This is a genomic window from Bradyrhizobium sp. SZCCHNS3002 (assembly GCF_032377435.1).
In the GTDB taxonomy this organism is placed as follows: domain Bacteria; phylum Pseudomonadota; class Alphaproteobacteria; order Rhizobiales; family Xanthobacteraceae; genus Bradyrhizobium.
In genome coordinates, this window is record NZ_JAUHHY010000006.1 from 1 (window position 1) to 56,294 (window position 56,294).

The following is a 56,294-nucleotide window of genomic DNA, read 5'->3' on the forward strand; positions in this document are numbered from 1 at the left end:
AGACAGGACGCCTCGCTGCGCTATCCTCTCAGCCGTGCTGCCGGCCGTCGTGCCCTACCGCGCGAGCGGTTTAGTCCTTTGGCCCAGAGCGGACAGACTCAAGTGTCTACTGGTCAGCGAGCGACGTAGGCTGTTCACAGGCCCGGATGGAGGCTGCATCTCTCGTAAAGGCTGTGAATGCGAGGGTCTTTGCGCCCGCTTTGGAATAGGACATTGTAGCAATCTCGCTTCCAAGCTTCTGTAAAGGCGCTTCCACAACAGCACGACCAAAGCCGCGTCCCGAAAATCGGGGTGAGTGACAAGCCCGTCGGGCGAATCAATTGCTCGCATTTGTTCGTAACGCCGTCGTTCTGCTCTCCGCAACTACACGAAACGCAGGTCCCGAAGCGGCAATTTTGCGCATTGTGTCAACATGATCGCGGTTGCAACCCCGTCCGCGTGAAGAATTTAGCTTTCGTTTTTACAGAAAATGTGTCACTCCTCCATCCATCCCGCCTCAACGAGAGGGGCGTACGCGCGGTCGTCACGAGACGCGAGGCGGGCAGGCGGTGGACGTGTCGGGTTGCAGCGCGGCTTTGGCTAGCGCGGACGAACAACATCGATGCGGACGACGAAGCCGTGTGGTCCTGGCCTCCCGATGCTGAGGTCAAGCCTGCTGTTCGACGCGAGAGCGTCGGCGCAGGTGATGGGGGCAAGACAGCCGGTCCCCAGGGAGAGCGCGGAGTAAGCGTTAAAACCATCGCGCAGGGAAGGCTGGGCTCATCCGGCTGCACCTGTGGTTCCTGCCCCGTGCATTCTTGTTCGCACGGGGGCCATGGGCGTCAGCCGACGCCCAGCCTTCCCTGCGCCCTCGATTGAATGAGGGACGAACGCCGGTCATTGCTCGGACGCATCGCGCCGCGAGGACGATGAGGCATGTCCCAACGCTGTTTGACATATGCAGATGAATGCTGACGTGAGCGAAACGCCGATGCAGTCGCAATCACAATACGACTGCGCGTTCGAGCGGTAGGGTGGGCAAAGCGACCGCCCGCAGGACGGTGGCGTGCCCACCGTCGTGAGGCCCACTCGGAACGCGATGGTGGGCACGGCGCGCAACAGTTCGGCATGATCCGCGGGCAACGTGGCGCGCCTTTGCCCACCCTACGGTTCGTCGTTTGGAGTCGGTAACGCGAGGAAGGCGAGCCTACTGCGTCGCGCGCGACAGCGAGAACTCGCCGTTGCGGACGCGCTCCGGCAGGCCCTCGACGAAGGTCGCGACCGCGTCCTCGCCATAGGTCGTCACGAGCTCGGCGAGCGCCGCGAACAGGCTGGCCTGCGCCAGGCAGTCGCCGTCGACGCCGTCGTGGCGCGCTTCCGCCCAGGCTTCGTTGAGGTAGCTGAGCGCGGCCTGCTTCTGCTCGTGGTCGGGCAGGACGGCGGGGAGGGCGCTGAAGGTGACGGGAAAGCTCATTGAATTCAGTCTGGCGGGGCCGCGAGGCGCGTTGAATTCCGAACGCGGACGCGCCGGACCAGTGAGGTTTACCACGCAGGCGGCGGACGCCTAGGCCAGTTCTTTAGGAAAGGTTAACAAGGTTAACGCAAACGTGGATAACGCCCGCGCGCCGTCAACCATGGGCCATCAGTTGGCGTAGCGCGCCGTGAGGTCGCGCGAGATCTTGGAGCCCTCGTCGATGTAGCGGCGGATCGCCACCATCGCGGCCGGCGTGCAGGTCCGGTAGGTCTGCTGGAAGCCGTTATAGCCGCGGTTGAAGCCGGCGATCATGCGGGCGCGGCGCTCGCCCGACGGGGTCTCGGCATCGATCAGGGCCTGCATCTGGTTGCGCCATTTGGCGCCTTCATTGCTGCCGCAGATGCCGCGGAGGTAATGCAGGGTTCCGAGGATCTCGGCCAGCCGTTGCAGATCGCCATCGAACGGCGCGGCCGCATCCTGCGCGCGCGCCGGCACGACGGCGCAGGCGGCAACGAGCATGAGGATGGCCAGGAGGCGCTTGGGGATCATGGGGAACACCGACGTCATATGCCTTTGCCCCGTCGCGGACGCAAGGCGCCTACACCAGGGTCCGTGCGGCGGCGATGATCTCCGGCAGCCCGTCGGTCAGCGTCAGGCCCTCCAGCGCATCGGGGCGGCGCCACTGAAAATCGTCCAGTTCCGGGTCGAGCCGGGGCTCTCCGGCCCGCCAGCGCGCCGCAAAGGGAAGGATCACGTAGTGGCCGCCGCCGCCCTGGGCCGGCAGCACCTCGCGCCAGCCGGCCAGCCCGACGATTGTGATCGAGAGCGCCGTTTCCTCCATGACCTCGCGCGCGAGGGCCTCGTGCAGGGTCTCGCCGAACTCCACCCGGCCGCCGGGCAGCGTATAGACGCCCTTGGCCGGGGAACGCGCCCGGCGTACCAGCAGGAGCCTGCCGTCGCGGAAGATCGCGGCGCTGACGGCGAGCTGGGGACGGCGGGGCGGCGTCGGGTCGGTCATGCCAATGGCTCCAGGCGGGGTCTGCACCGTAGCGCGAAGACGACCGCGCCGGCAGCCCGTGCAACTCAGAAGCTCGCCATGATGGCGTCGACGGCGTCGACCTCATCGACTTCGGCCACGGGCTCCGAATCGAATTCGATGTCGCCATTGATGATGCCGCCGGCCTGGGCCACCAGCGGCTTGACCCAGTTGGCGGCCTGCTCGGCGAGCTTGGCCTTGGTCGCGTCCTGCTTGGCATCGCGCATCGCGCTGCCGACCGCGAGCAGGATGTCGGTCATGGTCTTCGTGAGATGATCGAACTTGTCGCGAATCGCCGGGTCGGCCTGCTCATAGGCCTCGATGACGAGATCGCGGGCCTTGAAATTGGTGTGCGTGAAATGTTCTGGATAGGTCAGCGGCGACCACGCCAGAAAATCCTCGGCGCATTCCGGAATATCGGGAATCATTTCGAGCAGCATCACGGCTTCGTTGAAATGATTCAGATAGTCGGTGGCGAGCCCGGTGCGTGGATTGATGTTGGCAGCGCGCAGCATCGCGGCCCGCGCCGGGTCAATGGCGCTGCCCGCCGGTCGTTGGGTCGTGCGATCGGTAGGCACGGAATGGGTCGCCGCTGCGGTCATCCGCTGCAGTGTTGGCAACCCAAGTTAAAAGGTGCTGAACACACGACGATTTGAGTGAGATTATGTGTGGACGCTTCGTGATCACTTCACCACCCGCGGCTCTCAGGCAGATTTTCGGCTACCAGGAACAGCCGAACTTTCCGCCGCGGCACAATATCGCTCCGACGCAGCCGATTCCCGTAGTTCTTCTGGATCAGGACATCAGGCATTTCCGGCTCATGCGCTGGGGATTCATTCCGGCCTGGGTCAAGGATCCCCGTAGTTTCACGCTGCTGATCAACGCGCGTTCGGAGTCCGTACGCGAGAAGCCCGCGTTCAAGAACGCGATTCGGCGGCGCCGCGTCCTTGTGCCCGCTGATGGGTATTACGAGTGGCAGGTGATCGACGGCCGCAAGCGGCCGTTCTTCATCCATCGCAGCGACCACGCGCCGCTCGGCTTCGCGGCCCTCGCCGAGACCTGGTGCGGGCCGAACGGCGAGGAGGTCGACACGGTGGCGATCGTCACCGCGGCTGCGAGCCGCGATCTCGCCACGCTGCATCATCGTGTTCCCGTGACGATCAGGCCGGATGATTTTTCGCTGTGGCTCGACTGCCGTTCCGACGATCCCGATGAGGCCATGAGGCTGCTGATCGCGCCTCGCGAGGGCGAGTTCACGTGGTACGAGGTGTCGACGCGCGTCAACACGGTGGCCAACGACGACGAGCAACTGCTGCTGCCGATGACCGCGGAGATGCGCGCCGCCGAGGACGCGCAGCGCAAGCCGGCGAAGAAGGTTGCATCCCGCAAGGTTTCAACTGTGGCCGATGACGGGCAGGGGAGTTTGTTCTGAGGCGGGATATCTCGATAGAGAAGATCGTCATCCCCTAGGGATCCAGTATGCCGTGGCCTCTCGTGCTGAAACGGCTGCCGGTGGAATATTGGGTCCCGCGCTTTCGCGAAGGACGACGGAGCAGCAAGACCCGCGACCGAGCGTTGGCCGCGCTCAGCCAAAGATCCTCAACGCCGCGTGCTGCAGCAGCATGATGGTCTTGGCATCCTGTATGCGGCCGTCGGCGATCATCGTGAGCGCCGCGTCGATCGACAGTTCCAGCACCTCGATCTCCTCGCCCTCATGCGCGAGGCCGCCGCCGGCGCTGACGCGCATCTCCGGTTCGTAGGCGGCGACAAAGAAGTGGATCTTCTCGGTCACGACGCCGGGGCTCATGAACGCCTCGAACACGAACCTGACGTCGTGCAGGCGGAAACCGGTCTCCTCCTCGGCCTCGAGCCGGATGCGCTCCTCCGGCGAGGCGTCGTCGAGCAGACCGGCCGCGGCCTCGATCAGGAGATCGTCATGGCCGTTGACGAAGGCGGGATAGCGGAACTGCTTGACCAGGATGACGCTGCGCTGCGCGAGGTTGTAGGGCAGGATCGCCGCCGCGTTGCCGCGGTCGAACACGTCGCGGCTCTGCATCTGCCAGGTGCCGTCGTCGCGCCGCCACTCGAACCTGGTCGAGGTCAGCGTGCCGTAATGGTCGGAGAGCACGCGCGTCTCGTGGACGCGGATGCGGTCGGAGATGCTCATGCTGGGCCTCTACTTCATTCCCGGCGTCGGCGGGCGGCCGTCGAGCCATTTCGAGAACACCACGCTGTCCTGCACGGCATAGTCGAGTGCCTGGTAGAACGCCTGCACCTTGGTGTTGTCGCCGCGCACCATCAGCATCAGCTTGGGCACACCTCGGCTGCGCAGCCAATCCTCGGCGGCGGCCATGATGGCGCGGCCAAGGTCGCGGCCGCGATGATCGGGATCGACGCTGACGTAGTAGACCCAGCCGCGGTGGCCGTCATGGCCGACCATCGCCGACGCCGCGATTGCGTCGCCCACGCGGCCGACCAGGATCGTGGAACTGTCACCGCGGCGGGCGAGCGCGATGTCGGCGGCCGGATCGTTCCACGGCCGCGTCAGGCCGCAGCGCTGCCACAGCGCGATGATGGCGGGCACGTCGGCATCGGTGATGCCGGAGATCGCGAGAGCGGGGGGACTGTCCATGTGAGCGTCGAAAGCCTAGAGCACCTTGCCGGGATTCATGATCCCCAGCGGATCGAACTGCGCCTTGATCGCGCGCATCAGCGCAATCGCGGTCGGGTCCTTGACGTCGGGCAGCTCGTCGCGCTTGAGCACGCCGATGCCGTGCTCGGCCGAGATCGATCCGCCCATGCGCAGCACGATCTCGAACACGACCGCATTGACCTCGTGCCAGCGCGCGAGATAGTCGGCGGTGTCGGCGCCGATCGGCTGGCTGACATTGTAGTGGATGTTGCCGTCGCCGAGATGGCCGAACGGCACCGGACGCGCGCCGGGCATCAGCTTCACGACGGCGGCGTTGGCCTCCGCAATGAAGGCCGGGACTGCCGCGACCGGCACCGAGATGTCGTGCTTGATCGAGCCGCCCTCCGGCTTCTGCGCCGCGGAGATGTCCTCGCGCAGCTTCCAGAACGCCATGCGCTGGGCGAGGCTGTCGGCGATCGCAGCGTCGTCGACGATGCCGTCTTCGAGGCCTTGCTCCAGGATGGTCTCGAGCGTGGCCCGGGCATCGTCGCGCGACGACGACAGCTCCATCAGTACGAACCAGGGATGGGCGCCCGCGAGCGGCGCGCGGTTGCCGGCGGCGTGGCGGATCGAGAAATCGAGCGCGATCGCGGCGATCAGCTCGAAGCTGGTGAGGCTGCCCGCAGCCTCGCGTTGGGCGATCGCCAGCAGCTTCAGCGCGTCCTCCGGCGATTTGAGCCCGACGAACGCGGTCTCGATCGCGCGCGGCTTAGGGAACAGCTTCAGGCTCGCCGCGGTGATGATGCCGAGCGTGCCTTCGGCGCCGATGAACAGATTGCGCAGGTCGTAGCCGGTGTTGTCTTTCTTGAGCTTGGACAGCGCATTCAACACCCGCCCGTCGGCCAGCACGACCTCGACCCCGAGCGCCATCTCGCGCGCGACGCCATAGGCGAGCGCGGCGGTGCCGCCGGCGTTGGTCGAGAGATTGCCGCCGATGGTGCAGCTGCCCTCGGCGCCCAGCGACAGCGGAAACAGCCGGTCGACCTCGGCTGCCTTCTGCTGCGCCACCTGCAGCACGACGCCGGCCTCGGCGATCATCGTGTTGGAGGCGGTGTCGACGTCACGAATCTTGTCCATGCGCCTGAGCGACACCACCACCTCGCCATTGTGCGGCGTCTGGCCGCCGACGAGGCCGGTGTTGCCGCCCTGGGGCACCAGCGCGATGCGATGCTGGCTGGCGAGCTTGCAGATCGCGGCGACCTCGGCGGTCGAGCCGGGGCGCAGCACCAGCGGCGAGCGGCCGTGGAACAGGTTGCGCTCCTCGGTGACGTAAGGCGCGACGTCGGTCTCCGCCGTCAGCGCCTGGCGCTCGCCGACGATGGCGGCGAACTGCGCGATCAGGTCGGGTGGCAGCGGCGGCAGGGCAGGCTGGCTGATGTTCATCGTTGGTCGCTTCCAATGTTATCTCGGCGCGGCGGCGCGGCGCAGCCGGTCGTTGATGGCCTCGCCCAGGCCGTCATTCGGGATCGGCATCACGGCGATGCTGCGCGCGCCCTTGGCATCGAGGCTGCGAAGATAGCCGAAAAGATGCGTCGCCGCCTCTGCCGGATCGCCGGCGGGGGAGAGGTTGAGGATCGCGGCAGCTTCGCTGGCGCCGGGCAAGGTGACGGGGCCGAAGGCGAGCAGGGCCTCGCCAGGCGCGACATCGCTGGCGTCGAGGCGCACGTGAGCGTGCGGAGCATAGTGCGAGGCCAGCATGCCCGGTGCCAGTGGTTGCTCGGACGTCTCGGTGTCTGCGGCGGGCCGCGCCAGCGCACGGCCGAGCACGGCCTCGATCGCCTCGCTTGGAACTCCGCCCGGGCGCAGCAGCGTCGGCGCATCGAAGCAGCCGACGATGGTCGATTCGACGCCGACCGCGACCGGCCCACCGTCCAGGATGAGGTCGATTCGCCCGGTGAGATCGGCCGCGACATGCGCCGCCGTGGTCGGCGACACGTGGCCGGAGATGTTGGCGGAGGGCGCCACGACGGCGCCGCCGAACGCCGCGAGCAACGCCTGCGCGATCGGATGCGCCGGCACACGGATTGCCACCGTATCGAGGCCGGCGGTGGCGAGGTCGGCCACGGCGCAGCCGTCGCTCTGCGGCAGCACGAGGGTCAGCGGTCCCGGCCAGAACGCGGTGGCCAGACGCTCGGCGGTGGCATTGAAGCGGCCGATGCGCCGTGCCGCCGCGATGTCGGCGACATGGACGATCAACGGATTGAAGGCAGGCCGGCCCTTGGCCTGGTAGAGGCGGGCGATGGCTGCGGCGTTGGCCGCGTCGGCGCCGAGGCCATAGACCGTCTCGGTCGGGAACGCGACCAGTCCGCCGCGCGCGAACGTCGCCGCGGCCTGTGTGATTCCAGCCGCGTCGGCGGGCAGGATCCTGGTCTCGATCGCTGGTGTGTGTGCGGTGGGCATCGATGGTACAAGACGGTGGTGGCTTACGCGCTCGGCTATAGCGGGCGGGGACGTTCGAATGAAGCGCACAATTCGCCTGTCGCATTGCGCCCGCGCCATGGCCGCCCGACAAAGCCTCACGGCCTCAAGCAGTTAACCCCTCCGCCGACGATCGACGATTTCGATGCGATTTCCTGCCTTGTGTCCTTGCGAAGACGGAAACCCGACGCTATAAGCCGGCTTCCCAAGTCGGAGCGTGGCTCAGCCCGGTAGAGCACTGCGTTCGGGACGCAGGGGTCGCAGGTTCGAATCCTGCCGCTCCGACCATCATTTCAAGCACTTACAATCGTGCTTTCCCGAGACCGCAACGAAATGCGCAACGAAATGGCTCTTTGAGCCGTCTCGCGGCGCTGAGCTCGTCGTATTGGAAAGCGCAACGAGTCATCCCGACGCACGACGTCAGGGCGCTTCAGTGCGCGGTGAAGTGACTGGTCCGTCATCCATTGGCCGGTTTGCACGTCATCGAGATCCCGAACAGGAAGCTCGATCGAAGCCGGGCTCATACGGCAGATGAATTGGAGGTCACATGCTGGGGCGATTTTCTGGCCACGAACTACGTTGGCGGGCCATTGTGAGCGCCGACTAAAGCCGTGCTGTGCGGGACTGTCGACTGAGTGAGGGGCTTTCAGCGCGTCCCCCGAACGCCTCGGCAGCTTCGCCCTGGAAGTCCGGATGGTGGTGGCCGTAGGTCTGCTCGAGCTGCTCGACGGTCATCCCGAGCCAGCCTGCGGCTTGCCAATGGTCCGTGCCCTGCTGCATCAGCCAGGTTGCTGCCGTATGACGCAGCGAGTGACGGACCACGTCGTCGCCAAGCCCCGCATCCTCTAGGATGCCTTCCCAGGCTGACCGGATCTTGCCTGCAAGCGGTTGACCATCGTGCATCCGATTCACGACGAAACGGATCTCCTCTCCTGACGCGAGGATGCCTGCGGCCTGCAACTCAGCGGAACGAAGAGTGTCGATGTTGCGCCAGCGCACTAGGTGGGGGCGCAGCCGGTTGGCGATCTTCGCCGGAGGCCGGCGCTTCTTGGTGGCTCGCTCGTCCGAGCCACGCCCCTGGTAGACCATGGCTTCCAAATCCATCCAGGGATGTGTCGTTGTCGGGATCCACTGCGTCCGGCGGATCGTCTCTTCACGCCGCGCGCTGTAGAGCCCGATCAGAATGAATCTCGCGGCGGGGCGACGCCGAGTTATAATCCAGCGCTCTCGGCGGGTTAGTTCTCCGGTTGGCTTGCGTCTCCAGTTTGCCTGGCCTTCATCCCAAACGTAACCCAGAGCCGCGCCCAGAAGGCGAGCGGCCTCGTTGCGGGTGAGCCAGCGCTCTCTGCCCTTCGTCTTTTCGGGCAGCGATATCTTCGGAACGACATCGAGGGTGTGTTCCGCATGATAGAGATTGACGGCTGCGCGAAGATCCTCGAGCCGCCGCCGCGCGGTCTGATCCGAGACGGTTCCCTTGCGCGCGGGGATGCGCGCTCGTCGGTTGTTTTCGTTCGCGACGCCGGTCGACCAGTCTACGAAATCGCGACAGAGCTGCGCCTTGATATCCGCGATCATCTTGGCGCCGAAAAACATGTTGAGATCGAGCAGGCGGATCAGCAGCAGGTCATGTTGCGCGTTGGCCCGAGCGTCGTCGCTCTTCGGTCGTTTCGCAAGCTCATACGAAGTCAGGACATCGGCAATGGGGAGGAAATGAGGGTCCGTTACTCCAACACTGGGAGTGTGTCTTGACGCAATGTATTTTTCGAGCGCTTTCGCTGCGCCATCAGTGTCGTCGCGGCGACAGCCTGTGCGGATCTGCCGTCGCTTTCCGTTGGCCTGGTCGAGAATGACCCAACAGTCGTCGTCATCTCTGAACCAGAGTCGCGGCGGCTTGGCTTTGCGGCCTGGCATGACGGCTTGACCAGTTTGCGGATGGCGCGGGGGGTGGTCAGATCCTTCCCCGCAACTTTGGCGATTTCAAGAATCCCTGCTGCTGCCGCTCTTCGCAACGAGGATAAAGTGAGAGGACCGTCTGGGAAGAACACGGCCGAAGCTTCGAGGAGGGTCATGACTTCGTCTTCGCCCCACTGATCCGGAGTGGGGCGCGCCCTAACCCTGGCAAGTTTGTCGCCTCTACGCTTTGGCATTCCGTCGGTGCCATCCGTCGACTTGATGAATTGCAAATTGGCAGCACGGAATGGCTTCCAGAACTATGCGCTTTAGGAAAGGGAGAGCCGTGGCGTGTAGCGCAATCGGCGGTCCTGGCGTGCCGATGAGCGTAAGGAGATCCCCCACAATTGCCAAATTGCAGAACGAGGAGAGGTCGGCCGATAGAACGAAAGGTCGCTGGTTCGCAGGCCGGAGCTGCCCAATCCTCTTTTTGGACACCAGACTACGAATCTGAGGGTCGGACGTTCGAATCGTTCCGGGCGCGCCATTCAAATCAAGCACTTAGCCAAAATCACCGTTTGAGTTTCGAAAACTAAAACGGTTTCTCAAACGGTTTTGGTGGGCCGCGTGTACGGCTGTGGACCGTGCCGTTCCTCGTGTCGCCCGAAGACCTCGGCGAACGGATCGGCAAGCGCGGTCTTGCGACAGCTGCCAAGGTATCTCGACCGCCTGCAATCGACGACCGTGCTGACGTCGATCCGCCAGCCGACCGAGCGGCGGCGGCACCGATTCTCCTGGATCAATGAGTGGAAGGAGACCGCGGATGCGCATGGAAAGCCTGCGCAACTGTGCCCTTCGTCGGTCCTGGAGCAGCCATTCTGCTGCAGGTTTTCGGCTGGCCGAAGGTCGAACGCGTGCTGCAGCACATCGATGCGATCGAGGCAGTCGGCATCGACCCAGTGGATGTCGCACCGGATCATTGGCGGCACGTTCAGAATCGCTTCACGGCCAATGAACCGCCGCGGGCATACACGCTGTTACGGCACCGCGCCTGGCTGCATCGCCGGAGCATCATGCCATGAGACGGCACCTCTCCATCGCTCTGGCCATGCTCTCCGGTATTGCGCTTTTGCTCGGAAAAAGTGCGCTCGATCCGCGGCCGCGCTTCATCTGGAATGAAAGCGTGCCGATCGGGCTCTATGCCGTGCAGCCGGTCAGCCAGTGGTTCGTCACCGAGCTGGTGGCTATTCGGCTTCAAGCGCCGCTGGCAACGTTCCTCGCCGCTGTCGGCTACTTGCCAGTCGGCGTGCCGATGCTGAAGCGGATCCTTGCCCTTTCCGGCCAAACCGTCTGCCGCCGCGAACTCGCGATCATTATGGATGCGGTTCAGACCGCAGATGTGGCGTTTGCGGCCGTCGTACAGCTCATGATGGATTGCGCGTCGAACGACAGAGTTTTCCTCCCGTTCAGGCTCCTTGTTTGCGAGAATTCGGCAGCTCATGGCGCCAGTTGGACATGAATTTATTGTCGGCCTGGCGTCGATTGGCGAACCCCGCCGCGACATTTTCCGTGCCGGCCCGCCGGACTTCGGGGTGGCTGTCGGCCTGCCGTTCTGTCGCTCATCCGTGACCCCAAACGTTCTCGGCTTGTTTCCCGATCGCCGTTTCTTCTCCAGACTCGCCCTGAGTACGACGGGAAGCGCTGAATTACGAGCTAATAAGCGGGAAAGGACTGAGCCGGAAGGGGGCGACGTAAGCGTCCGGCCGCTGCACATGCCTCAGGTCTTGACATGATCAGCCAGCGTCCAGCTCCACGGCAGCAAAGCGTCGAGGCGGTTGACGGGATGGCCGTCGATTATCCGCTGCAGGACGTCTCGCAGATAGGCGTAGGGCTCGACGTCGTTCAGCTTGCACGTCGTGATGAGCGAGCTGACGACCGCCCAGCGTTGGCCGCCACCATCGCTGCCGGCGAACAGGTGGTTCTTGCGGCCGAGGGTGACGGGGCGGATGGCGCGCTCGACCGGATTGGTGTCGAGCTCGACGCGGCCATCGTTCAGGAAGCGAGTCAGGCCGTGCCAGCGCGAGAGCGCATAGCGGGTCGCTTCAGCGAGCGTGCTGCGGCCGGAGACCAGGCGTAGCTGCGCATCGAGCCAGACGTTCAGCGCGTCGACGATCGGTTTGGAGAAGGTCCTGCGTTCGGCAAGACGGTAGTCAGGCGATCGGCCGCGGATGCGCGCCTCGATCGCATAGAGCTCGCCGATCCGGCGCAGGGCTTCTGTTGCCACGGGAGACGCGGTGGCTTCGGCCACATCGTAGAACTTGGGTCGCGAGTGGCTCCAACACGCCGCGAGCGTGATGTCCTCTTTGTTGGCCAATTGCTCGAAGCCAGCGTATCCGTCGACATGCAGGATCCTCTTGAAGGCGGCCAGATGTGCGACTGGACGTTCGGCTTTGCGGTCCGGCGCGAACAGATAGATGGCCGCCGGAGGTTCGGGTCCGCTCCAGGGCCGTTGCTCGCGCGCGTACACCCAGAGCCGTCCCGTTTTTGTTCGTCCGCGTCCAGGATCAAGCACTGGGATCGGCGTGTCATCGGCAAAGAGATGGTTGGAGGCGAACACGTTCTTGCACAGCCGTTCGTGCAAAGCCTCGAGCCACCAGCACGCGCCGCCAACCCAGCCTGCGAGCGTCGAGCGGCAGAGATCGGCGCCATGACGGCCGAAGATCTGCGACTGCCGATAGAGCGGAAGATGGTCGCAGTACTTGCTGATCAGCACGTGCGCGAGCAGCGCTGGCGTCGCCAGACCGCCAGCGATCAACCGCTCGGGCGCGCCGGCTTGCACGACCTTGTTGCAGGCGCGGCAGGCGTATTTGGGTCTGGTCGTGCGCACGACGCGAAGCTGCGCCGGGACCCAATCCAGCATCTCGCTGACGCTCTCGCCGATCAGATGGAGAGCACCGCCACAGCAGCCGCAGACCGGGTCTTGCACGTCAAGCAGAACGTCTTCGCGTGGCAGATGATCGGGCAGCGGACGGCGTCGCGGCGAAGAGTCGACTTCCGGTGTGATCTTCGGCTGCGCTTCCTCGACGCGGCCGATGTCGCTGTCGAGATCCTCCAGACCGAGTGCAAGCTGGTCGGGATCGATGCGCTCGGAGCTACGGCCGAACTGCATTCGCTGCAGCTGTTTGATGATGGATTTGAGCCGCTGGATCTCAGTATCGCGGTGATGGATGGCGGCCGCGATGTCGCGCACCAGGCGCTGCAGAAGCTCAGGATCGGAGGGGAGATTGGTGAGATCGAGCTGCATGTCCGATGGTACTCGAACACGTTGATTCGTAGAAGAATCGCACTCAGTTCGGCACTACATTTTTCAGATCATCCTGCAATTGCAGGCTTCCAGACGCGCTCTGGCGCGCGCCAGTCGATGCCTTCGATCAGCATCGCGAGCTGCGCTGGCGTGAGCGTGATCGAGCCATCATAACCCGCCATCACCGGCCACACGAAGCCGCCTTGGTCGATGCGTTTGGTGAACAGACAAAGCCCGTTTCCGTCCCAGAACAGGACCGTCAAGATCGATGCCTTCTTGCCGCGGAAGGCAAACAGATGACCGGAGAACGGATCCTTCTTCAGCGTTTCCTGGACCAGCATTGCAAGGCCGTCCATGCCCTTGCGCATGTCGGTGTAGCCGAGTGCCAGGTGCACTTTCACGCCTGCAGGAACGAACATCATTGTGCGGCCTCTTTGCTCTCGATCTGCGCTCGCACGGCATCCGGATCGCTGCCGGCGGGAGCGAAGACGCGCCGTCCATCTTGGAGGTCGACGGCCATCATGCCCTCCGGCGGACGTACGAGATCGCGCAGGGCGCGTGCGGCGGGCATGTCGTCGGGCAGCACGACATGGGCGAGCCTGGAGCGCTTCTTTTGCGCGATGCCGAACTGCGCGCGCCAGCGGAACAGCAGCCCGGTGACGATGCCGTGCTTGCGCGCAACGGCAGAGACCTTGGCGCCTGGTAGCTCGGTTTCCTTGGCGATCGCGAGCTTTTCCTCGTCGCTGAAGAAGCGGCGGGCTGGCATTTTTGGCGCGGTCGGATCGCCGATCTCGGCGGCTGTCAAGCGGCGTTCGGGCTGTGAGTTCCTAGCACTAGTGCTAACGGCGGGACGGACGGAGGGATGAAGATGGGCACGCCAGTCGATCGTGACCTCGCCGGCGGCCAGTCGGTCGCGCCATTTGCGCAGCGAATGCGGCGACAGCTGCATCGCCGAGGCGTAGGCGCGGAGCTCCATTCCGCTCCAGTTCAGTGCCTCGACATGCATCGCCCAGAATGCCTGGGACGCCCGATTGCGCACATCCGAGGTGACCGTGAACCTGCGCTGCTTTCGTTTTCGCAGCGCCTTTTCTCGCTCTTCCCGGGCGCGCTCGCGGCGCAATTCCGTCTGATATTTCTCGAGCTTAAGCGCAGTCTCGTTGCCGGCCAGCCGCTTCAGCCAACGCCGCAGAGTGTTCTCGGTCAGGCGTTGTTGCTGGCAGTATTTGCGGATCCCGAGACCGCTGCGACGCCACGCTTCGATGTGCAGCGACCACCATTCGCGGCGCGCTCTGTTCTCGAAATGTTTGGATCCCACCGGAGATTCTCCACAGCAGCAGAGAGCCCGAAATGGAACGACAACACACGAGGGGGAAGGTGTGCAGGGACCGGACGCTTACAGCTCAGCCAGGGGTGGCAAGATAAAAGCGGCTCGCCGGTTGAACGCCAAGCCATTGACATGGCTTGCGTTCAACCGTGCCGGTCGGTCGGAGCGCGTGCCGCGTTCTGTGTTTTCAGTAACGAGATCGATGTTGTTTTCGGCACTGTAGCTGCGATCACTTCGATGAGGCGCCGCGCAAGAACACGAGCGAGTGCGAGTTCCGCATCCGTCCAGGGCGCATTCGTCAGGGGCATAGCGCGAAGGCGAAGAGCTTCATCAACCGCGTGCTGCGCGCCGCGAATGCAGCGGGCCATGTCGCTCCCTTGTCGGTGATCAATGGACGCCATGCGGTGCGGGCTCATTCGACCTTCGGCCGGGGCCGGCTCAGCTTCAGTCGTGAGCGCCTGTTCGCCCTGGCGCGCCGCGTCACAGTCAAGGCGCGCACCGCGAGGCACAAGGGCCGTGCGTTCCGGTCAGCGCCTCTGGCGGCGCATCTGGCCTACCTCAAGCGGGACGGGGTCACCCGCAATGGTGAGCGGCACGGATGTTCGATGCCGCGAGTGATCAGGCGGATGAAGCCGGCTTCGAGGCGCGGGGCAGGGGCGACCGGCATCATTTCCGGTTCATCGTCTCGCCCGATGACGCGGCCGATATGGTGGACCTCAGGGCCTTCGCCCGCGACCTGATGCGGCAGATGGAGGCCGATCTGTCGACGCGGCTGGAGTGGATCGCGGTCGACCATTGGAACACGGATAGCCCGCACATCCATGTGCTGGTCCGCGGCGTCGAAGAGACGGGCGCGGATCTCGTCATTTCCCGTAATCATATCAGCCGAGGCCTGCGCTCTCGCGCCGAGGATCTGGTCGCGCTCGAGCTCGGGCCGAAGCCGGAGCACGAGATCCGCAACGCGCTGGAGAAGGAGATCTCGGCCGATCGCTGGACGCGGCTCGATCGCGAGATCCGGATGGCGGCCGACGAGGTCGGTGCCATCGATCTTCGTCAAGACGCGCCCGGTCTTCCGGATCGGCAAGTCGTCGGACTGATGCGAGGGCGTCTGCAATATCTCGAGCGCCTGGGGCTCGCGACTGGGGCCGGCCCGGACGAGTGGATGGTCGAGCTCGGGGCCGAGCGGCATCGAGTGGCAGCTTGGTCGCAAGCGCGATCTCGGCCTCTAGTCCAATCGGGAGGGATACATGCCTGCGACCAGGATCCTGTGGGGCCAAGTCCTTGCCGTCGCCTTGATCGTGCTGCTCGCGATCTGGGGCGCGACCGAATGGACGGCCTGGCGGCTTGCATTTCAGCCGCGACTAGGGCCGCCGTGGTTCCGCCTTGCGGGATGGCCGGTCTATTGGCCGCCGGCGTTCTTCTGGTGGTGGTTCGTCTATGACGCCTACGCGCCAGCAGTCGAAGCCGATTCCGGGGCCGCACCTCAGCTATGGATTTTTGACCAGCGAGCCGAACGCCGTCGTGGCGCCGATCCATCCCAAGGCAATGCCAGTGATCCTGACGACAGCCGAAGAGCGCGAGGTCTGGTTACGCGCACCTTGGGATGAAGCCAAAGCTCTACAGCGCCCGTTGCCTGATGATGCGCTCAAGATCGTGATGCAAGGAGCCGATAAAGAAGATAGGGCGGCTGCGAGCTAAGATGCCAGCCAAGTGCCGCTCAGAGCTTTTCGCTCCACTTGGTGATCTCAGCCAGTATCTCCTGGAAAGCCGGCTTACCGGCATAATAGAGGGCGCCGCTGCGGTCATAGGCGTCGGCGTAAAGTGACCGCGTTTTGGCGTCGCTCAGCAGAAACGCTTCGTTTTCAGCGATGTTCTGATTGTCTTCCTGGCGGAAGCGCGCCTGCTTGTGGGCTTTGTATTCATCCGTGCCAATGAATTGTTGGACGTCCGGCTGCTTCAGCAACTCGTAGATGTCGTAGTAGTGACGCATGAACTCGACCGGATCGCTTCCATCCACCTGCTGCTTGCGGAATTTCGTCGAGACCGTCTGTAGCTTTTCGACAAACGTATAGCCTGGATCGTAGCAAGGAACAGCCTTGGCGCGATTGTCGATCACATCAACGTCGCGGGCGACGGCATAGTCGTACACCCACGAGCTGATGTCCTTGGGCGTATTGGGCGCAACGGTATCGAAGCCGACTTCCAGAAGTACCCCGTCCCGCAGGCCTTTCAGTGCTTCAACGGTTGTTGTGTAATTCAGCTTGATGCCGGCACTCCGATACTTGGGAACGTCATCAAACTCGGTATCGCGCTCGACTGACGTGACGCCATCTACCTTGATCGTCTTCGCCAGCCAATCGTAAAAGTCCTTTCGCGACTGGATGTGCGCAGGCTTGTCCTGATTCTTTCCGGTCTTCACGTCCTGGTCTCTCGGCGGCTCGATCAGAATATCGATATCTTCCGAAAATCGGCCGATAATCTTGTGTCCCTTTGAGAGCGAGGTGCCGCCCTTGAGCTGGAACGTGAAGGGATGCTGTTGCAACCCATAGAGGCAATGCATGATCCAGTAGTCTTTCTCGACCAGCGCCGGGTCAATCCCCTTCTCTTCCGCCACAATCCGGATCAGATCCGCAAATTGCAGATGATTGTGGAGGAAGTCATGCGGCATGCAATTCCCTCGCTGCTAGCGCACGGTCGAAGAACTTCTTGGCCCGTTCATTCCCATACTCGCGGACTGCGCGGCGAAGCAGCTTCGGATCGGTTTTGGCGGCGTGCTCCGCTACACGTTTGAGAACTTCGTCCTTCGCTTCGGCCAGCTGATCGACATTGTTGACCAGATCGACCAGGAGAAATTCCCGCGTCAGAGACTTGGGAAAGCGCGGCTTCACCCGAAATGCATACTTGCGATTGCCCAGCTGAAACTCGCCGTGGCGCTTGTGATTATAGACGACCGTCTTATCGTAGAGCTGCGTCGTCCCCACGCCGAGACTATTGTAGGCGTTGGGTGATGCCAACAGGAACGTCTTGTCTTTGAGAAAGGCGGCTACGACTTCCTTGTCGGAGGGAGGGGCCGGACCGAACGCAGTTTCCTTTGGATAGACATAGAGCCCGCCGGAAAGCTTCCTGAGCGTCCCGCTCTCCACCAATTCCTTCAGATGCCGGTCAATAGACGACGACCAACGCGCCAGATCGGCGCGCCGGTAGGCCTGACCAGGCTTCAGGTGGCGCTTGAGTTCGTCGAGCTTGCTCATGCCCGCCAATATAGGTCCATTTCGGCCATTTTGCAAGTATTTTCATTGAGAATTCATGCATTTAGTATGCTAACCTATTGATTCATAGAGCTTAATTATACGTTCATTTTTGGCTGACCGGTTATTGAAGGTCTCTCGTCGTTAGCCGGGAGAGGTAATATTGGCTTGCCGTGTTCCAAATAGCGCACGAGCCAGAAACGTAGTTGCACGGGCAAAGGACTGTTGACGCGACCTCACGAGGCATCTATGGGTGGCCCCACAGACCTCGATTTGACATCCACATTGCGTCGGAGAGGGCGCTTAATGTCTTCAACCGAAACCCACTCCCCCGAGCCCGGTGCCGACGATCTAAAGGTTCCCGAAAAGGTCACGCTCCGTCTTGCGCCAGACGCTCGTCTCGCTCTTGAGTGGATAGCAGCCAAGCGCGGCTTGACGCTCGCGGAGGTCGTTCGCCAGGCAATTAGCCACGAGAAGTTTCTTACGGAGGAAATCGATCGCGGCAGTACCATCCTTGTCGAGGGCAAGGATGGTCGCCTAAAGCAGCTCGTCTTCGTTTGATCTCACCGTTGTTTGGATCCGAAATAGAATCCAATCACGGTGCCATAAATCACAAGCAATTCTCTCATCGGAATCGCTTCCCGGATAAGGGGAGCATTCGCGGGTGAAACGAGCACGGCGGCAATTTGGCCGAGGATGCACAGCGCGACCAGCGCTGTGAGGCTGACTGCAAGTCGCTCACGAACAACGCCCGTCCGGCGCTCGACCAGCTTCGGGGTCGTCAGCGGTTTGATGTCGAGAACCGGAATTTGGTCGTCCGACTTGGCCATGGCTCACTCCACTGTCCATGTCTCATCGGATAGTGACATGTTATTTCAGGTGGATGACAAAGAAGAACTGTTGACATCTAACTTGGGTCAATTTGACCCAAAAAAGGGGCTGCGGAGATGGCGATCTTTGACATCCTGGTGTCATGGGAATCAGGCAGCGGCATTTCTGTTATGATTCCTTCTAGACGTGCTTACACGTGCCTGCTTCTTGATGGAGGCTCGATCTTTTTCGGCTGACTGGGTCCCGCAGCGGACTCGCTTCGGGCTAGGCGGGCCCTCTCTTCACCGCGCAAAGTGTGTCTGTACGCATTGTCGATCGCACCCTGGGTGTCATCCGTATTACCGTGCAGCCGCGGCCTGGGCTGGCACGCCCACTGCGAGACATTTGCATTCTTGCACTTCCTCGAGCTGATATCCTTTGATCAGGAGTCTGCCCGATGTCCCATGAACCTCAGCACCAAATCTGGAACCCATGCGGCGAGCGAGTCGATGGCCTCTCGGCCGAACAGCGTGCCGATAAGGAGCGCGCCGACGCGTGGTCTTACTATCTCCGGGGTGGCGGAGGCGATCCTAGCTTCTTCGACCATGAATCATGGCTGAGGATGCAGGAGCGCTCGCGCTAACGTCCGAGCCGAGCCCTCTGCTCACGCCGCTGGTCCTGCTCTTTACGGGTCTCGATCGAATAAGGTCGGAGCGGCGGTTGCGGGCCGGTTGGCCGTGTGCTCAGCAGCAGTTCGGCGCCCTTGAACCCGGCGGCGACGCCCCAACTGCCAATAACAACGACCAGAAGAGTCCAAAGCCAGCCGCCATCGAACGGCCAGGCAAGCCATAAGGCGAGCGCGAGCAGTCCAGCGGAGAGTGCGAGATAGTAGCCCGCCATCACAAACCGGATGGCTGTTACATAGCTTTGCGCGCCGCGATACAAAGTCCGCATCAGGATCTCCATCAATGTCGAATGAACGCCGAACGCCGCAGGGGACGGCGCTCGGCAGTTTTCGGGCATCACATGCGGTCCAATTGGACCGAATTATGCTCTGGCAAGATCGAGGCAAATGCCACTGGGGTCCGGTCCAAATGAGCGCAGGGATTTCACATAATCCCGCAGGATTCGCCAATACGCTTCTGGGGCCCCGGCGATAGTGTTGTTGGGCCGCGTTCCTCATGGAGCCCTCCAGAAAGCCAATCATGACCCAGCACGTCCTGTTTATCGTCAGCAACGCAGCAGTGATCGGCCCACAAAATCGTAAAACGGGCTTCTTCTTCGCGGAGGTTGCGCATCCGTTCGACGTTCTTGATGGGGCAGGCATTGCGGTTGAGTTCGCTTCCTTGAGAGGCGGATGGACGCCCTACGATGCCTACGACGAGAAAGATCCTGCACAAAAGGCCTTCCTAGAAAGCAAGGCTTTTCGTCGCCTCAATCGTAGCCGGAAGCTCGCCGAGGTGGACGCCGCGGACTTTGATGCCATCCTCGTACCAGGCGGTCTTGGACCGATGGTCGATATCCAGCGAAACCATATCGTTCAAGATGCAGTCGTGCGAGCGTGGAGCACAGGAAAACTTGTGACCGCCGTTTGCCACGGTCCGTGCGCGCTTCTCGGAGTCGACCTTGGGGACGGCAAGCCGTTCGTGCAAGGTAGGAAGCTGACATCGTTCTCGAAGAAGGAAGAGTACGATTACGCACGTGAAGATGTTCCGTACGAGCTTGAAGATGCTTTGAGGGCCGAGGGCGCTGAATATACGTCCGCAGCAAACTGGCAGCCGCACGTCGTCGTCGATGAACGCCTGATCACCGGGCAAAATCCCGCATCGGCCGGGCCCCTGGCGAAGGAGCTGCTGGCGGCGCTCAGAAGCAGCCAAGCTTAACCTGCCCGCCTCGGCGGGTCGCAGTCACAAAGAAAGTCGGTTGAACAATGCCGTCAAAGATTACTGCCATTCTGGTCGCCCACCCCGGCAGGAGCCTCGAGCTTAGAGAATTGCTTGTTAGTATGGCGCCACATTGCAGGGCAGAGCCCGGCAATCTTCGTTGGGACATCTGGCGCGACAGTGTGGACGATCATCGTTACGTCCTTGACGAGCTCTATCGAGATGGCGCCGCAGTCGAAGCGCATCGCGCGTCGCAGCATTATCAGGCCTACTTGGCCAAGGTTCCCACTCTGGCCGAACGTACGGCAATCGTCGCGGAAGTCGTGGACGTACGATGATCTCTTTTAGCAGATATTGGCGACGTCGCTTGCCGAGCATGAGTTGCGACAACTCGGCGACTGCCGGCCGGAGATATCACGCAACCAATCTCGCTTCTTTTGCGGATTGCGCAATCAACGGATCAACAGATTCGCCAAGTGATGCCGATCGTATCTGACTATTGCGGAATGAATCGGTTGTACGGCCGAAGGAGCTGCCATGCGTCTTTCTTTCGCGACTGTCATTGCCCTGACGATTGCAGGCGCATCTCCATCGTTCGGAGAGCCCGCGGGGGTGCCCGCTCATGACTGTAATCTGCCAACTGTGGCCTGCGGCGCGGGCGCTTCGACGGTTCATTACCGCGCGGCCGCGATCAATGGCGTAAACATGTTCTACCGGGAAGCTGGGCCAAGCGACGGTCCTGTCGTTCTCCTTCTGCACGGCTTTCCAACGTCATCCCATATGTTCCGCAATTTGATCCCGAAGCTGGCTCACACCTATCATGTCATTGCGCCGGATTATCACGGCTTCGGGCAGAGCGACATGCCCGAACGCAACCGGTTTTCCTATTCGTTCGCGAACTATGCCGAGATGATCGACGTGTTGCTCGATAAACTCGGCGCAAGACACTACGCCATGTACGTCATGGATTACGGCGCCCCGGTCGGCTATCGCCTCGCCCTCAAGCATCCGGAGCGAGTAACTGGCCTCATCATCCAGAACGGAAATGCCTACGAGGAGGGATTGGGAGAGGCCTGGGAGCCGATCAAGGCGTATTGGAAAGAAGCAACGGACGAGCGAAGAAATGCGCTTTCATTTCTCGTCTCGCTCCAGTCGACGAAGTTTCTGTACACCGATGGCGTGCGCGATCTGACGCGCATCAGTCCCGACAACTGGGTCCACGACCAGGCACTGCTGGATCGTCCAGGCAACAAGGATATTCAGCTCGACCTGCTGTACGACCACGCGACCAACGTCCCGCTTTACCCGGCCTTCCAGGCGTTTTTCCACGAACGTAAGCCGCCCGCTCTGATCGTCTGGGGCAAGAACGACAAGGTCTTCGCTGAGGTAGGCGTGCACGCGTATCTGCGCGATTTGCCAGAAGCAGAGTTGCACATCCTCGACTCCGGCCACTTCGCACTCGAGGACCAACTCGACGTGATGGCGCCGTTGATCAACGACTTTCTCGACCGAACTAACGACCGCCACTGATGCAAGACGTTCGCACGAAGCCGAGGCTGGCTGACTGGTCATGCCGGCCACAACACGAAAGGAATTAAGATGAAGTACCTGGCACCTTTGCTGGCGCTCTCTGCGCTTGCTATGACGTCGACCTCCTCGGGAGCTCAGCAGCAGAAAACGACATCCGTCGTCCTCGTCCACGGAGCGTTCGTCGACGGCTCCGGCTGGCAAGCGGTATACGATATTCTCAAGAAGGACGGCTACGAAGTGCTGGTGGTCCAGAATCCGACTATCACCCTCGAAGGCGACGTCGCCGCGACAGAAGCTGTGATCGCAACAGCCAAATATCCTGTCGTGCTGGTGGGACACTCCTATGGCGGCATGGTGATCACGCAGGCTGGCGAGAATCCGAAGGTCAAAAGCTTGGCGTACCTCGCAGCTTTTGCGCCGGACACTGGCGAATCTGCCGCATCGCTCAATGCATGGCCAGCAGAGCCCGGCGAGGCGAAGGCGCCCCTGCTGCCTCCGGAGAACGGCTATCTCCTGGTCGATCCCGCGAAGTTTCCGACGTCCTTTGCAGCAGATTCCCCCGTGGCGCTCACCGAGTTCATGGCGGTCGCGCAAGTGCCCTGGGGCCTGCAGGCCGTTGAAGCGAAGGTCACGAAGGTGGGCTGGAAGGCGAAGCCAAGCGTCTTCCTGATCCCGTCGAACGACCGCATGATAACCCCGAGCTCGCAAAGAAAGATGGCCAAGCGAAGCGGTGCGCGCGTGGAAGAGATAAGCAGCAGCCATGCAGTGATGCTGTCTCATCCGCGGGAGGTCGCCGCGTTCATCGAGTCTGCCGACCGATAATCGAGGCGGAATACAATATATTTCGGTGCGACCCGCAGCGACTTCTGCTGCGGGTCCTGGTCTGCGGGTACACGCAGCTAAACCGTCAAGCGAATGAAACGATCTCTGGACGACGGCCTTGCTGGATCGAGCTCGCGAAGCGAGTTCCCGACTTCAGGAGCGCTGTCGCGGTATTGAAAGGGCTACCGTGGAGCTGATTGTAGCGATATGCTCGCAATGACGACGTGGAGGGGCAGCTGTTGGGCGGTTCACCGGGGAAAGTGATTAGCGCGAGTAGCAACGGTCTTTGTCCATTGCTCAGGGGCACCTTATTCTTTGTCGTCGCCTCCTCCGTCGTGTTGCTTGCTAGCTGCGACAAACCGCCTGAGCAGGCGGCGGCACCTCCGCCCCCGCCGGTGACGGTGGCTCAGCCGACGAAACGGATGGTCACGGATTGGGACGAATTTACAGGCCGCTTCGACGCAGTGGAACAGGTGCAGATCCGCGCCCGCGTGACCGGTTTTGTGACCAAAGTGGCATTCAAGGACGGCGCTATCGTTAACGTCGGCGACCTGCTCTACGAAATCGATCCGCGCCAGTATCAGGCCGCAGCCGAGCAGGCGCAAGGTCAATTGGCCGACGCCAAGGCGAAGGTGGAACTCGCGCAACGCGAGCTCGAGCGCGCTACGACCTTGATCCGGACCCAGGCCATCTCGGAAAACATCGTTGATCAGCGCAAGCAGTCGTTGGCTGCGGCCGAGGCGGCGACATTGCAGGCGGAAGGCGCGCTGAAACGCGCTGAACTGGACGTCGAATTCACCAAGGTCACGGCTCCGATTGCCGGGCGGATCAGCCGTCATCTGGTGACCGTCGGAAATCTGGTGCAAGGGTCCGAAAGCGGTGCGACCTTGCTCACCTCGATCGTATCGATGAATCCAATCCACGTCTATTTCGACATGGATGAGTCGATCTATCAGCGGAACAGCAGGCTTTGGTTCGAAGGCAAGCGACCAAGCTCTCGCGATACGCCCAATCCTGTACAGATCATCATGGCGGGCGAAACTAAACCGTCCCGCGCGGGCAAGGTGGACTTTCTGGACAACCGTCTGGACGTCGGCACCGGTACACTCCGCGGACGTGCTCTGGTTGACAACGACGATCTGTCGATCCTGCCCGGTCAATTCGCGCGGGTCCGTGTCATCGGCAGCGCGCCCTATGAGGCACTGTTGTTGCCTGACGCCGCCATCGCCACCGATCAGTCGCGCAAGATCGTTTATGTGGTCAAGGATGATGACCTCGTCGAGGCTAAGCCGGTGACGCTCGGCGCGCTCGATGACGGGCTGCGCATTATCAAGCAAGGCCTGAGGCCTGAGGACAGGGTCATCATCGACGGGCTTCAACGTGCCCGCGTGGGCGCCAAGGTGGCGCCGCATGCGGCCAAGGTGGGCGACGCCAAGCCATGAACTTAGGGCGCCTGTCCATCAACCAGCCGATCCTGGCCATGGTCTTGTCGATCGTGCTGCTGATCGTCGGGGTGATCGCTTATCAGACCTTGCCAGTCGCAGAATATCCGCAGGTGGCACCGCCGACCGTCGTGGTCACAGCGCAGTATCCCGGCGCATCGGCGCAGACCGTCTCGGACACGGTGGCAACGCCGATTGAGCAGGAGATCAACGGCGTCGAGGACATGCTGTATCTTTACAGCCAGGCCACCTCGAACGGCCAATTGACCGTCACGGTAACCTTCAAGCTCGGAACCGACCTCGATAAGGCCCAGGTGCTGGTGCAAAACCGCGTCGCCATCGCGCAGCCGCGGTTGCCGGAGGAAGTGCAGCGTACGGGAGTCGTGACTCGCAAGAACAGCCCCGACCTCTTGATGGTCGTATTCATGCTGTCACCGGACGACACTTACGATCAGCTGTATATCTCCAATTATGCGCTTCGCCAGGTGCGCGACCAGCTGCTGCGGCTCGATGGGATAGGGGACATTCAGATTTTCGCTGCACGCGACTATTCCATGCGGCTGTGGCTCGATCCGGACAAAATCGCCAGCCTGGGAATGACGTCCAGCGATGTGTTGGGGGCCATCCGGGCGCAGAACCTGCAGATCGCCGGCGGCCAGATCGCCGAGCCGCCGATTGCCGATCGCGCGTTTCAGCCGAGCCTCACCTTTACTGGGCGGCTCAAGGATGTTGCTGAATTCCAGGACATCGTGCTGAAAGCCGGTGACGATGGCCGCACCGTGAGATTACGTGACGTCGCCCGCGTGGAACTCGGCGCGCTTACCTCCACCACCAACGGTTTTCTGCTGCGGAAACAGGCCGTGGCGCTGCTGGTGTCCCAGCGTCCAGGTTCCAATGCGCTAGCGACCGCAAGGGCGATTTCCAGCACAATGGAGCGGCTGAAGGCGGACTTCCCCAAGGGGCTTGATTACAACATAGGCTACAATCCGACCGAGTTCATCGCGCAGTCGGTATCCGAGCTAATCAAGACCATTTACGAGGCGATGATCTTGGTGGTCATCGTCGTGCTGGTGTTCCTGCAGGGCTGGCGACCCGCGATCATCCCGATCATCGCGATTCCGGTGTCGCTCGTCGGCACTTTTTCGGTGATGGCGGCGCTCGGCTTCTCCATCAACAACTTGACGCTGTTCGGACTCGTGCTCGCGGTCGGCATTGTGGTCGACGACGCTATCGTGGTCGTGGAAAATGTCGAGCGGCATCTCGCGGCGGGGATGCGACGGCGCGACGCGGCGCTTTGCACGATGGAGGAGGTCGGCGGGGCACTGGTTTCGATAGCACTAGTCTTGTGCGCGGTGTTCGTACCGACGGCTTTTCTGGGCGGGATCTCCGGCCAGTTTTTTCAGCAGTTCGCCATCACCATCGCGGTTGCCACCGCGATCTCGTGCTTTTGTTCGCTCACGCTATCGCCGGCTCTGGCGTCGATCATTCTGCAGCCGCATCAGGACAAGCGTTCGCCGGCAAGCTGGAATGTTGTTGCTCGTGGTTGGGGCGGGGCGGCGGCTGCGTTTAATCGCGGCTTTGATCGGTTGTCCGAAGGCTACGGCCTGGCGGCCGCTTTCGTCATCCGGCATTCGGCGCCGATGCTCGTCATCTACATGGCGCTGATCGGTGGTGCCGGTTGGTTGCTCTACACCACACCGCAAGGATTTATTCCGGCGCAGGACCGCGGCTACGTCATCGTCTCGGTGCAGCTGCCCGGCGCCGCCTCGCTTGCGCGCACCACCGAAGTGGTGCGCCAGATCGAGGCCATCGCGCTGGACACTCCGGGCGTCGTGCGGGTGCCGGCGTTAGCGGGGCTGTCTGGCGCAACCAGAACGCAGTCGAGCAACGCCGCCGCTCTGTTTCCGGTGTTCGACGCACCGGAAGCAAGGCTCAAGAAGGGGCTGACGGCGGCCAAGATCACCGCGGAGCTGCGCAAGCGGCTGTCGGTGATCGAAAGTGCATTCATCATTGTGGTGCCACCACCCGCGGTTCCGGGCATCGGTACCGGGGGCGGCTTTGCGATGCGCATCCAGGATCGGCAAGGCCGTGGGCCCGAGATGCTGGCGGCGGCAACCGACGAACTGGTCACCGCCGCTCGGCGGGTGCCCGGACTGACCGCGGTGTTCTCGCCTTTCACGGCCAACACGCCGCAAGTGTTCGTCGAGATCGACCGACAGAAGGCGCAGATGCTAGGGCTGCCGATCCAGAACGTCACCGATACGATCGAGACCTATTTCGGTTCGGCCTATGTCAACGACTTCAACATTCTCGGCCGCACCTATCGTGTCACCGCCCAAGCCGACCTGCCGTTCCGCAAGGATACGACTGATCTCGCCCGGCTACAGACCCGCAACAGGGCCGGCGACATGGTGCTACTTGGCAGTGTGTTGAATCTCACCGACAAGGCGGGACCGGAGCGAGTTTCTCGGTATAATTTGTATCCAGCGTCGGAAGTGCAAGGCGACACGATGCCCGGCACCAGCTCCGCGACCGCGATCAACATCATGCGCAATCTCGCCACTCAGACGCTGCCGAGCGGCTTTTCCTTCGAATGGACCGATTTGTCGTATCAGCAGGCGACGAGCGGGAACGCGGGGCTTTTTGTCTTCCCGATCTGCGTGCTGTTCGTATTTCTGGTTCTGGCGGCGCAATATGGCAGTTGGAGCCTGCCCTTCGCCGTGCTGCTGATCGTGCCGATGTGCCTGCTGGCGGCGACCGTTGGGGTACGCGTTATGGGACAGGACATCAACATCCTGACCCAAATCGGCTTCATCGTGCTGGTGGGACTCGCCGCCAAAAATGCCATCCTTATCGTCGAATTTGCTCGCGATATCGAGCGCGAGGGCGGCGATCGACTGGAGGCGGTGATCGAGGCGTGCCGTTTGCGGCTGCGGCCTATTCTGATGACTTCGTTTGCCTTCATTCTCGGCGTCCTGCCGCTCGTAATTTCGAGTGGCTCGGGTGCCGAAATGCGACAAGCGGTCGGAGTTGCCGTCTTCTTCGGCATGATCGGTGTCACGCTGTTCGGTCTGATTTTCACACCTATTTTTTACATGCTGATCCGACGGCTCTTTCCTGGTTCGGTTGTCATCGCGAGCCGTGATCATGGAGCCAATATCTAGCGCAGGGACTGTAACCTGGTGATGAGCATGCCGGATTCGGATCAATTCCTGCGTCGAACGATCGACCCTCCCCAAAGTCCCAGGTCGGAGAGGCGCTTCCAGATGCTTGCTCGTTTGACGTTGTCCTCGTTGGACGACACGGACATCGGGTGATCGAGACAAAAATCGCAGAAAGGTCCAATCGGCTTTGGACATGTTCCCTTAGCGTCACCGCGCATCGTCGGAGCCGCCTACGGAAGCCGACCGCTCAAGGGTACCACATGAACCGATTGTCAGGGAAAATTGCGCTCGTCACTGGTGGAACCAGCGGCATCGGATTGGCGACCGCAAAGCTGTTTGCGGCGGAAGGCGCGTTCGTCTTCATTTCGGGGAGACGGCCGGCCGAACTCGAGACGGCCGTCGCCGCGATCGGGTCGAACGCCCGGGGAATCCAAGGCGACATCGCGAACCCCGGGGATCTCGATCGTCTGTTCGACGAGATCAAGCGAACCAAGGGGCGGCTGGATGTTCTGTTCGCGAATGCCGGTCTCGGCGAGTTCGCTCCGCTCGGGTCGATCACGGAGGCCCACTTCGACAAGACGTTTGGCGTCAACGTCCGTGGGACCCTGTTCACCGTGCAGAAGGCGCTGCCGCTGATGGGCGAGGGGTCCTCGATCGTGCTGAACGCGTCGATCGCCGCCATCAAGGGCATTCCTGCATTCAGCGTCTATGCCGCGAGCAAGGCCGCGATCAGGTCGTTCGCTCGCGGCTGGAGCGTCGATCTGAGAGATCGAAAGATCCGCGTCAATGTCGTGAGCCCCGGCACGGTACCGACGCCGGCCTACGACAAATTCGGCATGACGGACGACCAGATGGCCGAGTTCCTGAAGGGGCACAGCGATGTGGCGCCGGTCGGACGGGTCGGGCGGCCGAGCGAGATTGCGGAGGCGGTCCTGTTCCTGGCGTCCGACAACAGCTCCTTCGTCAACGGGGCCGAATTGTTCGTGGACGGCGGCGCGGCTCAGGTCTGATCGTGCCGCACGCAGTTCGAGGTCGCCGCAGCGGAATCTTTCCCTCAGGCGATTTCCGTTCGAGGCAAACGCGGAACGCGCCGGGACAAGATGCAGCGGATCCCGGCTCGCTCCGGAGTGAGGAGGACAACGGCATGTCGGAACGACACGGAAGCGACGTCGGGTGGAATCGAAGGAAATTCCTCGCGGCCGCGACGACGGGCCTCGTTGCAAGCACGGCCGCTGCGAGCGCGGCGGCAGAAACGCTCGCGGACGTGCCGGCCCGCGAGCCGGGAGCTGATTTGGGCGCGCTCAGCGCACGGTCGACATACGTGCAGATCGGGCGGATCCCCGAGGCGGGGCCAGGGCGCCGCAACGTCGATCCCGCCGACGCCATCAACTCGAAAGCTCCCCTGCAGAAGCTCGTCGGCGCCATCACGCCGTCCGACCTGCACTACGAGCGCAGTCACGCTGGCGCCCCCGACCTCGACCCGTCCAGGCACCGGCTGCTCGTGCACGGCATGGTCCGCAAACAACTGGTGTTCTCCGTCGACGATCTGAAGGCGATGCCGGCCATCTCCCGCATGGCCTTTCTCGAATGCACCGGCAATGGCTGGGAGAATTGGAAGAAGGCCGACGGCGATCTCACCGTTCAGAACACGCATGGGCTGGTCAGCACCAGCGAATGGACCGGCGTGCCGCTGAAGTTCATTCTGGGGCTGGTGGAGAAGGACACGGCTGCCACCTGGATGCTCGCCGAGGGCGGAGACGCCGCCGCCGTGGCTCGCAGCATTCCGCTCACCCAGGAGATCGTCGATGAGGCGATCATCGCCTACGGGCAGAACGGCGAGCCGATCAGACCGGCGCACGGTTTTCCGATCCGGCTGATCCTGCCCGGCATGGAGGGCAATCTGAACATCAAATGGCTGCGCCGCCTGAAATTCGGCGACCAGCCATGGATGACCCGCTGGGAGACGGCCCGCTACACGCAGCTCCTCGCCAACGGCAAGGCCAGGCAATTCCAGCTGCGGATGGAGACCAACTCGGTCATCACGCAGCCCTCGGGCACCATGCAGATCCGGCCGGGATACAATCGCATTTCGGGACTGGCCTGGAGCGGCCACGGCAGGATCGCCAGGGTGGAGATCAGCACCGACGGCGCGAACAGCTGGCAGGACGCGCAACTGAACCTTCCGGCGCTGCCGAAAGCCCAGACACGCTTCCAGATGGATTGGATCTGGGACGGCAGGCCGACAAAGATCGTCAGCCGCGCGACCGACGACAAGGGCCATGTGCAGCCCGACCGCAACTCCTTCATCGCCACGATGGGGACCAACGCCCTGTTTCACTACAACGCCCAGCAGACCTGGAGCATCGACCAGGCGGGAAGGGTGCAAAATGTCCTGTCGTAGAATGGCGCTGCTGTCGGGCGCGATGGTATCAGCGCTGGTCTCCTCCGCAGTGGCGGCGGACTTCGGCCGCCCCGCGACCCCCGGTGAGATCGCGCTGTGGGACATCGACGTCCGACCTGATGGAAAGGGCCTGCCGCCAGGTAGCGGCACGGTGGCCCGAGGCAAGGACGTTTTCGCGGAGAACTGCGCGTCCTGCCACGGCGACAATGGCGTTGGCGGCATCAAGGATCGGCTGGCTGGCGGGCAGGGGACACTGGCCTCGGCCACGCCCGTGAAAACGGTGGGAAGCTTCTGGCCTTACGCCACGACCCTGTTCGACTACATCCACAGGGCCATGCCCTATCAGGCGCCGGGATCGCTCAGCGTCGACGACACCTACGCGGTGGCCGCCTACATCCTCAGCCTCAACGGGATCCTGCCTCCGGAGGGCCAGCTCGACAATCACTCCCTGCCTGGAATCCGGATGCCCAACCGGGACGGCTTCATCCCGGAACCGGAATTCAGTAGGAGCAGCAAATAGGTTTTCCATGCCGAACGCGACATACCCGCAATTGCGCCGTTCGCGGCCTCATTTGCTCGCAGCAACACTTGTTCTCTTATCAGCCCGCCTCTCAGGAGCAGACGCCATGGCCGCCGAAGGATTGATCAGTCAGAAGAGCCACTACGAGCCGACGGAGACCATGAGGCGGCTCGAGGCCGCGGTGTCCCGGCGAGGCCTGACCATCTTCGCGCGGGTCGATCATGCGGCCGGCGCCGCGGCGGTCGATCTGTCGCTGCGCCCGACCGACCTGCTGATCTTCGGCAATGCCAAGGGCGGCACACCGGTGATGCAGGCGGCGCAGACCGCGGGCATCGACCTGCCGCTGAAGGCGCTGGTCTGGCAGGATGCGGACGGCATCACGTGGCTGTCGTACAATGATCCGGCCTGGATCGCCGCCAGGCACGCCGCAGGCCCGGACGCCAAGGCCGCAGTCGAGGCGATGTCGAAGCTGCTCCAGGGCATTGCAGCCGAGGTCGCGTCGGAGAAGTAGCAGTCCCAACGGCGCCGGCGCAGTGAACACCGCCTCGGTGTCGATCGCGGCTGACCTGGCTGCGTCAGACGTGGGACAAGTACACCAGCAGCGCAATTCCCATCACACTGAGCAGCCCGCCCAGCACGATGTCCATGCGCGAGCCCGGGATCTTTCGCTCCTCGTCGCTGTCGATCATGGTCGCGTTGCGCAGGAAGCGAACGGTCGCGAGGACGAACAGGAGCGTCCCGACGGCGATCGCCGAGGTTCCCGCGATGTTGGCGAATTCGCGCTCCGCCGCACGCGGTGTCGCGGCGCCCGCGGCAAAGCCGGCGGCCTCCAGCATCAGATCGAATCTTTCGATGACAAATCCGAATGCCATCACGGCGATGGCGGTCCGTATCCAGGCCAGGAACGTGCGCTCGTTTGCGGAGTGATCCCGGAAGTTGCGGATCATTTGTTGTCGCCGTCCGTCTCGACAGAGCATTCGGAATCTTGCTCCGTCGTGATGAACACCGCAGGCTCGTCGTAGCCGCGGCGGCTGCTGTAGAACACCAGGCCCATGAGCCCGACTCCGACGGCCAGTGAAGCGACCACGCCCAGGGCCATCGCGACATAGCCTGCGGTCGTCACGTCCGCGCCGCTTCCAAGTGTCCAGCCGAGATAGGCGACGAAGCCTGAGGCTCCCAGCAGCGCGACCAGGATCACGATGATGGTCCAGGATCCCACGCCAAGACGGGCATTCGCCGTCGTGGTTCCGGCGTCAAGAACCGTTTGCCTCTGTGGGTCGCTCATGTCAGTGCTCCCTGTGACGGGTCGCCGCTTCGGCCTGTCGAGCTAGACGCCCTCATAGACCAGCTTGGTGAACAGCGCCGGCGTGATGACGAACTGACCCCATTTGCCGTCGAAGGCCGCCGTCGGCCTGGCAGCGACCACCGCATCGAGCGTCTTCTCCTGCTTCTTGAGCCGCGCGACGTTGTCGCGGATGGCGACCAGCATGTCGCGATAGTCCTGCAGCTCGGCGCGATTGCTGATCGGGACGCCGTGTCCCGCGATCACGATCGTCTTGTCACCGGCCTTCGCCAGATTCGCCTCCGCTGCGCGGATCATGCCGTCGATGCTGCCGCCGGTCGAGTAGTCGATGAACGGGTAGATCCCATTCCAGAAGGTATCCGCGACATGCAGAATATCGGCTTCCACGAAGTGGACCGAGATGTCGCTGTCGGTGTGAGCAGGCCCATAATACTGAAGTTCGATCGTGGATCGGTTCACCGTCAGCCGCTTCCGTTCGGAAAACACGTCCGTGGGAATGGCGCTCGGCGCCAGGGCCGGGAAATCGAAGTTCCAGTCCTCGACGCGCTGCATCGTCTTCAAATGTTTTCGTGTGTTCTCGTGAGCCGTAATGGCCGCGCCCTGGGCCTGAACCCACTCGTTGCCATCGGCGTGGTCGAAATGCCAATGCGTGTTGATGAGATGCCGCACGGGCTCGCTTCCAAGACTGGCCAGCGCTTCCAGCATTCGGGGCTTCGACGCTGTGATTCCGGCGTCGATCATGACCTTGCCGTCCGGTCCACTGAGCACGCCGACACTGCCGCCGGAGCCCTCGAGGACGCTGACGCCGCCGCGCAATTTGTGGACCTTGATGGATGCCGTGGCCGCGTCCGCACGGATCATGTCCACGATGTTCCTCGCTTCGGCATACGCGGCCCGAGGCGTCAGCCACCCTCCACCGGATGCGAAAGTAGCCGATGCCACGCAACACAAACAAAAGCGCCGTCTTGTCAATTGTGACACTTGGCTCATCTTCGCCTCCGATGATCCGCAGGGTTCGTCCGGACATATGGGGCGAATTCGATGGCGGGTACTTGAATGAACCTCCTCGGCTTTGTACGTTTCGCTCACTCGCAGACGCAAACGATGCAAAAATGCCTGCGCAACGCGCAGCAAGGGCGGCTTGTCCCTTTCGGGGCAACAAGCGAGCGATCGGTTGCAAAGTGTCGCAGGTCGATCGCGTAAGCTGGACCTGTGATCGTTTGTGTCTTTGATTTTGACAAGCAGACATCTCAAGAATTGGCCGTTGGCGCCTTAGCGGGACATGCCGGATGATTCCTCAGGATACGTTGTCGCAGGAGGATGAAGTGTCGTTCGGCTCGTTCATACTCCGGGTGAGTGAGCGGTCTCTGAGAAAAGGTGCGACACCGGTCCACCTGCCGCCGCGCGCGCTGGATATTCTTCTTGTGCTCCTGCAGCAGGCGGGCAGCGTCGTCGACAAACATGATCTGATGGCGCGGGTCTGGCCGGACGTGAACGTCGATGCCGGCAGCCTGCGATTCCACATCGGCGTGTTGCGCAAGGTCCTGGGCGACGGAGAAGCCGGCGCCAGATTTGTCGCCACGGTGCCGGGCAAAGGGTACAGTTTCGTCTGTCCTGTATCATATCGGATGAGCGCAGAGGCAGACGATCGCAGTCGGGCTGTCGAGTCGAACTATGGCCTGCCACCGCGTCTCAGCCGGATGATCGGTCGCGACGAGGTGGTCGAAAAAGTCTGCGGGATGCTCCTCAAGGATCGCTTCGTCACCATCGTTGGACCAGGCGGGATCGGCAAGACGACGGTGGCCATAGCTGTTGCGCATCACACGAATCCGCAGGTTGCCGGCGCCGTGGCCTTCTTCGACTTGGGGCCCCTGAACGATCCCATGCTCGTGCCGACGGCCGTGGCGTCGACGCTCGGTCTCATGGTTCAATCCGATGATCCGACGCCGGCCATCATCAGCTTTATCCGCGACAAGAGCATGTTGCTGATCCTCGATAGTTGCGAGCACGTCGTCACCTCTGCGGCGGCACTCGCCGAGCATATTTTTCAGCACGCACCGAAGGTGCGAATTCTCGCGACGAGTCGTGAGGCGCTACGGGTGGAGGGAGAATATGTCTTCCAACTGCCGTCATTGGAGAATCCGCCCCTCGATGTGCAGACAGTCTCGGACGTGCTTGCGTTTCCGGCGGCGCAATTGTTCCTGGATCGCGTTCTCGCGAATGGGTCATCATTTGAATTGAACGATGCCGATGCGCCGATCGTCGGGGACATCTGCCGGCGATTGGATGGAATAGCACTGGCGATTGAAATCGCTGCAAGCCGGGTGATCGCCTTCGGGGTCAAAGGAACGGCTGCTCTGCTCGATGACCGGTTCAGGCTGCTGGGCCAGGGGCGGCGCACGGCTTTGCAGCGTCACCAGACGCTGACAGCTGCGCTGGATTGGAGTTACGGTCTGCTCTCCGACAACGAATCGCTTGTGCTTCGGCGGTCAGCTGTCTTCGTTGGTTTTTTCTCGATGCGAGCCGTCGTTGCCGTGGTCGGGCCGGATGATCTCAGCGAGGAGCTCGCGTTCGAGGCCGTCGCAAGCCTCGTCGACAAGTCGCTGATAGCGGTCGCTTCAGGGACATCGGAGGCGCGCTATCGTCTGCTCGACACCACGCGCGCATACGCCTTGTCGAAGCTCATCGATCGTGACGACGACAACGGCGTCTTCCAGCGACATGCCATGTTTTATCTGAGGTGGGCCGAACAGCACGAGAATCTTCGGCTGACCGAGGCAGGTCGTGACGGGGCCTCCGATTACGACCCTCACCTCGGCAACATACGTGCGGCATTGGAGTGGAGCTTTCTTCAGACCGAAAAGTCGATCGCTATTGCACTGACCGCTGCGGCCGCTCCACTGCTGCTCGAGTCGTCGTTGGTCACGGAATGTCGCCGCTGGACGGAGCTGGCGATGGTCAATCTGGATGAGTCGAGCCGGGGGACGTGTGGAGAGGTGACCTTGCAGGCGGCGCTTGGCCTCTCGCTCATGTTTTCTCAAGGCAATAATCAGCAGGCCAGGACATCACTCGAAAGGGGACTTGAAGTGGCCGGGGACTTGGGGGATTTGCCAAGTCAACTGCAATTGATCGGCCGCCTGCATCTGTTTCACTACAGAACCGGAAATTTTCGCGAGGCTCTCAAATATGCCGAACGCAGTGAGGCAGTTGCACTGAAGATGAATGACCAGGGGGCGCTGGCGGCTGCAAGCTCCCTTCTGGGTGTCTCGCATCATCTCATGGAGGATCTCGAGAAGGCGCGTGGGTATCTGGAATCGGCTGTCAGGCACGTACCCGAATCAAAGCATGTCGATTCATTCCGTCTTGGTCTCGACTATCGCAACCGCGCTGGAATCTGCCTGGCGCGCACGCTCTGGCTTCTTGGATACGCCGACCGGGCGACCGAATTGGCTCGGCAGGTCTCGATCGAGGCCGGGAAGCTGAATCATCCGCTTACGCTCTGCATCGCGCTTATCTGGGCTGTTTCAGTCTATCTTTGGAACGGAGATTGGGAAAATGCGGAGCAGAGCATCGAGCGACTGATCGATCACGCGCGCAATCGCGCAATAGTCGCCTATGAGGCGGCGGGAATTGGCGTGCGAGGCTATCTCGCTGTCATGCGAGGTGACCACCAGGCGGGGCTGCCGATGCTGAGATACGCCCTCATCGAGACGCGCGCGCATCGTTATGAACTGATGACCACAGCCTTCAAGAGTGCGTTGGCGGAGGGATTGCTGATGGCGGGTCAAGCGAGAGAAGCGCTTGACGCGGCGGACGACGCACTTGCTACGGTGGCGCGAAATGGAGACATGTTCAATGCCGCCGAGCTTCTTCGCATCAAAGGTCACGTGTTCTTGGCCGAAACGATGAAGGACATGCCCAGGGCGGAGGAGCTTTTCATTCAATCCCTCGAAGCCGCGAAGGCATGCGGAGCCCGTGCGTGGGAACTGCGAACGGCGACGAGCTTGGCCAGCCTGTGGCGCTCGCAGGGAAGGTTCGAGGCGTCCGTGGAACTGTTGGAGGACGTCCTGGAAAGCCGCACCGAAGGCTTCGGGTGCCCTGATTTCATCAACGCCAGGAAATTGCTCGTTGATTGCGCCAGGCGCGCTGCGCCTTGACGGGGAACCCGGGCGGTCTACCGTCCCGAAGGAGACCTCTCACACAATCTAACACCCGTCTTTGAGCATTCTAACACGCCTCTCGGATGTTCTAACCCCCGGACTTGCTCAGGAATTGTACCTTGCAAGTGCAGAGCGACCAACACGAGAGTGTCCACATATGCAAGGGTTGAAGGATCCCCAGACGGGGTGCGCTCGCCAGTATTCAAGCTGGCGGCTGCCGTCGCAGCGACCGTGCTGGCATCGCTGCATCAAGCCGGCCCGCGCGCGCATCGAGATCGCCGTCCCCACCGATTCGGGGAGCCTGATATGAGCGTCCTCGATCAGACCGCCGCCGCAAGCCCAGGTTGGCCGGCGCACGCGTTTGGATCGGTCAAGACGCGCCGCACGCCTCCGAATCGTGGAGGCGCTGTGATAGCCCAGACGTCCTTGGACCGCGTTGATCTCTTCAGACAACTGGTCGTTCCGGCGGGCGAAGACGAGGTGGTGATCTCACACATTTCAAGACGCCTGGCCGGACATGGCTCCACGGAATCGCAAGCCAGGAAAGCCGGCTATGCGGTCTGCGTACACCTGGATGAACTCGCCTCATACGACGTGTGGAGCGACGAGAGGCATTGCGCCAGTCCTCCGCTCGCGGCAGGCACAATTCACATCAGCGACATGCGACACACTTGGCAGGCAGATATTCAGAGCTCATTCCAGGTTGCCAATTTCTACCTACCTCAATCGGCTCTCGACGAGGTCGCCGAGGGGCAGGGCTCGCCGGGCGCGGGGACACTTCATTGTCCCATCGTGGAGACAAGATTGGACTCCGTCGTGACGAACGTTGCGATGGCGCTTCTGCCCGCTCTGATGCGTCCCGAACAGGCGAGCAAGATCTTTCTTGACCACGCCTGGAGAGCGCTGACGGCGCATTTGCTCAAAACATACGGATCGTCTGACGCGCGCCCGCAAATCGCCCGAGGCGGCCTTTCTCCATGGCAGGAGCGTCGGGCAAAGGAGATGCTGCTGGCAGACTTGAATGGCAATGTGACGTTGCCGAATCTCGCGCAGGCGTGCCGCCTGTCATGCAGTCACTTCAGTCAGGCATTTCGACGGACGGTGGGCTGTCCGCCACATCAATGGCTGCTATCTCAACGGGTCGAGCGATCGAAGGAATTGATGCTGAACAGCGATCAGCCGCTCAGCGAAATCGCGCTCAATGCCGGCTTCGCCGATCAAAGCCATTTCACGCGCGTATTTTCACGCATGGTCAAGACGAGCCCCGCCGCCTGGAAGCGCGCGCAGGAAAGGTAAGTGCGTCGGCGCAAAGCAATGCTTTCGTCACAAGGAGCAGAGAATACGGAAAGAAGCTGTCGTTTGTTCGCTCAATGATGCGTCAGTTGTAAGGCAACTCGGGTCCCGGCGGCTTTTCGCCGAGGATCCCGACAAAACTCGACAGGAGCGGACATGAGCACAATCACGACGAAGGACGGTACGACGATCTACTATAACGATTGGGGTTCGGGGCGGCCGATCGTGTTCAGTCACGGCTGGCCGCTGAGCGCGGACGCCTTCGAGGACCAGATGTTCTTCCTCGCCTCGCGTGGCTATCGTTGCATTGCTCTCGATCGGCGTGGGCATGGCCGTTCGAGCCAGCCTTGGCAGGGCAACGATCTCAACACCTATGCCGACGATCTGGCGACGCTCGTCGAGAAGCTGGATCTGAAGCACGCGATCCATGTTGGGCATTCGACCGGTGGCGGCGAAGTGACCCGATATATCGGCCGGCACGGGACGGGCCGGGTGGCGAAGGCCATTCTGATCGGCGCGATTCCGCCGCTGATGCTCAAGACCGAAGCGAACCCCGGCGGACTGCCGATCGCGGTGTTCGACGAGCTCCGCGCAAACGTGGCCGCCGACCGATCGAAGTTCTTCAAGGAATTGAGCCTGCCGTTCTACGGCTACAACCGATCTGGAGCGAAGATCTCGGAGGGAGTCCGGGAGTCCTTCTGGCTGCAGGGCATGATGGCCGGCTTTCCGGCGTCCTATTTCTGCATCAAGGCGTTCTCGGAAACAGACCTGACGGAGGACCTCAAGCGGTTCGACGTCCCCACGCTCGTCCTGCACGGGGACGACGACCAGATCGTTCCGATCGGCGCCTCGGCGCTGCTGTCGTCCAAGATCATCAAGGACGCGAAACTCGTCGTCTACGAGGGCGCACCGCATGGCATGTGCACGACCCTCAAGGACCGCGTCAACGCCGAGCTGCTCTCGTTCATTCAAGGCTAGCGGCTCATGCGCCGGCGCCCGACGGCACGTTGTCGAAGAAGCTCCGCACGGGCTCTGCACGATGCACAAGGATCGCGTCGATGCGGAGCCCCTCGCATTCATAAGGTCATTGGCAGTTCGGCGGTACGACGATGGGACATGCGATGAACAGGGCGGCAAGGCTCGTCATTTTGATTGCGGCGACCGCGGGCGCCGTCTTCCTGCGATCCAGCGCGGCGCCCGGGGAGCTTGTGCTGTCGCCGATCTTCGGCGTTGGAATTCCGCCGGACTACCGCCATTGGGAGTTGGTCGGGGTGGCGCACGAAACCGGATTGGACGAGCTCCGGGGCATTGTCGGTAACGCGGCGGCGATTGAGGCCTACCGGGCCGGAACGCTGCCGTTTCCGGACGGGGCGATCCTGGTCAAGCTGGCGTGGAAGCACGTCCAGTCGACGGAGTTCGAACCTGCGTTCGTACCCGGGCCCGCCACGACGGTCCAGGTCATGCTCAAGGACTCGAAACGATACCGCTCGACCGGTGGCTAGGCCTTCGGTCGCTTCATCGATGGCCGGCCGGTCGACGAGGCTCAACATCAAACCTGCTTTGGCTGCCACGCCGCGGGGGTCAAAGAACACGACTTCGTCTTCACGCGACTTGCGCCTTGAGACTCGGTTGCCTCTAGGGCTCCGAAAGCGTTTTCGGAATGATGCTGAGCTGTCCAGATCGTCTCATTCAATTCGTCAGCGTGGCGAGATCCATTTCGGACGCGTCGTGCTCACCTCAAGCGATGCCGGCATCTTCTGAACTCGTCGCCTTCGCGCGGACGGTAAGAACAGACAATCGGAAAGAGTCGCAGGCAAGAGCAGATCGATCCTCGCGGCTAGTCTCTCCGGCATCGGCTGGCAAATGCAGATGGCGCGACGATCGCGCTGCCTGTCGGCGGTCGCACAAGCGCAACATCCCGGAGAAGCAGACATGATCAGACTGACACGATATATCAAGATCGCGGCTCTTGCCGCGTCCGTAGCTGCGCTCTCGCCGATCCCGGCGATGGTGTCCGGAGCGGCGCAGGCCATGGACGCGAGCCCCATTCCGGTTACTCACTATCGGACAGTAAAGATCGACGACATCGATATCTTCTATCGAGAAGCCGGGCCTGCGGATGCTCCGGTCATCTTGCTCCTTCACGGATTCCCGACGTCGTCACACATGTTCCGCAACCTGATCCCTCAGCTGGCGTCCCGCTATCATGTGATTGCGCCGGACTATCCAGGCTTCGGCCAGAGCGCAGCTCCCGATCACAAGACGTTCGCCTATACGTTCGCCCGCTTTGCCGACCTGATGGATGGTCTGCTGGGCAAGCTCGAGGTGAAGCGCTACGCGATGTACGTGATGGACTATGGCGCCCCGGTCGGCTACCGGCTCGCGCTGAAGCATCCGGAACGGGTGAGCGCGCTGATCATCCAGAACGGCAATGCCTACGAGGAGGGGCTCAAGACGTTCTGGGATCCGATCAAGGCCTATTGGGCCGACGGATCGCCGGCGCACCGCAAAGCGCTGGAAGTCCTGATGAAGCTGGAGACGACGAAATTCCAGTACACCGACGGAATGAGCGACGTCAGCCGGATCGATCCGGACAATATACTGCACGACCAGACCTTGCTGGACCGGCCGGGCAACATGGATATTCAACTCGACTTGTTCCACGACTACGGGTCGAACGTTCCGCTCTATCCGCAATTTCAGGCGTTCTTCCGGGAGCGCAAGCCGCCGACCCTGATCGTCTGGGGAAAGAACGACTTCATCTTCCCGGCGGATGGCGCGGGTCCGTATCTGCGCGATCTGCCGGATGCCGAATTGCATCTGATCGACAGCGGCCACTTCGCACTCGAGGACAAGGCCGATGAAATGGTTCCGTTGATCCGCAGCTTTCTCGAACGGAAACTGCCGGCCTCCTGACGAGCGGCATACGCGGTAGTTCATCGGAGGCGCAGCATCAAGTCGGCACTGCGCCTGCAGATGCAGGACGTAAGCGGCCTTTCGGCGCGCTGGATCACTTTAGCTAACGCAAGGAAATCGAACATGGACGCCTCTTTCGACACGGACGCCAGGCCCGCCGGCAACGTGCCGTCGGTGACGCTCGACGCCGCGACGGCTCGCGATGTTCGCGGTCCGTCGGCTTTGCTTGCCCTCGATGATGAACCGCCTCCCAGGCTGATTGTGGATCCGCCGCTCGCCGGTCCTCTCGCAGCGGGAAAGGTCTTCATCCAATACAGGACGGAAAACCTGCGTGTGCTGCCGGTCTTCGGCACCGGAGCCCTGGACGTGTCGCCGAAGGTCGGACACGTGCACATCACGGTGGACGACGCGACCTGGCACTTTATCGACGCATCCGGCGAAACGGTTGTCCTCGTGGGCCTTGCTCCGGGTCCGCACCGCGTGCTGTTCGAATTGGCGGACCCGATCCACCGCGTGATCGACCGTCAAATGGTGCGGTTTACAATACCGGAATGATATCGACCAAGGTATCGCACGTTCGTCCAATACCCTTGTCGCCAGGCGTGAGACGATCGACATCGCGGAGTAGTGGACAGAACTGGAAGGGATCGAAGATGGATGCTGTGGAAACGAAGAAGCGCCGAGCCGCGCCGCTGCAGACGCCAAGCGGCCTCGGGGCAAATGCTGTGCGCGACGTCTCGGGCGCGTTGACCGTACTGCTGGCGGACATGCTGGCGCTTTACCTGAAGACCAAGAACTTCCACTGGCATGCGTCGGGGCCGCATTTCCGCGAGGATCATCTGATGCTGGATGATCAAAGTGCTCAAATTCTCGCCACGACGGACGCCATCGCGGAGCGCGTGCGCAAGGTCGGCGGAACGACCATCAAATCCATTGGGCATGTCTCGCGCCTGCAGCGGGTCCTCGACAACGATGCGGAGTACGTAACGCCGCTCGATATGCTCGCGGAGTTGCGCGACGACAATATGCAGTTGATCGCACGGATGCGTGAGACCCACCAGCTCTGCGAGGAACACCGCGACGTCGCGAGCGCCAGCCTGCTCGAACCGTGGATCGATGAAGCCGAAGGTCGGGTCTGGTTCTTGTTCGAGAGCAGCCGCCGATCACAATCGTCCGCCGGCTAGAGCCAGACCGCAGCCAATTCAGCGACGGGCACATGGTCATTCCGGCCTCGATGCTGGCGATCGGAGCCCCGGCCGAGGAGCTGGAGAAGGTGCTGCGGCGCACGGATGCGCCCGCACCGATGACTTCTAGCTAGTTGTAAAGCCGGCGCAGCGCCTTGATGGCCTCTCTTTGCTCGTCGATTTTCTGCTGAATCGCCTCCCGCAGTTCTTTGGATCGCAGACTGTTGCTATCGCGCTCGACCTCATTGAGTGCCGACTCGGCGGCGGCCAGGATCTTCATCGTCATCTCGATACCAGGCCATTCGCCTCGGGGTCATCGACATCCGAACGACAGCTGTTCGGCTAACGCCGCACTTTCCGGGAATCGAGAGATTGCGCCTTGAGGTAGCTCAAGTGTTCCCAGCCCGTTTTGAGACATTGATGTGGACGTTCGCGGCCGGCGACCCTTGTGGCATCACCCGGCCAGACGTGGACCCAGCATCGCGCGCAGCCGAACCGCATCGTTGCTCTCTCGCCCCGAAGCTATTCCTCGCTCGGAATGGCCGTCGAGTTGACCCGAATGTGCCGAAGTTGCTGCAGCGTGCCGCGCAATGTCCGTCGAAGCGGTTGCCTCAAGGCGCGTCTGGCCGCGACTGACATCACCGATCCGCAAATAGACCGTTCGGTGAGTGAGCGCTCTTGCGCGTGCAGATGACGCCAATGCCGACGGTCGTTACAGCACGCCGTTGAGGGCCTCGGACCAACTCTTGAAATCCGGAGAGGCGTGCTGCTCTCGCGGGCCGCTCAATCCTGTTCGTCCCGGGGCAGGGTCGAGGCTCCGCCGTACGGGTAGAACAGGTCCTTTCGACCCTGCTGCCATGCGGCTCTCAGTTCCGGCGTGGTGATGTCCCAGTCCGGTCTGCATTTCCTGCTGACGGCTCGCAGGTCCTGCCGAAGGTCTTCGACGGTGGGACGTCCGAAGAACCAGTAGCCGTTGTAAATTTTGTGAATGACACGGCCCGGCTCCAGCACCACGACATGGGGAATCATCGGGTTATGGACGGGATCAGTATACTCGGCGATGTCGAGGTCCTTCTGCACGATCCGCCGGGTGTCGGACAAGAAGGGCCAATGCGCTCCGACGCCGCTGCGATATTCGTACGTCTGGACAATGTTATCAGTCGTGATCGTGACCAGCCTGCAATAGCCGACCTCCATCTCACGGTGGAGCTCAAGCAATCCTTCGGCCTGTCGCCGGTCTTTCGGACAGAAGCCGCCGCGACCGAGCACGACCACCATCGGATCCTGCCCCTGCAACTCGGAGAGCTTCCGATGCTTCCCTGTGTGGTCGCTGAGCTCGTAGTCCGGAAACGTCGCTCCTGGCGTCATGTCGGATCGCATCTCAACCACTCCTCCACGATTTCGTGAAGCCGCAGCCCGCGGCCATTACAGATCGATCACGATGTCGCCCTCAGGATGGGCGCAGCAGATCAGCACGTTCCCCTCCGTCGGTGCATCGACGGGAGCCGGCTGATAGCCGACCGCCCCTGCCACCAGTCCGGTCTCGCAGGTGTGGCACACGCCGGCTCGACATGACCACCGCACCGGCACGTCGCAGGCCTCCGCGAGCTCCAGCAATGTCTTGGAGCGGGGGTCCCAGTGAACATTGAGACCGCTCCGGGCGAACGACACCATAGGTCCTGTGCCGGCCGGTCCCGCCGGCAGGTGCGGCGCCTTGCGCGGCGATGCGGCAATGCCCGGTGAAATCGACGGGCCGGCGCCGAACAGCTCGGTATGAATGCGCTCCGGCGGTACGCCGAGCGCCGCAAGGCCGGCGGTCAAGTCGCTCATGAAGCTCGACGGGCCGCAGATGTAGAAGTCGCCATCGCGGGGAATGCCGATCTCGGCGAGGGCCTGCGTGGTCAGCCGTCCTTCAGCGTCGAAATCCAACTTCGGTCGATCACCAGGTTGTGGCGCGCTGTAGCAGATATAGCTGTGATGATGCGCAAGCGTCGCGAGCAGCTCGCGGCTTTCGGCAGCAAACGCATGCTCGCGGCCGTTTCGGGTTCCGTGCAACCACCAGACGTCTCGCGTCGAAGCTTCGGCCGACAGCGCGTGGAGCATCGCCAGCACCGGCGTCACGCCAATTCCTGCGCTGAGGAGAACGACGGGCGCGTCACCCGGGCGCAGCGTGAAGCTCCCGCGCGCTGCGCTTGCCTGTACGAGGTCGCCGGCACGGAGGTGCGTGTCGATGTAGGTGCCGGCCGTACCATGCCGCTCTCGTTTGACGCTGACGCGATAGATCGCGGCGCTCGGCTGTCCCGACAGCGAATAGCTGCGCATCAGCGCGGTCTCGGACGACGTTCCGAGGCGCAATACCACGAACTGTCCGGGAAGGGCGGTGGCGACAGGCTGACCATCGGCGGGCGCGAGCAGCAGCGAGGTCACATCGTCGCTTTCGTGTACCATGCGGTCCACGCGGAAAGAGCGAAACCCGGACCATGCCGGAGATGGGCCGGACGCCGGACCAAGTCCGGCGTTTCCCGATGCCGCACCACCCTCGTCCTTTTGGGTGAGCAGTGCCTCGAAGGAACGGCGCCAACCCATGCTCAGCGCTGGAATGCGCAGTGCGCGCTGCAGCTGTTCGCGGGGGTGACCGGGCAGATAAAGCAGCGCATCGATCTCGGACACGCTCATGCGCTCGGGTCCGGAAGCGACCAGCGCGATCTCGTCACCGGCTTCGACGTCCCCTTCCTTGAGAACACGAAAGTAGAAGCCAGGCCTGCCGTGCTTCACCAGCAGTGCGGCCATGTCCGGCTCGTTCATGCGGATGCCGACCCGGTAACACGTCACCCGAGGCTGCGTCACCTCGAACAGAGCGCTTCCGATCCGGTAGCGGTCTCCGATGCACACCTCGGCGTCCGGCAGGCCATCGACAGTGAGGTTCTCGCCGAACTGTCCAAAAGTGAAGTCGGTGCGACCCAACTGCGTCCGCCAGTATTGGTAGGATTCATGCTGATAAACCAACACGGCCCGGTGCTCGCCGCCGTGGCCGGCAAGGTCTCCCTGTCCGTCGCCGTCGATGTTGAGGCGGCGGACCTTGCGCGGTCCGCTCACCGGCGCCTTCCAAATGCCGGTGTGGACCGTCTTGCCTTGCCAGGGGATGTCGCGTGGCAAGCCGACATTCACCGAAAGCACGCGTCCCATGAGGCTTCTCTCCGGAGTCAATGTCGTCATCCGAAACAACAGCGGCGGACCGAACTGGATCAGCGCCAGGAGGATAACGACGGCCAGTATCGCAATCACGATCGTTCTGCGCATGATATCGTCTATCCCTTTGCCCGCGCACCAACCCCTGCGCCGGCTACACGCCGGCGGCGACGTCGATGATCGCATCGGCAAAGGCCTTGGGAGCCTCCTGCGGCAGGTTGTGGCCGATTCCGCCCTTGACGGTGCGGTGCGCGTATTTCCCCGAGAACATCTTTGCATAGGCCGACGGCTCGGGATGCGGCGCGCCGTTGGCGTCGCCTTCCATGGTGATCGTGGGCACGCCGATGACGGGGGCTTGCGCCAGCCGCTGCTCGTCGTCGTCGTATTTCGCTTCACCCTCGGCGAGCCCGAGGCGCCAACGATAATTGTGGATCACGATCGCGACGTGATCCGGATTGTCGAAAGCCGCTGCGCTGCGCTCGAAGGTCGCATCATCAAAGTGCCACTGCGGTGAAGCGAGCTGCCAGATCAGCTTCGAGAACTCGCGCCGGTACTTGTCATAGCCCTCGCGGCCGCGTTCGGTCGCGAAATAGAACTGATACCACCACTGAAGTTCCGCCTTCGGCGGCAACGGCATCTTCCCGGCTTGCTGGCTGCCGATGAGATAGCCGCTGACCGAGACCATGGCCTTGCAGCGCTCGGGCCACAGCGCCGCCATGATGTTGGCGGTTCGCGCGCCCCAGTCGAAGCCGGCGACGGTCGCCTTCTCGATCTTGAGAGCATCCATCAGGGCGATGATGTCGGTCGCGATGGCCGACGGCTGTCCGTTCCGGACGGTCGCCCCGGACAGGAAACGCGTCGTGCCATAGCCCCGCAAATAGGGCACGATCACGCGATAGCCGGCCGAGGCGAGGATGGGCGCGACATCGACGAAGGTGTAGATGTCATAGGGCCAGCCGTGCAGAAGAATCACGGGCGGTCCGCCGGCCGGGCCGGCCTCGGCATAGCCGATATCGAGCAGACCGGCGTTGATCTGCTTCAGCGATGCAAAGGATGTATTGCTTCCCGGCCTGGCAGTTGTACCGGCTCTCGCCGACTGACCGGTCTCCGCGGTGGCGGTAGCGCTGAGCGAAAGCTGTGCCGCCGCCAGCGTCATGACTGCGCTGCCAAAGAAGCGGCGTCGACCATGATTGAGTTTGTCGGACATGGCATTCTCCTGTCTTCGTTGTTTGGCACAAGTTCCGCGCACGGAGGCGTCACTCCTTGTGTCCATCCAGCCGCCCAAAAAATACGGAGCCTTGCAGGGCGGCTCCCGATCAAATGTGCACCGAAGTCGGGCCGTTGGCTCGTTATGTCCTGTTAGACGTTGAGAGCAGGCATCCTGAGCTCGTGTCTCGCGGCCGCTATTCGAAGGACGCGTCGAAGATCTCGACGTCGATCAGGACAGGCTTGGCGTTCACAGTTCCATCGGGTTGACGCGGCTGCGAGCGACGAAGGGTCGGCACCACGACGCCGTCGAAGCTCTCATGGGCCCAGGAGTAGTGCGCGACCTTCATGCCGAAAAAGTCGTGGTCGGTCCGGCGCTGCAGGGCATTCTCGTCGAAGTAAAAGATCTGCTCGCCTGCAAAGGTGACGAGATTGGGCGGCAATTGTGTACGCAGGCGCCGCCAGGTCTCGAGGCCTTCCTTCCATGACGGCAGTTCCTCGACCACAACATCGGGACGGGCGAGGAGAAAGGGCGTAGTCAGATAGTTCCAGATCGTGACGCCGCAGAAGAGGATGAGATGCAGTTCGTCTGCGAGAACCTGCGGGCCGGTGTCAAATGCGAGCTCGGGGTTGCTCCAGGTCTGCAAGACCTCGCCATCGACGGTTTCGATCGTGATCAAGTCCGGCTGAAACGAGCCGGACTGCTCGCCGCCGGTGATCCCGCTGAAGCGGACCGATTGTGTTCGTGTCGATCCCTCCGCGATGACGTCCTTGAATTCGCGGGCATGTCCTGCGTTCGAGAACAGCGTCCCACCAGCGGAAAGATGCAGCGTGAACCGGCTCAGGCTGTTCCAGCGTGCGATGCCGCCATTCGCGTCGATTACATCGTCAAGAAGAGCCATGTCTTGTCGTATCCACCTGGGAGCGGACTCACCATGGCGGGGCTCGGACGGCTTGGCGCGTTAGAAATTGTTAGGAGTTGCAAGGGACTCGACGCGGGCGATGGCGCATCATGGTGCGTTCAATCGACGACGCCGAGGACATCCTTTGCTCGGGCCAGATCGCGGCTGGCGAGCCCCTCCTGATATTGTGCCACGAGCGGCGCCAGCATGAGGCTTGCCTCGCCGGCGCGTCCGGTCCGCTGCCAGATGCGGCCAAGGCTCAGCGCTCCGCGCAGTTCCCAGGCGAGGGCGCATTGCCGGCGCGACAGGGCGAGCGAGCTCGCGAGGCAGGTCTCGGCTTCCGCGTCGCGCCCCAATTGGGCGAGGATGTCCCCCCTGACCCGCAGCATCTCCGGCATGTCGAAGGATTCGCCGTGGTCGCCGATCTGGGCAATCGCCTCGTCGATCGTGCCCAGAGCTTCTTCGGGCCTGTTTTGCGACGCGAGACCCTCCGCGAGCGCCGTCGCGAAGACGGTGGTCATGATCCGGTGCCGCGTCGCATACAAGGTGGCCTGGCTGCGGCGCAGGTGCTCGATGCCGCCGTCGACGTCGCCGCGCTGCAGGAGAAGCAGGCCCTTCTGACCAATGCCGACCGCGTGGTAAGGGCCGAGGAAATGCCGCGCGGCATGGTCGATCAGCCGCTCGATCATGCTCTGGGCGCAGGCGTCGTCGTCGACCCACAGAAACACGTAGATCGTCCAGATCAGCGCAATGCCGAGCGTCAGCGGCTGTTCCAGCGCGTCGGCCTCGCGAACCGTGTATCGGGCAGCCTCGACGGCGCGATCGGGCCGGCCGGTGAGCCAGAGGCCGCGCGCCAGCGCGACCAGCGCGACGATGCGGTCGTCATAGCCGAGATGCCCGATGTTCAGCCGCTGCGAGTTCGGGTTGTGAACCATCGCGCTTTCACAGAACTGAACGGCCTTGTCTTGATTGCCGATCAGGTGATGCGCCACGCCGAGCATCCATTCGACGTTCAGCGTGCTCGTCGGGTCGTTCAGTCTGCTGGCGACGCTCTCGCCCTGCTCGCCGATTGCGAGCGCTCCGTGAAAATCCCCGACGCGGGTCAGGTAGATGTGCAGTCCGCGCAACAGCCATAGCTGCCAGTGCAGGTCGTCGAGCTCCCGGGCGAGCTGCAGGCTTCGTGTGAAGGCCGACTGGACCGCTTCGGTATTGCCCTGCGTGAACATCACGGAGACGCCGAGCGCGGCCTGCAGGGTCATCTCCTGCCGAGCGTCGGCAGCGGCCGTGGCGAGCGACGCCAGCGCCTGCTGGGTCCAGCGGTAGCACTCCGTCAGCAGCGTCAGCTCGAGAAAGAACTGCGCCGCCGAAGCGGCCAGATCGATGCCGATGACCCGGTCGCCTTCCTCGGAGAAGCCCCAGGCCAGCGCGGCCCGCACGTTGGGCAGGTGATCTGCATAGGGCAGGAATCCACCTGCGCTCTGCAAGCCGTTCGATTTGAGCGAGATGTCGCGCAGGAAGTCGCGGAAATATTCGGCGTGAGCGCGCGCGACCCGCGGCGCCTCCCCGCCCTCGACGAGCTTGTCCGCCACGAAGGCGCGGGTGGTGTCGAGCAGTCGATACCGGAGCCGCCGCTGCGCAGGAGAGGTCGCGATCAGGGATTTGGAAAGCAGGTTCGAGATCGCTTCCATCGCCTCCGGCTCGCCGATGCTCTGGCATGATGCGACGGCAAGCGCGGCCTCGAGCGTGAACGGGCCGACGAACACCGACAGGCCGCGCAGCATGGCGCTTTCAGTCGCCGGCAACAAATCGTAGCTCCAGCCGAGCGCCGCGCTCAGCGTCTGGTGCCGGGGGATCGCGGTGCGTCGCCCGCGCCACAACAGCGAGAAGCGGCTGTCGAGAAGCTCGGCCGTGCCGGCAATTCCGTAGGCGTTGACCCGGCCCGCGGCGAGTTCGATCGCCAGCGCGATGCCGTCGAGACGCCGGCATATGTCGGCCACGAGAGGCGCCTCGTCATGGCTCAGCTCGAATTCGCTGAGACTCTCGGCAATCCGCTCGACGAAGAGCTGGCTCGCGGGATAAGCGAGGATATCGGCGACGCCAAGTCCGTCCTGTTGTGGCGGACAATCCAACGGGAATAACCGATAGACGCGCTCGCCCTCCGAGCGCAGGGATTCGCGACTCGTCGCCATGACGTGCAGGTTCGGCGCTTCGCGAACCAGGCGTTCTGCCAAAGGCGCGAGCTCGTCGAGGAGATGCTCGCAGCTGTCGAACACCAGCAGCATCTGCCGGCTGCGCAGGAACGTCAGCAGTCCCGGAATCGGATCCTCTGAACTGACGGTCAGCCCGAGTGCGCTGGCGATACTGCCGGGCACCAGCCTGGCATCGGTCACAGCGCCGAAATCGACGAAGCTGACCTGGCCGTCGAACGCCTCAAGCTGGCGATGCGCGACGGCCAGAGCGACCGAGGTCTTGCCGATGCCGCCCGGACCGACGATCGTGACGAACCGATGCAGGGAGAGCTCGGACGTGATCTTTTCAACCGCATCGTCCCGTCCGATCATCCTGGCGAGGGGCGCCGGAAGGAGGCGGACCGACGAGGCGATCTCGGTCGGTCGCCCCTCCGGGGGCGCAGGCCGCGACAGCGGCACCGCGAAACAATAGCCGCGTCCGGGCACGTTGACGACGTAGCGGGAGCCTTCATTGCCCTCGCCAAGCGCCTTGCGCAGCGCGGCGATGTGGAACCGCAGGCTGCCCTCGTCGACATTCACGTCGGCCCACACCCGCTTGACGAGCTCGCGCTTGTCGACGACTTCACCGGCGCGTTCGGCAAGACAGATCAGGATATCGAGCGCGCGGCCGCCGAGGTGAAGCGGAGCGCCGTCCTTCTCCAGCAGCCGCGATTTCGGAAATAGTCGAAATGGCCCGAAAGCGACGGCCGAATCCTGGTTGTCATTCTCTGCCACGCAATTCTCGTCCGTCGAACGTTTCGCACATTTGTGGAGGATTCTTCGAACCAGAAACAACAGTCCAGCGGCCTGCAAACCGACGGCATCGCCGTCGCGCCGCGACGATCATAACAAAATCTTGCAACGTCTAACGAGCAAAAATCGCAAGCCTCCTCCATTGTGACGGCAGGCCAAGGCTGATGATCAGCGGGGAGGCTGCGATGCCCGGTATTGGAACCCGTCCGAAAGACGACATTGTTCAATCTCATCTGGCCGCCAATTTCGGCGACCAGGCCGACTGGGACTTGGTGCTGCGGGAATCGCATCATCGCATGAAGAACACGCTGACGCTGCTCGGTGCGTCAGTCCGCCGCGATCTGACGCGGGCGAGGCCCGGCGAAGTGTCGGCTGCCGTGGACCGGTTCGAGCGGCGCCTCGTCGCCTTCGGCAGGCTCTATCAATTTTTATCGAATGACGAGGGTCGTCCGGCGGTAGCCGTTGCGACGTTCTTCGAGGCACTTTGCGCGGCGGTGTCCGAGGCAATTCTGGAACCTGCGGGGATCCGTTGTGAAGCCGCCATTGAGGACGGGATGCTGCCCGCATCGCAATGTCATCGGCTCGCTCTGATGCTGACCGAGCTGATCACCAATGCCGCCAAGCATGCCTTTCCGACCAGGAACAATGCCCTGATCCGCATCGACGTGCTCCAGCGCGACGGCTGCTGGCTCTGCACAGTGACCGACAACGGGATCGGTGCGACCGGTCCGCTTCAGGGCACCGGGAGTCGTATTCTGGAAGGACTGGCGCGAAGCATCCACGCCCGGATGCACGGTGAGACCGGACAAGACGGCACGCGCGTGACCATTGCCATGTCAGCCCTCGCCGATTGAAGTTGGTCTGCTGGATTGTTGCCGACGACGGGGCCAGCCTCGGAAGCGATCACGACAGATCCGCCAGCAGCCGCTTTGCGGCAATCAGATCCGCGGTATCGAATCCCTCCTCGAACCTGTCAAACACCGGCCGGAGCGTCTGGTGCGCGGCCCTTCGTTCGCCTTTGCCGGCCAACACCACCGCAAGATCATGCGCTGCGCGCAATTCCCAGCCTCGCGCACCCTGACTGCGACTCAACGCCAGGGACTCCGTGAGACAGGCCTGGCCGGCCTCAATGCGCGGCGGGACCATCGACAGAAGCAATCCTGCCTTCACCCGCAACAGTTCCGGCATGTAGCAGGTGTCGCCATGACGACCGACATGCCGGATCGTCTCATCGAGGTGCGCGATTGCCGCGTCGAGCCGGCCCGTCGCTGCGAGTCCTTGAGCCAGCGAGATGTCGAACTCGGTGGTGATGAGTTCGTAACGCACGGCGTGGATTTCTGTGAGGGACGCGCGCAGGCTCGCAACGCCCTCGATGGCATCGCCTTGTCGAATGGCGAGCTGCGCCATGCGCGCACGCCCGACCGCCGCGAGCGGGCCGAGCGAATTTGACTCGGCCATGGTGATGGACGCTTCGATATGTCTCTCGGCGCTGCGCAGGTCTCCGGTCCATAGGAAGATCGATGCGGACCACGCGAGCAGGACGGTCACCGAGGCCGGATGATCCATCTGCCGCGCGCCATCGACGAACTCATGAACGCGCTGCACGGCCTGGGCCGGATAGCCCTGCAGCCACAGCGTGCGTGCCAAGGCGATGCCGGCCCGGTAATGCCTGTCATGGACAAGATAGATCGTGCTGCTCTGTTGCGCGGGCGACCAGGTCTTGAACAGTTCCTCGAGCTCCATGCGCGCGCCGCTCAGATCGCCCTTCATCAGCAGCGATCGGCCCAGGATGGAATGTGCGAGCGCAAGGGCTGCCGGGTCATCGACATCATCGGCAATGGCGCGGCACCGCAGCGCAAAGGATAGCGCAACATCGAAGTTGCCGCCCCTGAAATGGAACATGTGGAGCATGCCGAGTAGACCTGCTTCATTGGAGGAGTCATGCTCTTCCTGTGCGACCGCCAGGCTACTGTTCAGGGCAGCGTGTGCTTGCTCATTTTCTCCGTAAAGATGCATGGACGAAATGCCGAGGCCAGCCTGCAGATGCATCTGCTCCGATCTGCTGGCAGCCTGGCCGGCGGCCAAGGCCCGTTCCGTCCAATGATGGCACTCAGGCAGCAGCGACATGGCCAGCAGGACTGGCGCGGCGGCGGCTGCGAGTTCCACGCCGGTTCGCAGGTCGCCGTTCGGCCCGAAGCACCATTCCAGCGCAGCGCGAGCATTGCTGACGGCGGCAAAATAGGGAGCCCGTTCTGTCCCAGACATGAGGCTGGACCATTCGGAGCCGGCTCGCTTGAGCCAGTCCCTGCAATAGCAGGCATGGCGAACGGCCAGCGCCGCGGCCTCGCGGTCGTCGACCGCCCTGTCGAGCGCGTAGGTGCGCGTGGTGTCGAGCAGGCGATATCGCATGACGGTGCCGAGCGAACGGGTCGCGACCATGGATTTGGCGACCAGGCTATCGATCGCCGCAAACACGTCGGCCTGATCGAGCCCGCCGGCCACGACGGCGAGTGCAGCGTCCAACGTGAAGTGACCGACGAAGATCGCAAGCCTGCGCAGCACCCTGCGCTCGATTTCGGAGAGCAGGCCGTAGCTCCAGTCGAGTGTCGCCTGGAGCGTCCGCTGACGCGGCGGTGCCGTACGGGGCCCCGCCCACACTTGCGACAGCCGCCGGTCGAGAAGAGCCTCCGTCTCGTTCAAGCCGTAGACGTCGACGCGGCGTGCGGCGAGCTCGATCGCAAGTGCCACACCGTCGAGCTTGCGGCAGATGCGTGCGATGATGGCAGCATCGGAATCGTCCAAAGCCAGATTGGCACCGCTGGCCATTGCGCGTTCGACGAACAGCCGGGTAGCCGGAAACGTCCGGACTGTGTCGGCCGACAGGTGCTCCCGGTCGTCGACAGGAAAGGCAAGCGGGTCCAGCCGGTAGACATGCTCGCCCTCGACCTGGAGCGTTTCGCGGCTGGTGGCGAGAATATGGACCTGCGGCGCGCTATTGAAAATGGCCGCTGCGAGCACTGCGACGGCCGCGATCAGGTGCTCGCAGGTATCGAGAACAAGCAGAAGAGACTTGTCCGTGAGATGGGCTATCAGGCTCGACGTCACGTCCTGGCTTTGTACGGGCAGGCCGAGCGTGGAGGCGACGCCGGTGGCGACAAGACGGGGGTCGCTCAGCATGCTCAGATCGACGAAGAGAACTGCGCCGTTGAAGACGGTGCGTAGTTGATGGGCAGCCGCCACCGCGACGGTGGTCTTGCCAATGCCGCCAGAGCCTACGATGGTCACAAATCTATTGGCGGAGAGCTGGTTCAACAGCCTTTCGAGGTCGTCCTCGCGATCGATCATCGCACTCAGCCGGTTGGGCAGATTGTAGTGCGCAAACGCCGGCGAACCGTCGGGGAGGGGATGAGGCTGGTTGCGAACCAAGCGGGGCGTGCGCGAGATCGCCGCGACAAAGCTGTAGCCGCGGCCGGGTGTTGTCGAGATGTAGCGCGCGCCGTCCTTTCCGTCGCCGAGCACCTTACGAAGGGCCGCGACGTGGACGCGCAGGCTGCCCTCTTCGACCGCGATGCCGGGCCAGACCTTCGCGATCAGCTCAGCCTTGTCGATGATCTCGTGGGGACGCGACGCCAGCGTCATGAGAATTTCAAAGGCCCGCGACCCAAGTTCCACCCGGACACCATGTCTCGTCAGCTGCCTCTCGCTGACGATCAGCTCAAACGGACCGAATGAGATCGTGTCATGCCTCTGCGCTGGCGGCGCCATCGTTGCGTAGCCCTTCTTTAGCGCGTTGGAACTGGTCTGAAGTTTAGGCCGGAAGCCGCGTCGGCGCCAGATCTTCGGGCAGGCGTGACGGGTCGCCCAAGCTGCTCGCAACAGCTAACGGCCTTTAACAACCCATAACGCGCAATGCGTCCCGGATTGCGCGACGGTGATCGTGCGGATTGTGAATTTGGAACCAACAAGCTAGGGAGGCCGCCATGACTACGACCGAGACGAGCCGGCAAGCCGGCGTCAAGCGCTCGACGTCGCGCGGAGTTGATCTGAAGCTCGAGGTCATTGTCATTCCCGTTTCCGACGTCGATCGCGCGAAGTCCTTCTACACGGTTCTGAGCTGGAGTCTGGACGCCGATTTTGCGTCCGGCCCGGACTACCGCGTGGTCCAGTTCACGCCGCCCGGCTCGGCCTGCGCGATGATCTTCGGCACGAACGTCACGGCAGCGGCGCCCGGCTCGGCGCAAGGCCTGTACCTCATCGTCTCGGATCTCGAAGCCGCTCGCAAGGAGCTGCTCGGCCGCGATGTCGATGTCAGTGAGCCATTCCACGACGCTGGCGGCAATTTCATTGGGCCTGATGAGCCATACCTCTTCGGCCGCCGTCGCGTCGACGGCGTGGACCCCGGGCGTCGCAGCTATCGTTCGTTTGCGTCGTCTAGTGATCCCGACGGCAATGGCTGGCTCCTGCAGGAGGTGACCGCACGACTTCCTGGACGCGTGGAGCCTGCCGGCACATCTTTCAGGTCGTCGTTAGAACTCGCTGCAGCGCTGCGGCGCGCGGCGTCCGCGCACGGCGAGCACGAGAAGCGCGGGGGAGGGCACGACGATAATTGGGCGGACTGGTACGCCGACTACATCGTGCGTGAACAGTCCGGCGAGCCCTTGCCGTCCTGATGCGTGACAATGGGATCAATCATCGTGATGGCGCAGCGTTACCTCGATGGTGTCGAGGGTCGCAGCGCCGCGATGCTCGGTCCATCCGCGACGCATCGCCTCGACTTTGCGCACGGGATCCATGGTGGGATGCGCGCATCGCGCGTCTCGCGACGGTTAACGCGGTCTAACAATCCATAACGGGCAAATTGCCTGCGCTTGCGCCAATTTGTTTTTAGCACGAACCGATCGATCCACTTCGACTTCGGTCACCGTCGCCAGCGAAACCAGGGAGATTGACAATGTCGACACAGATGCGCACCGATGTCCTGAATCCCGACCGCCGCCAGTTGCTGGGTCATGCCGCGATGGGCGCGGCTGCCGCCGGCATGGCGAGCCTGCTGCCGCTCAACCAAGCGAAGGCGACGGCGGGCGACGTGATCCGCCCATTCCGGGTGGACGTTCCCGAGCAAGATCTGCTTGACCTGCGCCGCCGCCTTGCGGCCACGCGGTGGCCGGATCGCGAGATCGTCGCCGACCAGTCCCAGGGCGTGCAGTTGGCGACGGTCCAGCAGCTCGTGCGCTATTGGCAGACCGGCTACGACTGGCGCAGGATGGAAGCACGGCTGAATGCCCTGCCGCAGTTCGTCACCGAGATCGACGGCGTCGACATCCATTTCATTCACGTGCGCGCCAAGCACGAGAATGCGCTGCCGATGATCGTCACGCATGGGTGGCCCGGCTCGGTCATCGAGCAGATGAAGATCATCGGTCCGCTGACCGATCCCACGGCGCACGGCGCAAGGGCATCCGATGCGTTCGATCTGGTCATCCCGTCGCTTCCGGGCCACGGCTTTTCCGGCAAGCCGAAGACGTTAGGCTGGGACCCGCAGCGCGTCGCGCGTGCATGGGTCGTGCTGATGAAGCGGCTCGGATACACGCGCTATGTGGCCCAGGGCGGGGACTGGGGCAATGCTGTGACCGAGCAGATGGCGCTGCTGGCGCCGCCCGAGTTGCTCGGCATTCACACCAACATGCCCGCAACGGTTCCTGATGAGATCGCCAAGGCACTGCAGCCGGGCGGGGTGCGTCCATCCGGACTCTCCGCCGAGGAGAACCATGCCTACGACCAGCTCGACGATTTCTACAAGCACGGCCTCGGCTATGCGATCGAGATGTCCAACCGGCCGCAGACGCTCTATGGCCTCGTGGACTCGCCGGCGGGCCTCGCGTCCTGGATGCTCGATCATGACGCGCGCAGCGCCGCCATGATCGCGCGCGTGTTCGACGGAACGACCGAAGGCCTGTCGCGGGACGACGTCATCGACAACATCACCCTCTATTGGCTGACCAATACGGCCGTGTCGTCGGCGCGCTTGTACTGGGAGAACAAGCTTGTCTTCTTCGAACCCAAGCACATCAAGATCCCCGTTGCCGTCAGTGTCTTCCCGGACGAGATCTATGCGGCGCCGCGCAGCTGGACCGAGAAGGCCTATCCCAAGCTCATCCACTACAACCGCCTCGACAAGGGCGGGCACTTCGCCGCCTGGGAGCAGCCCGCGCTGTTCTGCGCCGAAATGCGCACCGCATTCCGTCCGCTGCGCCAGTCGATCTGAGACGAAACAAGGACGCGTACCAAAGCGCGTCCTCTCATTCAGGACCATGTCAGGAGTGCAAACCGTGAATCGACCAGAACCCAGTTTCACGACCCAGGAAATCAAGCTGGAGCGCCGGCTGCCGTCATATTGGCGTGTCACCTTCGACATGCCTCCGGTGAACATCTTCGGCCCGAGACACCTTCCGCAGCTCGGCGACATCATCACCGCGATCGAGACCGATCCGCAGCTCAAGGTCGTGGTGTTCGACAGCGCCGTCGATGGCTTCTTCATCACGCACTACGATTTCCTCGCACCTCTCGAAGACTCCCTGCAGGTCCCGCCCGGTCCGACCGGCCTTCAGGCGCTTCCGGACATGTTGGTGCGCCTCAGCCGGGCGCCAGTCGTGTCCATCGCCGCGATCCGAGGACGCGCGACCGGTGTCGGCAGCGAGCTCGCGCTCGCCAGCGACATGCGTTTCGCCAGCCGCGAGAAGGCCATCCTATCGCAATGGGAGGTCGGCGCGGGCTTGGTGCCCGGCGGCGGGCCAATGGCGCGGCTGCCGCGCCTGATAGGTCGCGGCCGCGCACTCGAGGTGTTGCTCGGCGCTGACGACATCCATGGCGATCTCGCCGAACGCTATGGTTACGTCAACCGGTCGCTGCCGGATGCTGAGCTCGACGGCTTCGTTGAGGCGCTCGCCATGCGGATCGCATCCTTCGACAAGGACGCGATCGCCGAGACCAAACATCTCGTCGATGTCGCAAGCCTGCCGCCGGACGTCGAGATCAAGCCGGAGTGGGACGCGTTCCTGGCCTCGCTCGGCCGTCCGGCAAGCCGGAACAGGATCAAGGCGCTCATGGCGCGCGGCTTCCATCGCGCCGGCGATGTGGAGAGCCGGCTGGGCTTCCACGTCGGGCAGATCGGCGACTGAAAATAGTGCTGCGGCGGTCGACGACCGGGCGCGGAGCGCCGGCGT

50 protein-coding genes, 1 tRNA gene and 6 pseudogenes are annotated in these 56,294 nt (G+C 62.7%); 30 read left to right on the forward strand and 27 right to left on the reverse strand.

Annotated features, from left to right (window positions below; translation table 11 throughout):
• Positions 1-1,186 precede the first annotated feature (1,186 nt).
• The 4 genes from QW845_RS14055 to QW845_RS14070 form a co-directional block, all read right to left on the reverse strand.
• Positions 1,187-1,453: a hypothetical protein gene (locus tag QW845_RS14055; RefSeq protein ID WP_315717207.1), complete on the reverse strand. Its 267-nt coding sequence runs from the start codon at positions 1,451-1,453 to the stop codon at positions 1,187-1,189.
• 168 nt (positions 1,454-1,621) lie between these two features.
• Entirely contained in the window at positions 1,622-2,020 is a 399-nt protein-coding gene (locus QW845_RS14060; protein ID WP_315802179.1) for a TIGR02301 family protein, read from the reverse strand.
• A 31-nt stretch (positions 2,021-2,051) separates the two neighbouring features.
• Positions 2,052-2,471, reverse strand: a complete 420-nt coding sequence (locus QW845_RS14065) for an NUDIX hydrolase (protein ID WP_315802180.1) — start codon at positions 2,469-2,471, stop codon at positions 2,052-2,054.
• A gap of 65 nt (positions 2,472-2,536) precedes the next feature.
• The gene (locus QW845_RS14070; protein ID WP_409997911.1) at positions 2,537-3,091 is read right to left on the reverse strand and encodes a hypothetical protein; all 555 of its coding nucleotides are present in this window, start codon (positions 3,089-3,091) and stop codon (positions 2,537-2,539) included.
• Between the two features lie 62 nt (positions 3,092-3,153).
• On the opposite strand from QW845_RS14070, the gene QW845_RS14075 reads away from it, so the two are divergent.
• A complete protein-coding gene (locus QW845_RS14075; protein ID WP_315802182.1) occupies positions 3,154-3,921 on the forward strand; it encodes an SOS response-associated peptidase in 768 nt (255 codons plus the stop codon).
• A gap of 153 nt (positions 3,922-4,074) precedes the next feature.
• On the opposite strand, the gene QW845_RS14080 is transcribed toward QW845_RS14075, so the two are convergent.
• From QW845_RS14080 to QW845_RS14095, 4 genes are read right to left on the reverse strand one after another with little or no spacing between them, the layout of a single operon-like run.
• Complete coding sequence (locus QW845_RS14080; RefSeq protein WP_315802183.1) at positions 4,075-4,656, reverse strand: NUDIX domain-containing protein; 582 nt, start codon at positions 4,654-4,656, stop codon at positions 4,075-4,077.
• A 9-nt stretch (positions 4,657-4,665) separates the two neighbouring features.
• A complete protein-coding gene (locus QW845_RS14085) occupies positions 4,666-5,121 on the reverse strand; it encodes a GNAT family acetyltransferase (protein ID WP_315802184.1) in 456 nt (151 codons plus the stop codon).
• Between the two features lie 15 nt (positions 5,122-5,136).
• Positions 5,137-6,564 (reverse strand): FAD-binding oxidoreductase, encoded by a 1,428-nt coding sequence (locus tag QW845_RS14090; RefSeq protein ID WP_315802185.1) that lies wholly within the window; start codon positions 6,562-6,564, stop codon positions 5,137-5,139.
• 18 nt (positions 6,565-6,582) lie between these two features.
• The gene (locus QW845_RS14095; protein ID WP_315802186.1) at positions 6,583-7,581 is read right to left on the reverse strand and encodes an L-threonylcarbamoyladenylate synthase; all 999 of its coding nucleotides are present in this window, start codon (positions 7,579-7,581) and stop codon (positions 6,583-6,585) included.
• Positions 7,582-7,810: 229 nt separating this feature from the next.
• On the opposite strand from QW845_RS14095, the gene QW845_RS14100 reads away from it, so the two are divergent.
• Positions 7,811-7,887 (forward strand) — tRNA-Pro (locus QW845_RS14100).
• A gap of 315 nt (positions 7,888-8,202) precedes the next feature.
• Here the strand turns inward: QW845_RS14100 and QW845_RS14105 are convergent.
• A complete protein-coding gene (locus QW845_RS14105) occupies positions 8,203-9,510 on the reverse strand; it encodes a hypothetical protein (protein ID WP_315802187.1) in 1,308 nt (435 codons plus the stop codon).
• Between the two features lie 693 nt (positions 9,511-10,203).
• On the opposite strand from QW845_RS14105, the pseudogene QW845_RS14110 reads away from it, so the two are divergent.
• The 3 genes and pseudogenes from QW845_RS14110 to QW845_RS14120 all read left to right on the forward strand — a co-directional run.
• Positions 10,204-10,329, forward strand: a pseudogene (locus QW845_RS14110) (replication initiator protein A); the annotation flags it as partial.
• Positions 10,323-10,571: pseudogene (locus tag QW845_RS14115) on the forward strand (DUF2840 domain-containing protein); the annotation flags it as partial. The pseudogenes QW845_RS14110 and QW845_RS14115, both read left to right, overlap by 7 nt.
• The gene (locus tag QW845_RS14120) at positions 10,568-11,008 is read left to right on the forward strand and encodes a hypothetical protein (protein ID WP_315802188.1); all 441 of its coding nucleotides are present in this window, start codon (positions 10,568-10,570) and stop codon (positions 11,006-11,008) included. The pseudogene QW845_RS14115 and the gene QW845_RS14120, both read left to right, overlap by 4 nt.
• Before the next feature lie 258 nt (positions 11,009-11,266).
• Here the strand turns inward: QW845_RS14120 and tnpC are convergent, their stop codons facing one another.
• The 4 genes from tnpC to QW845_RS14140 form a co-directional block, all read right to left on the reverse strand.
• A complete protein-coding gene (tnpC, locus tag QW845_RS14125) occupies positions 11,267-12,793 on the reverse strand; it encodes an IS66 family transposase (RefSeq protein WP_315802189.1) in 1,527 nt (508 codons plus the stop codon).
• A 68-nt stretch (positions 12,794-12,861) separates the two neighbouring features.
• Entirely contained in the window at positions 12,862-13,215 is a 354-nt protein-coding gene (gene tnpB, locus QW845_RS14130) for an IS66 family insertion sequence element accessory protein TnpB (protein ID WP_315802190.1), read from the reverse strand.
• Positions 13,212-14,108, reverse strand: a complete 897-nt coding sequence (gene tnpA / locus QW845_RS14135; protein ID WP_315802191.1) for an IS66-like element accessory protein TnpA — start codon at positions 14,106-14,108, stop codon at positions 13,212-13,214. The genes tnpB and tnpA overlap by 4 nt, the downstream gene beginning before the upstream one ends.
• A gap of 152 nt (positions 14,109-14,260) precedes the next feature.
• On the reverse strand, positions 14,261-14,518 hold the full coding sequence (locus QW845_RS14140) for a hypothetical protein (RefSeq protein ID WP_315802192.1): 258 nt from the start codon (positions 14,516-14,518) through the stop codon (positions 14,261-14,263).
• Between QW845_RS14140 and QW845_RS14145 the strand changes: the two are divergent.
• The 3 pseudogenes from QW845_RS14145 to QW845_RS14155 all read left to right on the forward strand — a co-directional run.
• A pseudogene (locus QW845_RS14145) lies at positions 14,411-15,303 on the forward strand (type VI secretion protein); the annotation flags it as partial. The gene QW845_RS14140 and the pseudogene QW845_RS14145 overlap by 108 nt on opposite strands.
• 61 nt (positions 15,304-15,364) lie before the next feature.
• Positions 15,365-15,577, forward strand: a pseudogene (locus QW845_RS14150) (conjugal transfer protein TraG); the annotation flags it as partial.
• Positions 15,573-15,815: pseudogene (locus tag QW845_RS14155) on the forward strand (SOS response-associated peptidase); the annotation flags it as partial. The pseudogenes QW845_RS14150 and QW845_RS14155, both read left to right, overlap by 5 nt.
• A gap of 19 nt (positions 15,816-15,834) precedes the next feature.
• Here the strand turns inward: QW845_RS14155 and QW845_RS14160 are convergent.
• A complete protein-coding gene (locus QW845_RS14160) occupies positions 15,835-16,785 on the reverse strand; it encodes a nucleotidyl transferase AbiEii/AbiGii toxin family protein (protein ID WP_315802193.1) in 951 nt (316 codons plus the stop codon).
• Positions 16,775-17,368, reverse strand: coding sequence for a DUF6088 family protein (locus tag QW845_RS14165; protein ID WP_315802194.1), 594 nt, complete (start codon positions 17,366-17,368; stop codon positions 16,775-16,777). The genes QW845_RS14160 and QW845_RS14165 overlap by 11 nt, the downstream gene beginning before the upstream one ends.
• A 303-nt stretch (positions 17,369-17,671) precedes the next feature.
• On the opposite strand from QW845_RS14165, the gene QW845_RS14170 reads away from it, so the two are divergent.
• Positions 17,672-17,926, forward strand: a complete 255-nt coding sequence (locus QW845_RS14170; RefSeq protein ID WP_315802195.1) for a hypothetical protein — start codon at positions 17,672-17,674, stop codon at positions 17,924-17,926.
• A 2-nt stretch (positions 17,927-17,928) separates the two neighbouring features.
• Here QW845_RS14170 and QW845_RS14175 read toward each other — a convergent pair whose 3' ends face one another.
• Together QW845_RS14175 and QW845_RS14180 are read right to left on the reverse strand one after the other, a co-directional pair.
• Entirely contained in the window at positions 17,929-18,195 is a 267-nt protein-coding gene (locus QW845_RS14175) for a hypothetical protein (RefSeq protein WP_315802196.1), read from the reverse strand.
• Between the two features lie 619 nt (positions 18,196-18,814).
• Positions 18,815-19,198 (reverse strand): hypothetical protein, encoded by a 384-nt coding sequence (locus QW845_RS14180; RefSeq protein WP_315802197.1) that lies wholly within the window; start codon positions 19,196-19,198, stop codon positions 18,815-18,817.
• A 182-nt stretch (positions 19,199-19,380) separates the two neighbouring features.
• On the opposite strand from QW845_RS14180, the gene QW845_RS14185 reads away from it, so the two are divergent.
• The 10 genes from QW845_RS14185 to QW845_RS14230 all read left to right on the forward strand — a co-directional run bounded on the left by QW845_RS14185 (position 19,381) and on the right by QW845_RS14230 (position 30,448).
• Positions 19,381-20,058 (forward strand): type 1 glutamine amidotransferase domain-containing protein, encoded by a 678-nt coding sequence (locus QW845_RS14185; RefSeq protein ID WP_315802198.1) that lies wholly within the window; start codon positions 19,381-19,383, stop codon positions 20,056-20,058.
• A 47-nt stretch (positions 20,059-20,105) separates the two neighbouring features.
• Positions 20,106-20,396, forward strand: a complete 291-nt coding sequence (locus QW845_RS14190; protein WP_250171844.1) for a putative quinol monooxygenase — start codon at positions 20,106-20,108, stop codon at positions 20,394-20,396.
• A 199-nt stretch (positions 20,397-20,595) separates the two neighbouring features.
• Positions 20,596-21,588 (forward strand): alpha/beta hydrolase, encoded by a 993-nt coding sequence (locus QW845_RS14195; protein WP_315802199.1) that lies wholly within the window; start codon positions 20,596-20,598, stop codon positions 21,586-21,588.
• 111 nt (positions 21,589-21,699) lie between these two features.
• Positions 21,700-22,410 carry an alpha/beta hydrolase gene (locus QW845_RS14200; RefSeq protein WP_315802532.1) on the forward strand — a complete coding sequence of 237 codons (711 nt, stop codon included), beginning with the start codon at positions 21,700-21,702 and terminating at the stop codon, positions 22,408-22,410.
• A gap of 293 nt (positions 22,411-22,703) precedes the next feature.
• Entirely contained in the window at positions 22,704-23,852 is a 1,149-nt protein-coding gene (locus tag QW845_RS14205) for an efflux RND transporter periplasmic adaptor subunit (RefSeq protein ID WP_315802533.1), read from the forward strand.
• Complete coding sequence (locus tag QW845_RS14210) at positions 23,849-27,016, forward strand: multidrug efflux RND transporter permease subunit (protein WP_315802200.1); 3,168 nt, start codon at positions 23,849-23,851, stop codon at positions 27,014-27,016. The genes QW845_RS14205 and QW845_RS14210 overlap by 4 nt, the downstream gene beginning before the upstream one ends.
• Before the next feature lie 260 nt (positions 27,017-27,276).
• The gene (locus QW845_RS14215) at positions 27,277-28,026 is read left to right on the forward strand and encodes an SDR family oxidoreductase (protein WP_315802201.1); all 750 of its coding nucleotides are present in this window, start codon (positions 27,277-27,279) and stop codon (positions 28,024-28,026) included.
• Positions 28,027-28,160: 134 nt separating this feature from the next.
• A complete protein-coding gene (gene soxC, locus QW845_RS14220; RefSeq protein ID WP_315802202.1) occupies positions 28,161-29,417 on the forward strand; it encodes a sulfite dehydrogenase in 1,257 nt (418 codons plus the stop codon).
• On the forward strand, positions 29,404-29,937 hold the full coding sequence (locus QW845_RS14225; protein WP_315802203.1) for a cytochrome c: 534 nt from the start codon (positions 29,404-29,406) through the stop codon (positions 29,935-29,937). Before soxC ends, QW845_RS14225 begins: the two co-directional genes overlap by 14 nt.
• A 106-nt stretch (positions 29,938-30,043) precedes the next feature.
• Positions 30,044-30,448, forward strand: coding sequence for a DUF302 domain-containing protein (locus tag QW845_RS14230; RefSeq protein WP_250171837.1), 405 nt, complete (start codon positions 30,044-30,046; stop codon positions 30,446-30,448).
• Between the two features lie 64 nt (positions 30,449-30,512).
• Here the strand turns inward: QW845_RS14230 and QW845_RS14235 are convergent, their stop codons facing one another.
• The 3 genes from QW845_RS14235 to QW845_RS14245 are packed head-to-tail and all read right to left on the reverse strand — an operon-like array spanning position 30,513 to position 32,230.
• On the reverse strand, positions 30,513-30,884 hold the full coding sequence (locus QW845_RS14235) for a YidH family protein (protein ID WP_250171836.1): 372 nt from the start codon (positions 30,882-30,884) through the stop codon (positions 30,513-30,515).
• On the reverse strand, positions 30,881-31,222 hold the full coding sequence (locus tag QW845_RS14240; RefSeq protein ID WP_315802204.1) for a hypothetical protein: 342 nt from the start codon (positions 31,220-31,222) through the stop codon (positions 30,881-30,883). The genes QW845_RS14235 and QW845_RS14240 overlap by 4 nt, the downstream gene beginning before the upstream one ends.
• A 42-nt stretch (positions 31,223-31,264) precedes the next feature.
• On the reverse strand, positions 31,265-32,230 hold the full coding sequence (locus tag QW845_RS14245; RefSeq protein WP_250171853.1) for an MBL fold metallo-hydrolase: 966 nt from the start codon (positions 32,228-32,230) through the stop codon (positions 31,265-31,267).
• A gap of 299 nt (positions 32,231-32,529) precedes the next feature.
• On the opposite strand from QW845_RS14245, the gene QW845_RS14250 reads away from it, so the two are divergent.
• From QW845_RS14250 to QW845_RS14280, 7 genes and pseudogenes are all read left to right on the forward strand, one after another.
• Positions 32,530-35,397, forward strand: coding sequence for an ATP-binding protein (locus QW845_RS14250; protein WP_315802205.1), 2,868 nt, complete (start codon positions 32,530-32,532; stop codon positions 35,395-35,397).
• Between the two features lie 309 nt (positions 35,398-35,706).
• Positions 35,707-36,696 carry a helix-turn-helix domain-containing protein gene (locus QW845_RS14255; protein WP_250171833.1) on the forward strand — a complete coding sequence of 330 codons (990 nt, stop codon included), beginning with the start codon at positions 35,707-35,709 and terminating at the stop codon, positions 36,694-36,696.
• Positions 36,697-36,849: 153 nt separating this feature from the next.
• The gene (locus QW845_RS14260) at positions 36,850-37,671 is read left to right on the forward strand and encodes an alpha/beta hydrolase (protein ID WP_315802206.1); all 822 of its coding nucleotides are present in this window, start codon (positions 36,850-36,852) and stop codon (positions 37,669-37,671) included.
• Between the two features lie 131 nt (positions 37,672-37,802).
• Positions 37,803-38,315 (forward strand): annotated as a pseudogene (locus QW845_RS14265) (cytochrome P460 family protein).
• A gap of 385 nt (positions 38,316-38,700) precedes the next feature.
• The gene (locus QW845_RS14270; RefSeq protein ID WP_409997922.1) at positions 38,701-39,609 is read left to right on the forward strand and encodes an alpha/beta fold hydrolase; all 909 of its coding nucleotides are present in this window, start codon (positions 38,701-38,703) and stop codon (positions 39,607-39,609) included.
• A gap of 123 nt (positions 39,610-39,732) precedes the next feature.
• The gene (locus QW845_RS14275) at positions 39,733-40,164 is read left to right on the forward strand and encodes a DUF6130 family protein (RefSeq protein ID WP_315802208.1); all 432 of its coding nucleotides are present in this window, start codon (positions 39,733-39,735) and stop codon (positions 40,162-40,164) included.
• A 98-nt stretch (positions 40,165-40,262) separates the two neighbouring features.
• Entirely contained in the window at positions 40,263-40,793 is a 531-nt protein-coding gene (locus tag QW845_RS14280; protein ID WP_250171829.1) for a Dps family protein, read from the forward strand.
• 130 nt (positions 40,794-40,923) lie between these two features.
• On the opposite strand, the gene QW845_RS14285 is transcribed toward QW845_RS14280, so the two are convergent.
• The 6 genes from QW845_RS14285 to QW845_RS14310 all read right to left on the reverse strand — a co-directional run bounded on the left by QW845_RS14285 (position 40,924) and on the right by QW845_RS14310 (position 49,053).
• Positions 40,924-41,073 carry a hypothetical protein gene (locus QW845_RS14285; protein ID WP_250171828.1) on the reverse strand — a complete coding sequence of 50 codons (150 nt, stop codon included), beginning with the start codon at positions 41,071-41,073 and terminating at the stop codon, positions 40,924-40,926.
• Between the two features lie 503 nt (positions 41,074-41,576).
• Positions 41,577-42,173, reverse strand: coding sequence for a redoxin domain-containing protein (locus QW845_RS14290; RefSeq protein WP_315802209.1), 597 nt, complete (start codon positions 42,171-42,173; stop codon positions 41,577-41,579).
• A gap of 45 nt (positions 42,174-42,218) precedes the next feature.
• Positions 42,219-43,979 (reverse strand): MOSC and FAD-binding oxidoreductase domain-containing protein, encoded by a 1,761-nt coding sequence (locus QW845_RS14295; protein ID WP_315802534.1) that lies wholly within the window; start codon positions 43,977-43,979, stop codon positions 42,219-42,221.
• A gap of 157 nt (positions 43,980-44,136) precedes the next feature.
• Complete coding sequence (locus tag QW845_RS14300; protein ID WP_315802210.1) at positions 44,137-45,189, reverse strand: alpha/beta hydrolase; 1,053 nt, start codon at positions 45,187-45,189, stop codon at positions 44,137-44,139.
• 196 nt (positions 45,190-45,385) lie between these two features.
• Positions 45,386-46,090 carry a hypothetical protein gene (locus tag QW845_RS14305; protein WP_250171825.1) on the reverse strand — a complete coding sequence of 235 codons (705 nt, stop codon included), beginning with the start codon at positions 46,088-46,090 and terminating at the stop codon, positions 45,386-45,388.
• A 119-nt stretch (positions 46,091-46,209) separates the two neighbouring features.
• On the reverse strand, positions 46,210-49,053 hold the full coding sequence (locus QW845_RS14310; protein ID WP_250171824.1) for an ATP-binding protein: 2,844 nt from the start codon (positions 49,051-49,053) through the stop codon (positions 46,210-46,212).
• 203 nt (positions 49,054-49,256) lie between these two features.
• Between QW845_RS14310 and QW845_RS14315 the strand changes: the two genes are divergently transcribed.
• Positions 49,257-49,925: a sensor histidine kinase gene (locus tag QW845_RS14315; RefSeq protein ID WP_250171823.1), complete on the forward strand. Its 669-nt coding sequence runs from the start codon at positions 49,257-49,259 to the stop codon at positions 49,923-49,925.
• A gap of 49 nt (positions 49,926-49,974) precedes the next feature.
• On the opposite strand, the gene QW845_RS14320 is transcribed toward QW845_RS14315, so the two are convergent.
• A complete protein-coding gene (locus QW845_RS14320) occupies positions 49,975-52,836 on the reverse strand; it encodes an ATP-binding protein (RefSeq protein ID WP_315802211.1) in 2,862 nt (953 codons plus the stop codon).
• A gap of 215 nt (positions 52,837-53,051) precedes the next feature.
• On the opposite strand from QW845_RS14320, the gene QW845_RS14325 reads away from it, so the two are divergent.
• The 3 genes from QW845_RS14325 (at position 53,052) to QW845_RS14335 (ending at position 56,249) form a co-directional block, all read left to right on the forward strand.
• Complete coding sequence (locus tag QW845_RS14325; RefSeq protein ID WP_315802212.1) at positions 53,052-53,741, forward strand: glyoxalase; 690 nt, start codon at positions 53,052-53,054, stop codon at positions 53,739-53,741.
• Between the two features lie 281 nt (positions 53,742-54,022).
• Complete coding sequence (locus QW845_RS14330; protein WP_250171820.1) at positions 54,023-55,336, forward strand: epoxide hydrolase family protein; 1,314 nt, start codon at positions 54,023-54,025, stop codon at positions 55,334-55,336.
• A gap of 64 nt (positions 55,337-55,400) precedes the next feature.
• Positions 55,401-56,249, forward strand: coding sequence for an enoyl-CoA hydratase/isomerase family protein (locus QW845_RS14335; protein ID WP_315802213.1), 849 nt, complete (start codon positions 55,401-55,403; stop codon positions 56,247-56,249).
• The last annotated feature ends 45 nt before the right edge of the window (positions 56,250-56,294 follow it).

Excerpts from the sequence above, each read along its gene's own strand:
- QW845_RS14305 (WP_250171825.1), bottom strand. The coding sequence starts at position 46,090 with ATGGCTCTTCTTGACGATGTAATCGACGCGAATGGCGGCATCGCACGC.
- soxC (WP_315802202.1), top strand. The coding sequence starts at position 28,161 with ATGTCGGAACGACACGGAAGCGACGTCGGGTGGAATCGAAGGAAATTC.
- QW845_RS14275 (WP_315802208.1), top strand. The coding sequence starts at position 39,733 with ATGGACGCCTCTTTCGACACGGACGCCAGGCCCGCCGGCAACGTGCCG.
- QW845_RS14300 (WP_315802210.1), bottom strand. The coding sequence starts at position 45,189 with ATGTCCGACAAACTCAATCATGGTCGACGCCGCTTCTTTGGCAGCGCA.
- QW845_RS14270 (WP_409997922.1), top strand. The coding sequence starts at position 38,701 with ATGGTGTCCGGAGCGGCGCAGGCCATGGACGCGAGCCCCATTCCGGTT.
- QW845_RS14315 (WP_250171823.1), top strand. The coding sequence starts at position 49,257 with ATGCCCGGTATTGGAACCCGTCCGAAAGACGACATTGTTCAATCTCAT.
- QW845_RS14190 (WP_250171844.1), top strand. The coding sequence starts at position 20,106 with ATGCCGTCAAAGATTACTGCCATTCTGGTCGCCCACCCCGGCAGGAGC.
- QW845_RS14330 (WP_250171820.1), top strand. The coding sequence starts at position 54,023 with ATGTCGACACAGATGCGCACCGATGTCCTGAATCCCGACCGCCGCCAG.
- QW845_RS14065 (WP_315802180.1), bottom strand. The coding sequence starts at position 2,471 with ATGACCGACCCGACGCCGCCCCGCCGTCCCCAGCTCGCCGTCAGCGCC.
- QW845_RS14200 (WP_315802532.1), top strand. The coding sequence starts at position 21,700 with ATGACGTCGACCTCCTCGGGAGCTCAGCAGCAGAAAACGACATCCGTC.
- QW845_RS14055 (WP_315717207.1), bottom strand. The coding sequence starts at position 1,453 with ATGAGCTTTCCCGTCACCTTCAGCGCCCTCCCCGCCGTCCTGCCCGAC.
- QW845_RS14175 (WP_315802196.1), bottom strand. The coding sequence starts at position 18,195 with ATGGCCAAGTCGGACGACCAAATTCCGGTTCTCGACATCAAACCGCTG.
- QW845_RS14085 (WP_315802184.1), bottom strand. The coding sequence starts at position 5,121 with ATGGACAGTCCCCCCGCTCTCGCGATCTCCGGCATCACCGATGCCGAC.
- QW845_RS14225 (WP_315802203.1), top strand. The coding sequence starts at position 29,404 with ATGTCCTGTCGTAGAATGGCGCTGCTGTCGGGCGCGATGGTATCAGCG.
- QW845_RS14240 (WP_315802204.1), bottom strand. The coding sequence starts at position 31,222 with ATGAGCGACCCACAGAGGCAAACGGTTCTTGACGCCGGAACCACGACG.
- QW845_RS14170 (WP_315802195.1), top strand. The coding sequence starts at position 17,672 with ATGTCTTCAACCGAAACCCACTCCCCCGAGCCCGGTGCCGACGATCTA.
- tnpB (WP_315802190.1), bottom strand. The coding sequence starts at position 13,215 with ATGATGTTCGTTCCTGCAGGCGTGAAAGTGCACCTGGCACTCGGCTAC.
- QW845_RS14195 (WP_315802199.1), top strand. The coding sequence starts at position 20,596 with ATGCGTCTTTCTTTCGCGACTGTCATTGCCCTGACGATTGCAGGCGCA.
- tnpC (WP_315802189.1), bottom strand. The coding sequence starts at position 12,793 with ATGCAGCTCGATCTCACCAATCTCCCCTCCGATCCTGAGCTTCTGCAG.
- QW845_RS14105 (WP_315802187.1), bottom strand. The coding sequence starts at position 9,510 with ATGCCAGGCCGCAAAGCCAAGCCGCCGCGACTCTGGTTCAGAGATGAC.
- QW845_RS14290 (WP_315802209.1), bottom strand. The coding sequence starts at position 42,173 with ATGCGATCCGACATGACGCCAGGAGCGACGTTTCCGGACTACGAGCTC.
- QW845_RS14280 (WP_250171829.1), top strand. The coding sequence starts at position 40,263 with ATGGATGCTGTGGAAACGAAGAAGCGCCGAGCCGCGCCGCTGCAGACG.
- QW845_RS14255 (WP_250171833.1), top strand. The coding sequence starts at position 35,707 with ATGAGCGTCCTCGATCAGACCGCCGCCGCAAGCCCAGGTTGGCCGGCG.
- QW845_RS14140 (WP_315802192.1), bottom strand. The coding sequence starts at position 14,518 with ATGGCGTCCATTGATCACCGACAAGGGAGCGACATGGCCCGCTGCATT.
- QW845_RS14070 (WP_409997911.1), bottom strand. The coding sequence starts at position 3,091 with ATGACCGCAGCGGCGACCCATTCCGTGCCTACCGATCGCACGACCCAA.
- QW845_RS14090 (WP_315802185.1), bottom strand. The coding sequence starts at position 6,564 with ATGAACATCAGCCAGCCTGCCCTGCCGCCGCTGCCACCCGACCTGATC.
- QW845_RS14325 (WP_315802212.1), top strand. The coding sequence starts at position 53,052 with ATGACTACGACCGAGACGAGCCGGCAAGCCGGCGTCAAGCGCTCGACG.
- QW845_RS14230 (WP_250171837.1), top strand. The coding sequence starts at position 30,044 with ATGGCCGCCGAAGGATTGATCAGTCAGAAGAGCCACTACGAGCCGACG.
- QW845_RS14060 (WP_315802179.1), bottom strand. The coding sequence starts at position 2,020 with ATGACGTCGGTGTTCCCCATGATCCCCAAGCGCCTCCTGGCCATCCTC.
- QW845_RS14320 (WP_315802211.1), bottom strand. The coding sequence starts at position 52,836 with ATGGCGCCGCCAGCGCAGAGGCATGACACGATCTCATTCGGTCCGTTT.
- QW845_RS14165 (WP_315802194.1), bottom strand. The coding sequence starts at position 17,368 with ATGAGCAAGCTCGACGAACTCAAGCGCCACCTGAAGCCTGGTCAGGCC.
- QW845_RS14235 (WP_250171836.1), bottom strand. The coding sequence starts at position 30,884 with ATGATCCGCAACTTCCGGGATCACTCCGCAAACGAGCGCACGTTCCTG.
- QW845_RS14185 (WP_315802198.1), top strand. The coding sequence starts at position 19,381 with ATGACCCAGCACGTCCTGTTTATCGTCAGCAACGCAGCAGTGATCGGC.
- QW845_RS14295 (WP_315802534.1), bottom strand. The coding sequence starts at position 43,979 with ATGGGACGCGTGCTTTCGGTGAATGTCGGCTTGCCACGCGACATCCCC.
- QW845_RS14210 (WP_315802200.1), top strand. The coding sequence starts at position 23,849 with ATGAACTTAGGGCGCCTGTCCATCAACCAGCCGATCCTGGCCATGGTC.
- QW845_RS14180 (WP_315802197.1), bottom strand. The coding sequence starts at position 19,198 with ATGCCCGAAAACTGCCGAGCGCCGTCCCCTGCGGCGTTCGGCGTTCAT.
- QW845_RS14095 (WP_315802186.1), bottom strand. The coding sequence starts at position 7,581 with ATGCCCACCGCACACACACCAGCGATCGAGACCAGGATCCTGCCCGCC.
- QW845_RS14215 (WP_315802201.1), top strand. The coding sequence starts at position 27,277 with ATGAACCGATTGTCAGGGAAAATTGCGCTCGTCACTGGTGGAACCAGC.
- QW845_RS14120 (WP_315802188.1), top strand. The coding sequence starts at position 10,568 with ATGAGACGGCACCTCTCCATCGCTCTGGCCATGCTCTCCGGTATTGCG.
- QW845_RS14245 (WP_250171853.1), bottom strand. The coding sequence starts at position 32,230 with ATGAGCCAAGTGTCACAATTGACAAGACGGCGCTTTTGTTTGTGTTGC.
- QW845_RS14075 (WP_315802182.1), top strand. The coding sequence starts at position 3,154 with ATGTGTGGACGCTTCGTGATCACTTCACCACCCGCGGCTCTCAGGCAG.
- QW845_RS14250 (WP_315802205.1), top strand. The coding sequence starts at position 32,530 with ATGATTCCTCAGGATACGTTGTCGCAGGAGGATGAAGTGTCGTTCGGC.
- QW845_RS14285 (WP_250171828.1), bottom strand. The coding sequence starts at position 41,073 with ATGAAGATCCTGGCCGCCGCCGAGTCGGCACTCAATGAGGTCGAGCGC.
- QW845_RS14160 (WP_315802193.1), bottom strand. The coding sequence starts at position 16,785 with ATGCCGCATGACTTCCTCCACAATCATCTGCAATTTGCGGATCTGATC.
- QW845_RS14260 (WP_315802206.1), top strand. The coding sequence starts at position 36,850 with ATGAGCACAATCACGACGAAGGACGGTACGACGATCTACTATAACGAT.
- QW845_RS14080 (WP_315802183.1), bottom strand. The coding sequence starts at position 4,656 with ATGAGCATCTCCGACCGCATCCGCGTCCACGAGACGCGCGTGCTCTCC.